At 54.2% G+C, this 55,571-nt stretch carries 61 protein-coding genes, 2 tRNA genes and 1 pseudogene (2 of these 64 cut by a window edge); 33 read left to right on the plus strand and 31 right to left on the minus strand.

The window, feature by feature from the left end:
* Nucleotides 1-243, plus strand: a pseudogene (locus tag IPM58_02280) (RNA-binding transcriptional accessory protein); it begins 2,156 nt to the left of the window's first position.
* Nucleotides 244-756: 513 nt separating this feature from the next.
* Here IPM58_02280 and tenA read toward each other — a convergent pair.
* The 6 genes from tenA to accC form a co-directional block, all read right to left on the minus strand.
* Entirely contained in the window at nt 757-1,425 is a 669-nt protein-coding gene (gene tenA, locus IPM58_02285; protein MBK9305925.1) for a thiaminase II, read from the minus strand.
* 183 nt (nt 1,426-1,608) lie between these two features.
* Nucleotides 1,609-3,012, minus strand: coding sequence for a Si-specific NAD(P)(+) transhydrogenase (gene sthA, locus IPM58_02290; GenBank protein MBK9305926.1), 1,404 nt, complete (start codon nt 3,010-3,012; stop codon nt 1,609-1,611).
* A 134-nt stretch (nt 3,013-3,146) separates the two neighbouring features.
* Nucleotides 3,147-3,809 carry a thiol peroxidase gene (gene tpx / locus IPM58_02295; protein MBK9305927.1) on the minus strand — a complete coding sequence of 221 codons (663 nt, stop codon included), beginning with the start codon at nt 3,807-3,809 and terminating at the stop codon, nt 3,147-3,149.
* A gap of 53 nt (nt 3,810-3,862) precedes the next feature.
* Nucleotides 3,863-4,873, minus strand: a complete 1,011-nt coding sequence (locus IPM58_02300; protein MBK9305928.1) for an alpha/beta fold hydrolase — start codon at nt 4,871-4,873, stop codon at nt 3,863-3,865.
* Nucleotides 4,848-6,803, minus strand: coding sequence for a sodium-extruding oxaloacetate decarboxylase subunit alpha (oadA, locus tag IPM58_02305; protein MBK9305929.1), 1,956 nt, complete (start codon nt 6,801-6,803; stop codon nt 4,848-4,850). Before oadA ends, IPM58_02300 begins: the two co-directional genes overlap by 26 nt.
* A gap of 45 nt (nt 6,804-6,848) precedes the next feature.
* A complete protein-coding gene (gene accC, locus IPM58_02310) occupies nt 6,849-8,267 on the minus strand; it encodes an acetyl-CoA carboxylase biotin carboxylase subunit (GenBank protein MBK9305930.1) in 1,419 nt (472 codons plus the stop codon).
* Nucleotides 8,268-8,517: 250 nt separating this feature from the next.
* Here accC and IPM58_02315 point away from each other — a divergent pair, with 250 nt between their 5' ends.
* Nucleotides 8,518-9,618: a hypothetical protein gene (locus IPM58_02315; protein MBK9305931.1), complete on the plus strand. Its 1,101-nt coding sequence runs from the start codon at nt 8,518-8,520 to the stop codon at nt 9,616-9,618.
* Between the two features lie 295 nt (nt 9,619-9,913).
* A complete protein-coding gene (locus IPM58_02320) occupies nt 9,914-10,189 on the plus strand; it encodes a hypothetical protein (GenBank protein ID MBK9305932.1) in 276 nt (91 codons plus the stop codon).
* Nucleotides 10,190-10,360: 171 nt separating this feature from the next.
* On the opposite strand, the gene IPM58_02325 is transcribed toward IPM58_02320, so the two are convergent.
* Genes IPM58_02325 through IPM58_02335 form a run of 3 tightly spaced genes read right to left on the minus strand, consistent with a single transcriptional unit; the run spans nt 10,361 to nt 12,680 of the window.
* Nucleotides 10,361-11,359 carry a diguanylate cyclase gene (locus IPM58_02325; GenBank protein ID MBK9305933.1) on the minus strand — a complete coding sequence of 333 codons (999 nt, stop codon included), beginning with the start codon at nt 11,357-11,359 and terminating at the stop codon, nt 10,361-10,363.
* A complete protein-coding gene (locus IPM58_02330; protein ID MBK9305934.1) occupies nt 11,356-12,195 on the minus strand; it encodes an HDOD domain-containing protein in 840 nt (279 codons plus the stop codon). Before IPM58_02330 ends, IPM58_02325 begins: the two co-directional genes overlap by 4 nt.
* Nucleotides 12,192-12,680 carry a hypothetical protein gene (locus IPM58_02335; GenBank protein ID MBK9305935.1) on the minus strand — a complete coding sequence of 163 codons (489 nt, stop codon included), beginning with the start codon at nt 12,678-12,680 and terminating at the stop codon, nt 12,192-12,194. The genes IPM58_02330 and IPM58_02335 overlap by 4 nt, the downstream gene beginning before the upstream one ends.
* Nucleotides 12,681-12,814: 134 nt before the next feature.
* On the opposite strand from IPM58_02335, the gene IPM58_02340 reads away from it, so the two are divergent.
* From IPM58_02340 to IPM58_02350, 3 genes are all read left to right on the plus strand, one after another.
* Entirely contained in the window at nt 12,815-13,108 is a 294-nt protein-coding gene (locus IPM58_02340; protein MBK9305936.1) for a hypothetical protein, read from the plus strand.
* A gap of 685 nt (nt 13,109-13,793) precedes the next feature.
* Nucleotides 13,794-14,267 (plus strand): hypothetical protein, encoded by a 474-nt coding sequence (locus tag IPM58_02345; GenBank protein MBK9305937.1) that lies wholly within the window; start codon nt 13,794-13,796, stop codon nt 14,265-14,267.
* A 110-nt stretch (nt 14,268-14,377) separates the two neighbouring features.
* Nucleotides 14,378-15,103 carry a hypothetical protein gene (locus tag IPM58_02350; protein ID MBK9305938.1) on the plus strand — a complete coding sequence of 242 codons (726 nt, stop codon included), beginning with the start codon at nt 14,378-14,380 and terminating at the stop codon, nt 15,101-15,103.
* A 21-nt stretch (nt 15,104-15,124) separates the two neighbouring features.
* Here IPM58_02350 and IPM58_02355 read toward each other — a convergent pair whose 3' ends face one another.
* Nucleotides 15,125-15,499, minus strand: coding sequence for a hypothetical protein (locus IPM58_02355; protein MBK9305939.1), 375 nt, complete (start codon nt 15,497-15,499; stop codon nt 15,125-15,127).
* A 193-nt stretch (nt 15,500-15,692) separates the two neighbouring features.
* On the opposite strand from IPM58_02355, the gene IPM58_02360 reads away from it, so the two are divergent.
* Nucleotides 15,693-16,535 (plus strand): dTDP-glucose pyrophosphorylase, encoded by an 843-nt coding sequence (locus tag IPM58_02360; GenBank protein ID MBK9305940.1) that lies wholly within the window; start codon nt 15,693-15,695, stop codon nt 16,533-16,535.
* A 50-nt stretch (nt 16,536-16,585) separates the two neighbouring features.
* On the opposite strand, the gene IPM58_02365 is transcribed toward IPM58_02360, so the two are convergent.
* Both IPM58_02365 and IPM58_02370 read right to left on the minus strand, forming a co-directional pair.
* Nucleotides 16,586-17,038, minus strand: a complete 453-nt coding sequence (locus IPM58_02365) for an IPT/TIG domain-containing protein (protein MBK9305941.1) — start codon at nt 17,036-17,038, stop codon at nt 16,586-16,588.
* A gap of 264 nt (nt 17,039-17,302) precedes the next feature.
* Nucleotides 17,303-17,623, minus strand: coding sequence for a zinc ribbon domain-containing protein (locus IPM58_02370; protein ID MBK9305942.1), 321 nt, complete (start codon nt 17,621-17,623; stop codon nt 17,303-17,305).
* A gap of 171 nt (nt 17,624-17,794) precedes the next feature.
* On the opposite strand from IPM58_02370, the gene IPM58_02375 reads away from it, so the two are divergent.
* The 4 genes from IPM58_02375 to IPM58_02390 all read left to right on the plus strand — a co-directional run bounded on the left by IPM58_02375 (nt 17,795) and on the right by IPM58_02390 (nt 19,650).
* Nucleotides 17,795-17,971 (plus strand): hypothetical protein, encoded by a 177-nt coding sequence (locus tag IPM58_02375; GenBank protein MBK9305943.1) that lies wholly within the window; start codon nt 17,795-17,797, stop codon nt 17,969-17,971.
* Nucleotides 17,972-18,048: 77 nt separating this feature from the next.
* Complete coding sequence (locus tag IPM58_02380) at nt 18,049-18,252, plus strand: hypothetical protein (GenBank protein MBK9305944.1); 204 nt, start codon at nt 18,049-18,051, stop codon at nt 18,250-18,252.
* A gap of 82 nt (nt 18,253-18,334) precedes the next feature.
* Nucleotides 18,335-19,159 carry a DMT family transporter gene (locus IPM58_02385; GenBank protein ID MBK9305945.1) on the plus strand — a complete coding sequence of 275 codons (825 nt, stop codon included), beginning with the start codon at nt 18,335-18,337 and terminating at the stop codon, nt 19,157-19,159.
* A 20-nt stretch (nt 19,160-19,179) separates the two neighbouring features.
* On the plus strand, nt 19,180-19,650 hold the full coding sequence (locus IPM58_02390; protein MBK9305946.1) for a hypothetical protein: 471 nt from the start codon (nt 19,180-19,182) through the stop codon (nt 19,648-19,650).
* Here the strand turns inward: IPM58_02390 and IPM58_02395 are convergent.
* Nucleotides 19,647-20,702, minus strand: a complete 1,056-nt coding sequence (locus IPM58_02395; GenBank protein MBK9305947.1) for an acyl-CoA desaturase — start codon at nt 20,700-20,702, stop codon at nt 19,647-19,649. The two genes, IPM58_02390 and IPM58_02395, sit on opposite strands and share 4 nt — an antisense overlap.
* A 286-nt stretch (nt 20,703-20,988) precedes the next feature.
* On the opposite strand from IPM58_02395, the gene hemE reads away from it, so the two are divergent.
* The 3 genes from hemE to hemG are packed head-to-tail and all read left to right on the plus strand — an operon-like array spanning nt 20,989 to nt 24,500.
* Complete coding sequence (hemE, locus tag IPM58_02400; GenBank protein ID MBK9305948.1) at nt 20,989-22,014, plus strand: uroporphyrinogen decarboxylase; 1,026 nt, start codon at nt 20,989-20,991, stop codon at nt 22,012-22,014.
* A 57-nt stretch (nt 22,015-22,071) separates the two neighbouring features.
* Nucleotides 22,072-23,022: a ferrochelatase gene (locus IPM58_02405; GenBank protein ID MBK9305949.1), complete on the plus strand. Its 951-nt coding sequence runs from the start codon at nt 22,072-22,074 to the stop codon at nt 23,020-23,022.
* On the plus strand, nt 23,019-24,500 hold the full coding sequence (gene hemG / locus IPM58_02410) for a protoporphyrinogen oxidase (GenBank protein ID MBK9305950.1): 1,482 nt from the start codon (nt 23,019-23,021) through the stop codon (nt 24,498-24,500). Before IPM58_02405 ends, hemG begins: the two co-directional genes overlap by 4 nt.
* 93 nt (nt 24,501-24,593) lie before the next feature.
* On the opposite strand, the gene IPM58_02415 is transcribed toward hemG, so the two are convergent.
* Both IPM58_02415 and IPM58_02420 read right to left on the minus strand, forming a co-directional pair.
* Nucleotides 24,594-25,325 (minus strand): cytochrome-b5 reductase, encoded by a 732-nt coding sequence (locus IPM58_02415; protein MBK9305951.1) that lies wholly within the window; start codon nt 25,323-25,325, stop codon nt 24,594-24,596.
* 23 nt (nt 25,326-25,348) lie between these two features.
* Nucleotides 25,349-26,194: an SEL1-like repeat protein gene (locus tag IPM58_02420; GenBank protein MBK9305952.1), complete on the minus strand. Its 846-nt coding sequence runs from the start codon at nt 26,192-26,194 to the stop codon at nt 25,349-25,351.
* A 244-nt stretch (nt 26,195-26,438) separates the two neighbouring features.
* Between IPM58_02420 and IPM58_02425 the strand changes: the two genes are divergently transcribed.
* Entirely contained in the window at nt 26,439-26,855 is a 417-nt protein-coding gene (locus IPM58_02425) for a hypothetical protein (protein MBK9305953.1), read from the plus strand.
* 36 nt (nt 26,856-26,891) lie between these two features.
* Here the strand turns inward: IPM58_02425 and IPM58_02430 are convergent, their stop codons facing one another.
* Together IPM58_02430 and mazG are read right to left on the minus strand one after the other, a co-directional pair.
* Nucleotides 26,892-27,509, minus strand: a complete 618-nt coding sequence (locus IPM58_02430; GenBank protein MBK9305954.1) for a hypothetical protein — start codon at nt 27,507-27,509, stop codon at nt 26,892-26,894.
* Nucleotides 27,506-28,387 (minus strand): nucleoside triphosphate pyrophosphohydrolase, encoded by an 882-nt coding sequence (mazG, locus tag IPM58_02435; protein MBK9305955.1) that lies wholly within the window; start codon nt 28,385-28,387, stop codon nt 27,506-27,508. The genes IPM58_02430 and mazG overlap by 4 nt, the downstream gene beginning before the upstream one ends.
* Before the next feature lie 160 nt (nt 28,388-28,547).
* Between mazG and IPM58_02440 the strand changes: the two genes are divergently transcribed.
* From IPM58_02440 to IPM58_02450, 3 genes are all read left to right on the plus strand, one after another.
* Entirely contained in the window at nt 28,548-28,943 is a 396-nt protein-coding gene (locus IPM58_02440) for a DUF1844 domain-containing protein (protein ID MBK9305956.1), read from the plus strand.
* Nucleotides 28,944-29,079: 136 nt separating this feature from the next.
* Nucleotides 29,080-31,410, plus strand: coding sequence for a HAMP domain-containing protein (locus IPM58_02445; protein MBK9305957.1), 2,331 nt, complete (start codon nt 29,080-29,082; stop codon nt 31,408-31,410).
* A 60-nt stretch (nt 31,411-31,470) separates the two neighbouring features.
* Nucleotides 31,471-32,862, plus strand: a complete 1,392-nt coding sequence (locus IPM58_02450; GenBank protein MBK9305958.1) for a sigma-54-dependent Fis family transcriptional regulator — start codon at nt 31,471-31,473, stop codon at nt 32,860-32,862.
* Nucleotides 32,863-32,881: 19 nt separating this feature from the next.
* Here the strand turns inward: IPM58_02450 and IPM58_02455 are convergent, their stop codons facing one another.
* The gene (locus IPM58_02455; GenBank protein MBK9305959.1) at nt 32,882-33,496 is read right to left on the minus strand and encodes a response regulator; all 615 of its coding nucleotides are present in this window, start codon (nt 33,494-33,496) and stop codon (nt 32,882-32,884) included.
* A gap of 244 nt (nt 33,497-33,740) precedes the next feature.
* Here IPM58_02455 and IPM58_02460 point away from each other — a divergent pair, with 244 nt between their 5' ends.
* Together IPM58_02460 and IPM58_02465 are read left to right on the plus strand one after the other, a co-directional pair.
* A complete protein-coding gene (locus IPM58_02460; GenBank protein ID MBK9305960.1) occupies nt 33,741-34,778 on the plus strand; it encodes a phosphoribosylformylglycinamidine cyclo-ligase in 1,038 nt (345 codons plus the stop codon).
* Nucleotides 34,768-35,439, plus strand: coding sequence for a phosphoribosylglycinamide formyltransferase (locus tag IPM58_02465; protein MBK9305961.1), 672 nt, complete (start codon nt 34,768-34,770; stop codon nt 35,437-35,439). Before IPM58_02460 ends, IPM58_02465 begins: the two co-directional genes overlap by 11 nt.
* On the opposite strand, the gene IPM58_02470 is transcribed toward IPM58_02465, so the two are convergent.
* Together IPM58_02470 and IPM58_02475 are read right to left on the minus strand one after the other, a co-directional pair.
* A complete protein-coding gene (locus tag IPM58_02470) occupies nt 35,440-36,357 on the minus strand; it encodes a DUF72 domain-containing protein (protein ID MBK9305962.1) in 918 nt (305 codons plus the stop codon).
* 19 nt (nt 36,358-36,376) lie between these two features.
* Nucleotides 36,377-36,452 (minus strand) — tRNA-Ala (locus IPM58_02475).
* An 892-nt stretch (nt 36,453-37,344) separates the two neighbouring features.
* Here IPM58_02475 and IPM58_02480 point away from each other — a divergent pair.
* A complete protein-coding gene (locus tag IPM58_02480) occupies nt 37,345-39,261 on the plus strand; it encodes an acyltransferase (GenBank protein ID MBK9305963.1) in 1,917 nt (638 codons plus the stop codon).
* A gap of 198 nt (nt 39,262-39,459) precedes the next feature.
* Here the strand turns inward: IPM58_02480 and IPM58_02485 are convergent, their stop codons facing one another.
* The 5 genes from IPM58_02485 to IPM58_02505 all read right to left on the minus strand — a co-directional run bounded on the left by IPM58_02485 (nt 39,460) and on the right by IPM58_02505 (nt 44,288).
* Complete coding sequence (locus tag IPM58_02485; GenBank protein MBK9305964.1) at nt 39,460-39,786, minus strand: Hpt domain-containing protein; 327 nt, start codon at nt 39,784-39,786, stop codon at nt 39,460-39,462.
* Nucleotides 39,783-42,023: a response regulator gene (locus IPM58_02490; GenBank protein MBK9305965.1), complete on the minus strand. Its 2,241-nt coding sequence runs from the start codon at nt 42,021-42,023 to the stop codon at nt 39,783-39,785. The genes IPM58_02485 and IPM58_02490 overlap by 4 nt, the downstream gene beginning before the upstream one ends.
* 36 nt (nt 42,024-42,059) lie before the next feature.
* Nucleotides 42,060-43,064, minus strand: a complete 1,005-nt coding sequence (locus IPM58_02495; protein ID MBK9305966.1) for a diguanylate cyclase — start codon at nt 43,062-43,064, stop codon at nt 42,060-42,062.
* 55 nt (nt 43,065-43,119) lie between these two features.
* Nucleotides 43,120-43,758, minus strand: coding sequence for a response regulator (locus tag IPM58_02500; protein ID MBK9305967.1), 639 nt, complete (start codon nt 43,756-43,758; stop codon nt 43,120-43,122).
* 83 nt (nt 43,759-43,841) lie between these two features.
* Nucleotides 43,842-44,288 (minus strand): GatB/YqeY domain-containing protein, encoded by a 447-nt coding sequence (locus tag IPM58_02505; protein MBK9305968.1) that lies wholly within the window; start codon nt 44,286-44,288, stop codon nt 43,842-43,844.
* A 138-nt stretch (nt 44,289-44,426) separates the two neighbouring features.
* Between IPM58_02505 and IPM58_02510 the strand changes: the two genes are divergently transcribed.
* From IPM58_02510 to IPM58_02520, 3 genes are all read left to right on the plus strand, one after another.
* Nucleotides 44,427-44,648: a hypothetical protein gene (locus tag IPM58_02510; protein MBK9305969.1), complete on the plus strand. Its 222-nt coding sequence runs from the start codon at nt 44,427-44,429 to the stop codon at nt 44,646-44,648.
* Nucleotides 44,649-45,034: 386 nt separating this feature from the next.
* On the plus strand, nt 45,035-45,592 hold the full coding sequence (locus IPM58_02515) for a hypothetical protein (GenBank protein MBK9305970.1): 558 nt from the start codon (nt 45,035-45,037) through the stop codon (nt 45,590-45,592).
* Between the two features lie 14 nt (nt 45,593-45,606).
* On the plus strand, nt 45,607-45,894 hold the full coding sequence (locus tag IPM58_02520) for a hypothetical protein (protein MBK9305971.1): 288 nt from the start codon (nt 45,607-45,609) through the stop codon (nt 45,892-45,894).
* Here IPM58_02520 and htpX read toward each other — a convergent pair.
* Nucleotides 45,891-46,778 carry a protease HtpX gene (htpX, locus tag IPM58_02525; GenBank protein ID MBK9305972.1) on the minus strand — a complete coding sequence of 296 codons (888 nt, stop codon included), beginning with the start codon at nt 46,776-46,778 and terminating at the stop codon, nt 45,891-45,893. The genes IPM58_02520 and htpX overlap by 4 nt on opposite strands.
* A 371-nt stretch (nt 46,779-47,149) precedes the next feature.
* On the opposite strand from htpX, the gene IPM58_02530 reads away from it, so the two are divergent.
* Nucleotides 47,150-48,205: a squalene/phytoene synthase family protein gene (locus IPM58_02530; GenBank protein MBK9305973.1), complete on the plus strand. Its 1,056-nt coding sequence runs from the start codon at nt 47,150-47,152 to the stop codon at nt 48,203-48,205.
* Nucleotides 48,206-48,238: 33 nt separating this feature from the next.
* Here the strand turns inward: IPM58_02530 and IPM58_02535 are convergent, their stop codons facing one another.
* From IPM58_02535 to IPM58_02550, 4 genes are all read right to left on the minus strand, one after another.
* Nucleotides 48,239-48,472 carry a hypothetical protein gene (locus tag IPM58_02535; protein MBK9305974.1) on the minus strand — a complete coding sequence of 78 codons (234 nt, stop codon included), beginning with the start codon at nt 48,470-48,472 and terminating at the stop codon, nt 48,239-48,241.
* A gap of 65 nt (nt 48,473-48,537) precedes the next feature.
* A complete protein-coding gene (locus IPM58_02540; GenBank protein MBK9305975.1) occupies nt 48,538-48,921 on the minus strand; it encodes a hypothetical protein in 384 nt (127 codons plus the stop codon).
* Between the two features lie 49 nt (nt 48,922-48,970).
* A complete protein-coding gene (locus IPM58_02545; protein MBK9305976.1) occupies nt 48,971-49,324 on the minus strand; it encodes a (2Fe-2S) ferredoxin domain-containing protein in 354 nt (117 codons plus the stop codon).
* Between the two features lie 12 nt (nt 49,325-49,336).
* Nucleotides 49,337-49,720, minus strand: coding sequence for a hypothetical protein (locus IPM58_02550; protein MBK9305977.1), 384 nt, complete (start codon nt 49,718-49,720; stop codon nt 49,337-49,339).
* A 163-nt stretch (nt 49,721-49,883) separates the two neighbouring features.
* Between IPM58_02550 and ald the strand changes: the two genes are divergently transcribed.
* The 8 genes from ald (at nt 49,884) to IPM58_02590 (ending at nt 55,085) form a co-directional block, all read left to right on the plus strand.
* On the plus strand, nt 49,884-50,987 hold the full coding sequence (gene ald / locus IPM58_02555; protein MBK9305978.1) for an alanine dehydrogenase: 1,104 nt from the start codon (nt 49,884-49,886) through the stop codon (nt 50,985-50,987).
* 35 nt (nt 50,988-51,022) lie between these two features.
* Nucleotides 51,023-51,099, plus strand: a tRNA-Pro gene (locus tag IPM58_02560).
* Nucleotides 51,100-51,438: 339 nt separating this feature from the next.
* Nucleotides 51,439-51,735, plus strand: coding sequence for an acylphosphatase (locus tag IPM58_02565; GenBank protein ID MBK9305979.1), 297 nt, complete (start codon nt 51,439-51,441; stop codon nt 51,733-51,735).
* A gap of 14 nt (nt 51,736-51,749) precedes the next feature.
* The gene (locus IPM58_02570; GenBank protein ID MBK9305980.1) at nt 51,750-52,703 is read left to right on the plus strand and encodes a sigma-70 family RNA polymerase sigma factor; all 954 of its coding nucleotides are present in this window, start codon (nt 51,750-51,752) and stop codon (nt 52,701-52,703) included.
* Nucleotides 52,704-52,708: 5 nt separating this feature from the next.
* A complete protein-coding gene (locus IPM58_02575) occupies nt 52,709-53,233 on the plus strand; it encodes an adenine phosphoribosyltransferase (GenBank protein ID MBK9305981.1) in 525 nt (174 codons plus the stop codon).
* 110 nt (nt 53,234-53,343) lie between these two features.
* Nucleotides 53,344-53,907, plus strand: coding sequence for a TraR/DksA family transcriptional regulator (locus IPM58_02580; GenBank protein ID MBK9305982.1), 564 nt, complete (start codon nt 53,344-53,346; stop codon nt 53,905-53,907).
* Nucleotides 53,908-53,955: 48 nt separating this feature from the next.
* Nucleotides 53,956-54,657 carry a 7-cyano-7-deazaguanine synthase QueC gene (gene queC, locus IPM58_02585; protein MBK9305983.1) on the plus strand — a complete coding sequence of 234 codons (702 nt, stop codon included), beginning with the start codon at nt 53,956-53,958 and terminating at the stop codon, nt 54,655-54,657.
* Between the two features lie 32 nt (nt 54,658-54,689).
* Nucleotides 54,690-55,085, plus strand: a complete 396-nt coding sequence (locus tag IPM58_02590) for a cytochrome c (protein MBK9305984.1) — start codon at nt 54,690-54,692, stop codon at nt 55,083-55,085.
* A 28-nt stretch (nt 55,086-55,113) separates the two neighbouring features.
* On the opposite strand, the gene IPM58_02595 is transcribed toward IPM58_02590, so the two are convergent.
* On the minus strand, nt 55,114-55,571 hold the 3' portion of the coding sequence (locus tag IPM58_02595) for a sel1 repeat family protein (GenBank protein ID MBK9305985.1). It continues 154 nt past the right edge of the window; 458 of the gene's 612 nt are visible here — the last part of the coding sequence; the start codon falls outside the window, past its right edge — the gene reads right to left on this strand; the stop codon is at nt 55,114-55,116.

The following is a 55,571-nucleotide window of genomic DNA, read 5'->3' on the forward strand; positions in this document are numbered from 1 at the left end:
GTCAAGCCTGGTCAAGTGGTGAAGGTGAAGGTGATCGATGTCGATCTGAAGCGCCAGCGGATTGCGTTGACGATGAGGATTGACGATGCGGCGAGCCGCCCTCCTGCATCCCCGAAAGCAGATCATACTGCAATTCGTGATCAACGTGGTAGAGGACCATCACCATCTAGCCAGCCAGCGCGAGGGCCTCAGCCGATTGGCGCGATGGCTTTGGCATTGGCCAAGGCGAGACAGAAATCATAGCTAAGATCATATTTGAAAGGTGTTGCAGAAGGTATCGTTGACGAGACGGTAAACGGGTGAAGCCGTTCAGTACATTGGTAAGTGCTATGATTTTCGTCTGAGTAGGGAAGGTTCTATCCAAACGGTGTGAAGGCCTGCAAGTTTCCCATCCCTGATTCTAAACTCTATTTCTGCCAGACCAATGTGGTTAAAGGAACGCACCTTCTTGTACTTGCCTCTAAGGTGGCGGAACACCGGTTCCGATTCTATTCGTGTCCTACCAGGCATTTGTGAAAGGTTGGGAAGGCCGATAATTCGGACGATATCACCAGGAAAGATACTCTGTCCCCTACAGTCCTTCGGGTTCATCGTGGCAAGTGGCGATCATTGATTCAATTGTTTTCTTCCCGTTTCCTTACATTCCCTCGACGGACGGCATTGAGCAAGTCTCTGCTCGCTCGAAACGGAAGGGCCCCGCTGGTGGGATGGGTGGAGTGAGGACGAGCAGGTTGCTCAATGACAGGATTCATCGAACTACACCGGCCACTGCTCTTCGTTCCATGCCATTTCCCAGAACATCCACTCGTACCGTGAGCTGATGATGAACGACTCCTCCATCCGACGAAGTTCATCCTTGCCGGCGGTCTTGGCCCACAGATCAATTTTCTTCCGCATCCAAATTTGGACCTCTGCAAATTCTGGCGAGGCATAGAGCATGAGCCAATCTCGATACGGATGCGATTTGGCAGGGTGCCCTTTCCGTAACAGGTGTTGTCCTACCACACAGTAGATCCAGGCGCAGGGGAGAGCCACCACTGTGACTTCCACGGCTGTGCCCGAAGCCGCGACGGTCAGCATGTGGCGTGTATAGGCGTAATTCGTCGGAGCCATGGGGACCGACGTCATCTGTTTCGGCGTCAGGTTCCATCGTTGGCCGTAGTTCTCGTGCAGACTGCGCTCGACTGTGATGGTTTCTTCCGCGAGCTTGGCGAAGCGCAGCGCGCTGTCTGAGTCCGGAGCTCTGAGAATCCCAGCGGCGAAGACACGAGAGAGATCGCCCAGAAACCTGGCATCTTGCAGAATATAGTACTTGAACTTCTGGGCGGGCAACGTGCCGTCGCCCAGTGCAACGACGAAGGGATGGCTGAGCTGGGCCTCCCAAATTGAAACCGTCAGCTTTCTCAGATGGTTTGAAAACGACATGGGGTTCCTCCTAAACGGAAAACGGATCTCGTGAAACGTAAAGCGTATTTCGCCACTCAGTTTCGAGTTTCTTGTTTCAAGTTTGGAGAGAATCGTCCCATGTGACGTGAAACTTGAAACCAGCAACCTGAAACCGTTGTGCCAGATGATGAGCTACGCCTCACGAACGACGCACCATGAACCTTAGAGGTACGGGATCCAGGGTCTTGGCAGTCGGTTCATGCCGTCCAACGCCGCCACCTTATAACACTCGGCCAGAGTCGGATAGTTGAAGACGGTGTCGATGAAATAATCGATCTTGCCCCGAAACGCCATGACCGCTTGGCCGATGTGGATCAATTCTGTCGCGCCCTCCCCAATCACATGAACACCCAGAAGATGTCTGGTATGTCGATGAAACAGGATCTTGAGCATGCCGGTTTCGTCGCCAATCAGTTGTCCTCTGGCGATCTCCTTATAGCGCGCGATTCCGACGGCATAGGGAGTTTGGGTGTGCTTCAGCTCCTCTTCGTTCCGTCCCACCATGGAGATTTCTGGAATCGCATAGATGCCGTACGGGAGCAGGAAGGTATCGATACGATCCGAGTGGCCGAATGCATGGCTGGCTGCATGACGTCCTTGCTGCATCGAAGTTGAGGCCAACGCCGGAAATCCGATGATGTCACCGGCCGCATAGATATGCGGAATCGCGGTTTGGAGATGTTCGTTGACGGCCAAGCGTCCACGGGTATCGGGTTGCAGCCCAATGCCTTCCAGATTGAGTGAGCGACTGGCTCCGACCCGACCGACCGCGTACATAAGGGTGGATGCTCGAAGCGGCCGGTTGTTCCGCAATGAAACCTGGATGGATTTGTCCCAGTTGCGTTTGATCGCAAGAACTTCTTCATCGTGATACAGCGTGACGCCGAGCTCCTTCATTTGTTGTTGGAGTGCATCAATGATCTCAGCATCGACAAACTCCAGTAGCCGTGGGCGCTTGTCGATGAGGGTGACGGGAATTCCCAATGCGGCGAGCATGGACGCATACTCGGTTCCGATGACCCCACCTCCGACGATGACGATTGATTTGGGAATTCGTTTCAAGGTCAGCAGTCCATCGGTATCGATGATGGCTTGATCGTCGAAGGGAACGTCGGATGGCCGAGCGGGTTCTGTCCCGACAGCGATCACGATGAAGTCAGCCGTCAGTTCGAGGGCACCACGGACCGTCTGAATGTGGAGTCGATGGGGATCGAGAAAACTGGCTGTTCCAAAAAACATGTCGATCCGGTTACGGGCCATTTGATCCTGGACGATCTGGATTTCATTTTTGATGACGTGGTTGGCTCGAAACGCGAGGTCTTCGATGGTAATGGTCTTTTTCAGTCGGTAGGTGCCGCCATAGATGCTGCGCTGGCGAAATCCTGAGAGGTAGAGCACGGCTTCACGGAGGGATTTGCTGGGAATGGTGCCGGTATTGATGCAGACACCACCAAGGACCATCTTGCGTTCAATGATTCCGACCTTCTTGCCGAGCTTGGCCGCCTGTACGGCCGCCTTCTGACCGGCCGGTCCTGTTCCTATGACGAGTAGATCGTAACGAGCCATGGATTTCAGCAACGGTTGAGGTTGAGAGTGAGGTCAAAGGTACGTTGTTTGAGGTGGGAGGCTAGAGGTCGCTGCTTCACGCCTCAACCCTCCAACCTCCGTCGCCCTCGGCTCAACCTCAACCTGTCTTCATCTCAGCTCTCCGTCACCAAACGTCGGGCGATCTGAAAGGCCTCTTCCATATCCGGCAATTGACTCAGCTCAGGTGTGATTTGAAGATGGCGGATGGTGTTCATCTTATCGATGACCATCACGGCTCTCGTCAAAATGTGTGGACCTTCCAAGAAGAGGCCGTGCGTCTTCCCGAAGTCGCCGCTCCGATAATCCGACAGGAACGTCACGTTGCCGATGTTGGCTTCCTGTGCGAAACGCTTCTGTGCAAAAGGTGTATCGACACTGACCGTGATGAGTTCCACCATTTTATCGAGGCCCTTGTTCTTCTCACTGAGAAGATGGGTCTGCTGTTCACAGACCGGCGTGTCTAGGGAAGGGACGATGTTGATGATGCGGACCTTTCCCGCCCCTTTCGTCTCCGCGATATTGACGAGTGTCAAATCGTTCTGCACCACGTTGACGTCCCGTAGCCTCTCTCCGATCTTGACCCCATTTCCGCTCAGCGGCAGCGGATCGCCCTTGAACAGGACGTTGTTTCCCTCTCCGGCAGTGACGGTTCCGTCGGCCACCGGCATGTTCTTGTACGAGAACGCCTGTCCGGATGATCCTGCCATTGTCTGGCATCCCTCGAGGCCTAGCGACAGGCACAGTGCCGTACCTAAAACCCAATATCTCGTCTGCATCGTCTGCTCCTTTCTGAAGATGATGAGCGGCGAGCCCGCTCGAAAGATCCGTATCAAGGTGATGTGTGAATATACGTGATCAAGGACCGGTTGACCAGCGCCGGCCGTTCCCATTGTGGCATATGGCCGGCATTGGGAATTCTGACGAATGCGGATCCGTGGATGCGGTGGTGTAGTTCTTCACCCACTGCGATAGGAAACACCCGGTCGGATTCACCCCAGATGATCATGGTCGGGTGTGTGATGCTTGCAAGGTGTGGAGCGAAATCCGTCTCCCAGGAGGGCAGCGCGTTTCGAATCGCCATGATGGGTTTGATCACACCTGGACGCCGGCGGTTCAGATTCGACCGATCTATCACGGCCGGCGTGAGCAGCGTGTGATCGTGGACGATTTCTTTCAGGACCGAATCGGTGACCATTCCGCCGAACAGCCAATTACCGAACGAGACTAACCACCAGGGGGCGCGCGTTTCCAACGCTTGCCGGAATGAACGGCTGGTGAGCTTGGCCATGACCTGAGACGGCAGTCCGCCGATGAGCACGAGTCTGTCGACACGAGTTGGATGGGCTAATGCCATTCCAATGGCTAATCCAGCTCCCATTGAATTGCCCACCAGTGTGGCGTGAGGAATCTGTAGCGCATCCATAAATCCAAGGCAGAAATCCAACATCTGATTCGGCAGGTAGTCAATATCAGGCTTGTCGGACAATCCGGAACCGGGTAGGTCCAGCGTTAGGGTTCGGAAGTGTTGGGATAGTGCCTGTTGCTGATGTTCCCACTGCCACATGGACCCACCAAAGCCATGGATTAAGATCACCGGTGGGCCGGTGCCGACATCAAGATAGGCAATCTGCTGATCGTGGACGAGCACTGTCTTTATCGGGATCCGTTCCGTCGGGGAAGGTGCCAACGGTTCAAAATATGGAGGAATTGGTGGAGATGAAGCGCAGGCGGTCATGAGTGATGACAAGAGCCACAAGATGAACAGCACAAGATGCCCGCGTTGGGAGCGAGAGGCGGCAGAGGCGCCGTTAGAATTACTCAAGCTGGATGACCGTTTCATCCGTCTTTACATTGTCTCCTTCGCTTGCAAGGATGGCAGCGACGTTCCCATCGATGGGCGCCGGCACCTGGCTTTCCATCTTCATGGCTTCGATGATCAACAGCGGATCTCCGGTCTTGACCTGATCACCAATCGCAGCGAGAATCTTCACGACTCGACCGGGCATGGGTGGAGCAACGTCACCAGGTTTTGAAGGTCTTGGTCGTTTGGGCGTTGCACCTGTTTCTGTTTGGTGCGCCTCTGGAACTCCGGCTAAGATTTCCCGAATGGGTTCGAGCGAGACCTCTTGAAGCCTGTCATTGACCCTGATGTAGTAGGGTTTGCGCCCATCGGTTTGGCGACCTGATCCCGAGACTTTCACGTGGTAGGTTTCGCCATGGACGGTGATATTAAACTCGACGGGAGCCAGATGAAGTTCGCCCGCGACCGCCGGGCCCTTGGCTAAGGTCGCCTCCAGTGGTTCGGGGACGAGATCGCCTTTCTCTCGCGCCTCGAAAAAATCTCGGGCAATCGCCGGGAACAGGATGAATGATAGTCGATCTTCGATACTGGATGCCGAGGAGGGCAAATCTTTTGCGACCGTATCCAGTTCCGAATCCAATTGGTCCGCCGGTCGAGTTTTGATCGGGTCTTCATCGCCAATGGCGCGTGCCATGATGTCACGGGCGACCGGGCCGGGCGCCCTGCCGTAGAGCCCAAGGAAGTAATTCTTTGTTTCGCTGGTGATGACCTTGTAGCGCTCTCCCGTCAGTACATTGAGCGTCGCTTGGGTGCCGACGATCTGGCTGGTCGGGGTAACCAGAGGCGGGTATCCCATGTCCTCTCTGACGCGGGGGACTTCTTCGAGGACTTCTCTCATCCGATCCAGCGCGTTTTGTTCGGTCAACTGGGCGGCCAAGTTGGAGAGCATCCCACCGGGAATCTGCGAGGTCAGGATTTCCGCATCGACACCGGTGAAGTCGCTCTCAAATTGACGATACTTTCGGCGAACCTCCCGGAAATGTTCCGTGATCGGAAGGAACGAGGCGAGATCCAGCCCCGTGTCGTAGGGCGTGTTCTGCAGTGACGCCACCAGCGTTTCCGTCGCCGGGTGGGAGGTTCCTCCGGCGAGGGGAGAGATGGAGGTATCGAGCATGTCGAGCCCTCCAAGGATGGCCATCAGCGACGACATGGAGGCCATGCCGGAGGTGTAGTGGGAATGCAGATGGATCGGCACGTCCACTGCGGCTTTCAAACGCCTGACGAGCTTGTATGCATCGAGCGGAGCCAGGAGGCCGGCCATATCCTTGATACACAAGGTGTCGGTGCCGAGATCCTCAAGCTTTCTGGCGAGGTCGATGTAGCGATCGATATTGTGAACCGGACTGACGGTGTAACTGATGGCAGCCTCAGCATGTTTGCCGCAAGCTTTGACTTCCCGAATGGCTTGGTCGAGATTGCGGACGTCGTTAAGCGCGTCAAAAACTCTGAAGACGTCGATACCGTTGGCGGCTGAGCGTTCAATGAATCGCTCAAGCACATCGTCGGCGTAGTGCCGATATCCCACCAGGTTTTGCCCTCGCAGGAGCATCTGAAGCTTGGTGTTGGGCATGGCTGCGCGCAGCGCGCGAAGCCGTTCCCAGGGATCTTCTTTCAGGAAGCGAAGGCAGGTATCAAACGTGGCACCACCCCAGACCTCCAGTGACCAATAGCCCACGGCATCCAGCTTTTTCGCGATGGGCAGCATATCTTCCGTCCGCATCCTGGTCGCCAACAGCGACTGATGACCGTCTCGCAGCGCGACGTCGGTAATGCGGATAGGTTTGCCGGCTGCCGGTTCGATGGCCAATTCACTGAAGAGGGGTCTGGGATGCTTAGACGTCTTGATCGCAGGGGCTGGACGCCGGGTTCTTCTCGTCGGTCGTTTTATGGTCGGTCGTCTTTTTGCCATGGCAGCTAGTGCATCCTTGTGAAAGTCGAAATACGGACGGTCTGACTACAGCCCTTCATAGGCGGCGATGGCGGCCGATAGAGCCAGGACCAGGTCCTCCGGTTGATCGACTTCGTCGTAGTTAAAGAGTTCGGGATGTGTCTCGATATAGGAGGTATCGAATCGTCCTGCCATGAAGTCCGGTTCTTGCATGATGGCTTCCATGAAGGGGATGGTGGTCTTTATTCCACGGAGCACATACTCTTCGAGCGAACGTCTCATACGACTGACGGTTTCTTCCCAGGTGCGGCCTCGAACCGTCAATTTAGCCAAGAGGGCATCATAATAGGGGGGTACCGTGTAATCCCTATAGACGGCTCCGTCAATACGCACGCCGATTCCGCCGGGGGAGAGGTAGGCCGTCACCCTTCCGGTACAGGGCAGAAAATTGTTCTTTGGATCCTCCGCATTAATCCGACACTGAATGGCATGGCCTTGCAGAATGACGTCCTTTTGCTGGATGCTCAGCGGCAGGCCCGCTGCACACTTGATTTGATTTCGTACGATATCGATAGCCGTGATCTGTTCTGTCACCGTATGCTCGACCTGGAGGCGTGGGTTCATCTCGATGAAGTAGAACTTGCCGTCTTGATCGAGCAGAAATTCCACGGTGCCGGCGTTATCATAATTCACCGCGCGCGCGATGGCGATCGCAGCATTGCCCATTTCTTCTCGGAGCTCCTGTGTCAACACCAACGAAGGAGCGATCTCGATCAGCTTCTGATGCCGTCGTTGAATAGAACAGTCTCGTTCCCCCAGATGGATGATCGTGCCGTGCCGATCTCCCAGTAGCTGGAACTCAATGTGATGCGGTCGCTCGACATACTTTTCGATGAACACACTACCGTCGCCGAAGGCGGACTCGGCTTCTCGCGCGGCTACCTCCATGTTTTCGTGCAGCTCTTCATCGCTGCGAACCACCCGAAGTCCGCGTCCCCCCCCCCCTGCACTGGCTTTGATGATGGCAGGGTACCCGACCTCATTCGTGAAGGCCAACGCTTGCTTGAACGTGCTCACTCCTCCCTTGGTGCCTGGTACGATAGGCACGCCGATACGTTCAGCCAGTTCCCGCGCTCGCACCTTGCTGCCCATCAGGGTGATCGCATGAGATGAGGGCCCGATAAAGGTGATTCCGGACGATTGGCAAAGTTCAGCGAACTCCGCATTTTCCGAAAGAAATCCGTAGCCGGGATGGATAGCATCGGCTCCGATCTGGAGCGCGAGGTTGACAATCTGTTGCCCGTCGAGGAAGCCTTTGACCGGCCCGGGACCGACGACGTGCGCCTCGTCGGCTTTCTTGACATAGATACCGGTGGAGTCCGCCTCTGAGTGGATCGCAGCCGTGGCGATATTCAATTCCCGACAAGCGCGGATGATCCGCATGGCAATTTCACCGCGATTAGCCACTAAGATCTTCTTGAACATGCTCCGAACCCTTGGGTTCCTGTGTGGATAGAGAGAGCGAATACAGAAAATGACCGGGTAAGCTAGCATAGGATCAAGAGGCCTGTCGAGGAGAAGCGCTTCAGATTCAGGAAAGTGATCGTGAAATCGAAGGTTTACTTGAGGTGAGGTTGTCAAAGAAAATGGGTCGCTACCATGGCCTATGTTCTGTAAAATGCACAAGGTGTTTCGCTATGATAACGTCTTTCTTTGGACAGTGAGGTCTCTTTCGATGGCGAAGATCATTTCGATCACAGTTCCGCACGGTTTCAGAGATATCCAGCATGGGCATACCTGCAAATATGTACCTGTGGTCGGTCGGGTAAGGATGACCAATCTCTGGCTCAGAAAGGGGTTGGCTCCTCTCCTGAGTATGGTTCTGAGTGTCGCGCTCTTCTCCGGTCCGGTCTGGAGCGAATCTCCTGCTCCATCAGTCCATTGGGGCGCCATGGCGTTTCCTGACCAATATTCCACGTTCACAGGGGGATTGACCCTCAATCGGTTCACCCCGACGGACGGCTTGGGGAACAAGTATGATTCCACGGTTGGGAATACGCTCGGCTTCAACTTGATTACGCTGAGCTGGACCCAACATTGGGGTGGAATCCTGCAAGGTTGGAGCACCAATCTCACGGCGGGGATCAGTCCTACCGCCGACGAACCCACGCAGTACTTTCAGAACAAAGTCGTCCATCAACTGCGTCAGCTGCCCACGGTTCCGACCGTGGATCCTCGAAAAGAGACCGATGTGATGATCGACGGGTCTCTGACCAGGTGGTTCCCCTTGTTTCGTCCCAAAGTCATTTTTATGGGTGCCGGATTTTCTGTCGGTACGATCTATCAGCAAGGGTTTCTTCGAGGCGGTATCCGACGGATGCCGATTACCCCAACCCTCTATCATAGTGAAAAATGGGGTGATGTGAGCTTCCGGGCTTCGGCCTTGGGGCGAATCAGTTACCAGAGTAACGGAGCCGTGCTTCATGCCGTGAGAAGCACGGCAGGGCTGGTGCAGCCGGCCATCGCATTCGGTCAGTACCGGACAACCGAGTCGGGTGAAACCATTCCCACGTGGGAAATTGAGCTGGCGCTCATGTGGGACTCCGGTATTTTCGTGAATACCACGGGGCAAAGTCAGAAGCAGTTTGCCTGGGCACTAGCCGCGTCCGCTGGGCCGCTTCGGTTTGAAACGTGGAACGACAGCATGGGCCACCTCTCAGAGCGAGACTATGGTCCAAGTTATGGTGCGAGCCTGACTCTTGATGTCTTACGCATGTGGACCTTCATCCGGGACCTCCGAACAACTCCTGCCACTCAAGCTCCCGCGCCGTCATAGCATTCATCACGAAGACTGGTGTCAACGCCACACACGCACTCAGCACTCTTGCCTGCGTGCCTTGAATCCAATCGGATGCACTGAATCAAAAGAGATACGTATTCTGGTTCTACTATGGAGAGAACCAGCCGGAAGTCGTTCAATAATCGTCGGTCTCTCGAATAATCTTCTCGGCATAGTTCTTGCTGACAAAAGTTCAGTCTTCGAAGTGTCCCGATCTGGTAGGGTTCCTAGTTGTTTGCGGGACACCAATGTGTGACTTTCGTCGAGACCATTCACTCAATAGGGCGTAGGCGTGCTAGATGAAGTGCGCACGAAGGAGGACCTCCTGACCACAAGAAGAAGCCAGCTCGTCCAGCATGCGTTAGCGGCGATCATGCTCGTCCTCGTTCTCGGTGCGCTTTCGATGATCTGGCCGGTCATCATTGCAGTCTTTCTCGGAGTCTTCTTGCTGCTCCAATCTTTCGGGTCCGATCAAGAACTTGCAGTGCAGTCGTGGACCGAGGCAGGTAATGTGTCACTCGTCTTCTCCTCTCTTCGGCGACCCGCCATTCCGACGATTCTCTCGTGAGAAGGTAGAACGATACGTTCGTCTCCTGAGTTTCTCGCTTCATGGTCATCGTGTGGTGTCACCTGATTCCTTATGAACTACTCCCGCTCCATATACGGGCTTCTTCAAACGAGTGGTGGTGCCTCCACTCCAGAATCTACTTGTCAGAGCGAACGCGAAAAGCCTTTTGATTCAGACAGAGGTAGGAAGCTGTGCGTTGGGATCAGTGGTCGCAGAGGGTGCGTCGACGGCCGGGCCTCGCTGGTCTTTGATGTAGACGCTGCCCTTCAAGGCCTTCGCTCGTTTCTTTAGCTCCGATGAGATTTTGCTCACGTCGCCAGGATGAATAATGGGAGACCGCTCATTGGTGACGACAGCAATTGACAGGCTCATAATCGGAAACTGCTCTTTATTTCCCCGACGGTCCACGGAATCGATGCAACCCTTGAGTCGATCTTCACGGTCGTAGAAATCCGAGATCACCAGGTCAAATCGTTTGATGATGGTCTGACAAATCGTATCGATGGTGTCCGGTCGGCTCATGAAGACAAAGTCGTCCCCCCCAACATGGCCGACAAACCCCTCAGGTCCGGCCATTTCGCCAACGACTGTCGTCAGAATGCGGCAAGCCACAACGAGCACTTCATCTCCGCGTCCATAGCCGTAGCGATCGTTGAACGACTTGAAATTGTCGATATCCAGGTACGCGAGTGCAAAGGGCTGTTTGCTGTGAATCCTGGAGGTGGTTTCAGAGAGGATCGTGGTGTTGCCCGGGAGGCGAGTGAGGGGATTTGCGTCGAGCGAGCGGGTCAGACGGCTGAGGCAGAGGCGGATACGATGCACGACGTCTTCTGCCCGGTAGGGGATTGTGATGAAGTCGTCAACCCCCAATGAACCCCAGTCAATATCGTTGAGCCGGCTCTCACGGACGAAGACAATGAGCGGCAGACGCCCCAGGAAGGCATCCAGCTTGAGATTGCGCGTGAGTGTTTCCACCGAATGGCCCCCGGCTCCTTCAGCGGCCAGAATGAGACAGGGTGGATCGTGAACGAGTTCATGCAGGGCCAGATCGGGCAGATGGCCTTCCACCACCTGGAGGCCGGTCTTCTCCAGGGCCGAGGTCATCGTCAGGGCAACAGCCGGCTCATTATGGAAGAACAACACTCTCTGGCCTGTTGGGGATCTGTTCATAGGTAATCATCGATGGTCGCGAACTCACTCGATGCTTTGTCGATGCATTCCGCTAAGCCCTGCTCACCGAGTCCAACCAGATCCCAGGCTGGTTTGGATAGTGGCGGAATCAGGTCATCTCCCGGATTGCCACAGGCTAACCCTTTGACCAGGATATCAGCCACATGGACGATGGCCGTTTGCAGCACGGCTTCTTTGGCGAGGGGCGGGTTGTGGTGGTAGAGGATCGGCTCGCGGAGGGCGATCGGTAAATGCCATGCGTCAGCGAGGGAGCCCCCGATATCTGCATGGGACAGACCAGTCAGTTCCTGCTCCACTTCGAGGAGTGAACGGTCGCTCCCGGTCGTGAATGCGTCTTTGATGCAGTCCCCTACGTCGGACCATTTGACGTAGAAGATGACTTTCCCGATGTCATGAAGTAGGCCTGAGACAAACAGCTCCTCTGGGTTCTTAATCTCGAGCTTGGTGGCTAGGAGATTGGCAGTGATCGCAACACCGAGCGAATGTCGCCATAGCTGATCCATGCCGGCATCTTTCATGATGCTGAGGGCCGAGGCGCAGAGTGTCAGTCCCTTGACGACATTGAACCCCAGCACGATGACGGCGTGGGAGACGGAACCGATTCGAGAGGGGAACCCGTAAAACGGTGAGTTGGCGAGTCTCAGGACTTTGGCTGCGAGCACCTGATCCTTCTCGATGATGGAGCCGATTTCCTCAGTCGAGACGTTGGGACGACCGATCATGGCGGCGATCCGCTGTACGACATGGGGAAGCGTGGGAAGGTCTCCGAGCTTCTCGATTCGATTGCGCAGCTCTGTCGGATCGAACCTGGTCATGTGGTCTCAGCCTCATCGGGCACAGGTGTCACGCCATGGGTGGTCCGTAAGTGTGTGCGAAGAGCCTGAAGGATGAGCTGCTGAACGGAATCGTGTGCGACATGTCGGAACCGGTGATCAAGTTCAGCTTCCAGTTCCGCCAGGGTCTTTCCGCCGGAGTCCCACGCCGCACCTTCCACATACACTGATGGCAAGTCCATTTGTCGGAGCCGTTCGATCATGGTGGCATCCAAGATCGTTCCAGCCGACACAATAGGGAGTCCATTGGCATTCGTGACGGGTTTCGCCAGGACCATGTCCGGTAGAAGCTCTTGGGGTACCACTCGTCTCATCACTTTTAGTTTCCTGACAAGTCTTGCCAGTTCCAACCGGTTGTGGAGAGTCGACACAAAACGATCGGAGTCGCAGAGCCTGCCGGTTCTCATCCTCTTATCGGACTCCGTGCACCATTCCTGAAGGTGTGGGCATCGGCTTGACATCGTCATCTGTGCTTCCTGTGACTCGTTGATGAGGTAGGCGTCCTGCTAATCGAGGAATCAGGCATGGGCGGTATCCCAGGTCTGGTAGAGGGAGCTGTGAGCTTGAGAAAGCCCGACAGGATCGTATAGGTTCTCACGTTATGAATTTGAATCTCTCAAACATGAATGGCTGGAATGCGCTGAGCGGTACAGTAATGGTCGCTCTCGCTCTTCAGGGATGCACCGCACCTCCATCGACCATGGTCGAACGGAAGCCTGTTCCCATTGTTGATCTATCGGACAAAGTGCGGGAGCTCCGAAAACAAATTCGTGAACGTGATCAGCGCATTGAGGAGTTAGAGTCTCAACTGGAGGCGTTGAAGTTGATCGATCAAGATTCCATAAAACAGAAAATCCCGATTCGACCGCCTACGACACTCACACCTCTCGAATGACGAGCTCTATCCTCTAAGGTAATCGAATCGGGCAGCGTCCTGCATTGCAGGACGCTCTTGAATCGCTTTTCCCCAGACGCACAGACGGTACTCCAATACTGCCTAGGATTGCCTCAACGGGGCTATGGCGACGCTCAGGCTGACGAACGAAACGCTTCATGCCTACGGGGTCGTCTATGTGACCTACCTGAGCCGGTATGGACCACCCTTACGACCCGCATCGCGTTCATCCTTGAGCATATAACTGGTATCTCAATCGATACACAGCGTATCTGATCCGATACGAATGGCGGCCGTTCGCGTCGTCTCGAAGGAATACAGTTTGATTGGTACAGCCTGATAACGGGAGTGATTCGTATGCTGTTCCCTCTTGGCACAAGCATTGCCTCTGATTTCAACCTGTCGATCGATTTGCAGCTAAGCATACGATTGTGACGCCGTACACACGTGAGTAGGGGGCTCGGAGCGCCGTAGCGCAGTGCGGGCGGTCCGGCATCTGACGGGCGAGCTTGACTTAAAAGATACAGGTGGGCGGTGCGGTCGGATGCGGATGGACTGCTACGGGGGTGCACATCTCTTTCTCACGACAAAGTAGGGTGAGGAAGTCTGCGCAAAAGGAGACTCGCGGCAAAGCTGGACAGTCGACCTCAATTCCTACGAGAGCAATAAAGTCAACGAAGTGAAGGTGTCCATCGAAAAGAAAACCGCAAGTAAAGATTGGTCTATCCTTGAATCGCAGACTGTCAAGTTTAAACCAGTACATGACAAGGTCAAGATCGCTGAGGACGGGTTCGACTTTGGAGGGGAGACCTTTGTGGCGGGGGTGCCGACCAACTGGGCAGATGTAGCCTGGGCTTGGAATGAGGGGAAGGTAACCCCTCAGGTCACCGGTCGGCTGCACATCAATAACGCCGCGAGTGCTTGCGCGAGACGGCACCTAGAATATTTTACGTCTGAGGGCCTCGTTGCAGACAAATACGGTGAAAAATTCTGCGCCTCGGACAACTCTCACTACTACAACGATGTCGACCTGAGTAAGTATAGCGATGGGAAGTTGACGAGCATCACGATCAATCTCCAAACGCTTCGGGCTGATGGGACCTGGAAAACCATCAGGCTGAGCGGTGGAAGCATCGGTACCCTCTTTGACGCTAAGTGATTCCGCTCCGCTTAATAGATTTTGTAATTCGCAGGTAGTTTAGGACAGACATAAGGTTGGCTTTAGAAGGTGAACTTGGCGATCGATCACGTGAAAAGGAGGAAAGACCAATGAAAAAACATCCTATCTGGAGTGGGTTAGTTATCATGAGTGTTTGGTGCATGGTTTCAATAGGGGCACTGGCCGAACGTTATGAGCAGGAACTCAGCCTGGTCGGAGTTTTAGAACCCACAAAGATCTCGGGGTTTTCCGGAACCAAGTATCGTGTCGGTGTGCCGGATAGCCAGGGGGATGAATACGCGCTGTATGGGATCACATCCGAGGAGCGGCGCGACAATCCCTGCTATGTGACAGTCCGAACCGAGAACATTAATGATTCGGGGAAAGCACTCGATTTGAAGAAAGATCTGTGCGGAGGCAAACAAACGAGCAGCACGATCGCGGCGGAGTATTCGAACTCCAAATATGACAAGCGAGTATTTGTGACGGGTGCCGCAGTCTGTATGAATAATGACAATACCCGAGTGAAGGGTATCAAGATTCGAGGGAAGAAACTTGGTGAGGATGGCGGACTCATCGATTTACAGGAGAGTGTCGTTCCCGAAAACAAATCAGGTATGCCGGCGTACAATACGTCTCCGACGTCCATGCCGACCGACGTGCGCGCGCACTGTAACGATAACTGGAAGAAATGGGCACAATGTCCCGATGCGCACATCGCGACTGCAGCAATCCTCCATTATGAGGCGGGGAAGGAGCCCCGATCGCTGACGGGTCTTGAGCTGGAGTGCCGAAGAGCGGCATTGCCGGGTACAGGAGCAGTGCGGGCGGAGTAGATTTTGTGGATCCCCCTAACGCTATTCATGCTGGTGGGGAGCCGCTGAGGCTGTCGGCATGGAGGCCGAAATGCATCCCTCGATGAACTCGACCTTACATTGCCATGAGGATGCTGCCTCGTTCACCCGGGTGATCACATCTGCCGACTTCACGATGCTAGGGCTAACATCCACAAGTACGTGGCCTGGGACGAGATTGAAATTGACGCCGGTCACGCCAGGAATGGCTTGTAGGACCTTATGCATCTCCGCTTCCTTGCTGCTACAGCCTAATCCGCTCAGCGTTAAGGGAAGCCGCTCCTTGATTGGTGGAGTCGCCGAAACCGGCAAGGAGATGGTGAGGCTTACGAGAACAAGCGCGGTTGAAACGGCTCGATGGCACCGGACGTTGGGCATAACATGAACTCCCCTGTTGGTCGGCTCGACGTTGCACTCACAATGATACACGTGTGTATAGGGTACAGGAGGCACATTCTGTTGTCGAGGTGGTGCCCAGCGGAGTGCAGGTTCCCCTATAACCCAATACTGCTCGCGGAGGATGGTGAAAGGCGATGGACTCGGTCTTGGAATCCAGCGATAATATGGGCCTATGAAGGATAACTCTCATCGAGCCTGGCCGGAAGTCGTCGGCCTCATTCCTGCTGCCGGCCGTGCGAAGCGCCTCCAGCCGTTCCCCTGTAGTAAGGAATTGTTTCCCGTAGGGTTCATGAACGATCCCAAGACCGGGATGCCGCGACCGAAAGTGGCCGCGCACTTTCTGCTGGAAAAATTTAAAGCCGCCGGTATTTCGAAGACGTTCATCGTCATCCGCGAGGGGAAATGGGATATTCCTAACTATTTTCAAGAGGGACAAGGCATAGGACTCTCGCTTGCGTACCTCGTTATTCCGGGGTCCGCCGGTCCCCCAGATACCCTCGATCGTGCATATCCATTCATCACTCAGAACCGGATCGCGTTCGGCTTTCCGGACATCCTCTTCGGTCCATCCGATGCCTATGGACGATTGATCGAACAACAGGAGAGAACCGAGGCAGACGTGGTGCTCGGTCTGCATCGCATTGAGGATACACGCATCTGGGACATGGTGGACAGCGACACGGACGGGTGGGTCCGTGAGATTGTGATGAAGCCAGCTTCGACCACACTGACCTTCGGTTGGTGTCTTGCCGTCTGGACACCGGCCTTCTCCGCGTTCTTGCATCAGTTCCTTCGTGCTGATGGGACACAACGGAATATGTCCGTCCTGGCAAGCACGGCGAACGATCCAGGAGGAGATTTAGCAGTGGGGGTCGTATTCCAGGCGGCGCTCAAAGCCGGTCTGAAGATTCAGTCGGTGGAGTTTCCACAGGATGGGTATCTCGATATCGGCACGCCTGAAAACCTCGCAAAAGCGGTACGACGAGAAGCTATTGGAGGAGAAGCTACTGAATGACGACACAGCGCTCTCGGTGCACATGGATCCGAGAATTCTTCCTCTTCGACTTACTTGCCCTGGATGAGAAAAGCTTTTGAGCGGGCATTGCCGCCGCTGGCAATGACATCGATAAACGACATGCCTGGCCGAACCTCGGGAACCGTTGCCTGAATGGTCGTGTCGTTTATATACGTATAGTCGATTGCGGTCGGGCCTGCCGCACTGAACGCCACACCTCGGAAACAGTCTTTAGTTCCAAACTGCTCTCCTCGAATCGTGATGGTCTGACCTGGTTTGGCTTCGTCCGGTTCCACGGTGATGATTTTTGGCTTCTTGCTGCTGTCGCAGACCGGGTCTTTTTCGACGGTTCGCTCGTCATGTCCTTTGATCGATTGCGTGTCGTGTAACGTATAGCCGGCGCCGTCGACGATCACGCCTTCTTCTGCAAGCGAATGGTGAGGGAATGGGAGCATCGCCAAGAACGACAGTACGGCGAGTGGCAATAGCAATCGGGGAGTCATTCAGACCTCCGTCTCTTCGAAGTTTTGGACTCGATATTGGGATGTAGGGTTCTCCGACGATCGCTTGACCGATTGGGGAGAGAGCGAAGTCGGTAAATGCGTCAACCAAGGCATTCGGATCGTGTTGTGACAGGAGGAGAGGTCGTCGAACACGGTATCGCTCGTCCTGCAGCGTGGGTGTTTCAGGCTCGACATGATCGATCTGTAGGAGACGCACGGTGGCACCATGGGACACAGCTACAAGGGACTATGGGTGTGTGATGGTTATGATCCAGAACTCGATTCTCCTTGCGATGGTGAGTCAGAATCGGATGACATGTTCGGATGGGGCATGTTACGTTTTGCATTCAACGGCGGGAGCTTGGCGAAGCGCTCCATCCGTTCCTGTCCCATCGCTTGGGCTTTGATCTCGGTGAATCCTGGTTTACGGTCACCGCTCACAGAAGATGAAAATGAAGACATGAGGCGTGTTGCCTGTCTGGCATGACAATGGGGGCATTCTGTGTCCTCAACCCTCGCATAGACTGACTGAGCGGCCTCGAATTGCCGATTACACTGCCCGCAACGGTATTCATATAGTGGCACTGCAGTAGATCCTTTCCCTACTTGAATGGAACAACCTGAACGATATCAATTGAGCAGAGTAGTGCAGGCCTTGACAAGCTGGCCTTCTCTGGGCGATCCTGATCGGCCCACACAATCGGTCTATTGTAACAAGTTGTGCTGCTTAACTGCCAGCTTCATAGGAGGGTTTCGATGCCAGTGCTGCTTCGACGGTACAAAGGTAACAACGGGATGATGCAGGAAGAACGAATCGATGATGAGGATCGAATCGCGCGCTACATGAGGCTCTTCGAGAAAGATGATCTCAAAAAGCTACAGACTGGCGTGAAGTGCTTCATCGAGAAAGATGAATGGCAGCTCCTTCCTTGAGCCGGAAAGGGAGGTGAGGAGGCCCGAAGTTAGGCGGATGGTTCCCCTTCTCACCACTGACACCTGACTCGCCGCGTATGATCTACTGGGTGCATATTGCCCGCGCAATCGACCGTGTGACGCTTCACCGAGACCGATGTTCGGAAGTGCCGTCTACGGCAACCTCCAGCGACTTCTGGGAAGGGGGTTGGTTCGACTATCCAGATAAAGAACGAGCGCTGCGTGCCATGGAGCAGGCAGGGGTGACTCGACAGCGGATGTGCACGCTTTGTAAGCCTTAGCCCATGACGTGCTCAAGGCTGCGTTGTGTCGTCCGTCTGTTCATGTAGAACTCAACGCGTCGCACCCAGCACCGTACGTCTAATGCCGCGACTGGCACTCCTTCTCACAACCGTTATCTGGGGCGCGACCTTTCCTGCGACCAAGGCGGCGCTGGGACAAATTCCCCCACTGTCATTCTTACTGCTCCGGTTCTTCGTCGGTACGCTCCTCGTGCTGCTGTGGTTGATGGTCAGCCAGCGCCGACTGCATCGTGATCGTGATGTGTTGAGGGCAAGTGCGCTGACTACCGGGTTCCTATTTCTCGGATATCTTCTGCAAACCGTCGGGCTTCAGCATACGACCGCGTCAAATTCCGCCTTCCTGACGGCGCTGTACGTGATTTTTGTTCCATTGATTTTGTTGCGGATCGACCGGCGGGTGGTCATGGCGACGGTCATCGCAATGATCGGGCTCTGGCTGCTGATCAAGCCCGATGCCGTCATGAATGTGGGAGATCTGATGACCGTGGGCTGCGCCCTCGCCTTTGCGGGGCATATCATTTGCCTTGAACGATACACGAGACGAGTCGATGCACCCTCGTTACTGGTTTGGCAAATGATCGCGATGACCCTGTTGTTCCTTCCGGCGCCGTGGTGGGAGAGCGCTCCAGCCAGCGCGTTCTCACCTACGGCAGTCCTCTTGATCGGTCTCGGGGTCACTGGTGTGCTGGCGACGCTGGCGTTCGCCGTTCAGATGTGGGCCCAGCAACTCGTCCCTGCACAGCAGGTGGCCTTGCTGTTTGCATCAGAGCCTGCCTATGCGGCATGGTTATCGTGGTACGTTCTAGGAGAGACGTTGGATCTGCAGGGATGGATCGGGAGTGCCCTCATTTTATTGGCTGTGGTGATCGGTGCATTCGGCGGCTGAGTGCTTGAAAGGAGGAAGGGATGGCGCAGAAATTCGGCAATGGGCGATGGGTTCACGAAGGGTTCTTAGACAATCGAGTCGAGGGAACCGTCGTCGGACGAGTGGTGTTTGCGGTGATCGGCCCGATCGATTTCTATTTGCAGGGTAACTTTAAACCGGATATCGCCGGTGAGGTGATTGGATTTCGCAATCGCCGGTTCGAGGATGATGATATGGCGGGACAGGTCATCGGCGACATGGCCAATCCACAGATCGGAACCGTCAATTTGATCTCGCTCGATCCACACCCCAATTTGGAGCCGCATCCCTATGTCGAGTGGTTCACACTCAGACAGGACCATTATCGTTTCGAGTTGAACGCCGGTGAGGCATGGGTGCTGTCGGATGAAGAGCAAAAAGCAATGGATGGAGAGAGTCAGCGAATTCGAGCAGCCCTGGCCGATCAACAACTTGATCAGCCAGGGTCTGATGATCGTGTGGAGTGGGTTTAGCGGGCAGTGAGCTCCAGTTCCGGCTGCGGAGTAGACGGTTCTACAGCTGGCGCTGACGCCTCCATCTTGTTTTTGAGTACGCTGCGAGTGGAATCCTGTTTAGTCTTTCCTTCTCGCACATAATCAGGAACACCACGAACGTCCCAGATCAGCCCAAGCCACTCCAGTCCCTTCAGGCAGTAATAGGTCATATCAACCTCCCACCAGTAGAAGCCTTGTCTGGTCGAGGCGGGGTAGTAGTGGTGATTGTTGTGCCAGCCTTCACCCATGGTGATCAGGGCGAGGAAAAAATTGTTTCGGCTGTCGTCGCCGGTTTCATACCGTTGTGACCCGTAGACATGGGACAAGGAGTTGATCGTGCAGGTTCCATGAAACAAGGCCACGGTTGAGATGAAATAGCCCCAGATCAACATCTGGGGGCCGTTGGTGCCGAGTCCCGGTGCCGTGGCTTCCAGTAGCTTGCCGAGTCCAAACATTCCAAATCCAGTGAGAACTGGAACTAGAACGTCAAATCGGTCAAGAAACCGCAGCTCGGGATACTTTGCAAAGTCGGTAATGCCTTTGAGGCGCGGGGCATAAAACTTCTGCGACATGATCCAGCCCATATGGGACCACCAAAACCCTCCTTGGCGCGGGGAGTGCACATCCTCCGGTGTGTCGGAGGCGATGTGATGATGGCGATGATGGCCAGCCCACCACAAGGGCCCGCGCTGTGTGCAGGTGCCACCTAACAGCGCAAATAGGAATTGCACGGTACGCGTGGTCTTAAAGGTGCGATGCGAAAAGTAGCGGTGGTACCACCCGGTAATCGCAAACATCCGGATGTAATAGAAGGCAACCGTGACGGCAACGGCCGTCCAACTCCATCCAACCCAAATGACCCCCAAACACATCAGATGCAACACGATGAAGGGGACACTGCGGACCCAGTCTACCCTGGGAGGGCCTTCTGCTTTGGTGTGCTCAAGGCCGGCCCAGGAATCAAACCAGCGCATCACGGAATAGAAAAAATCCTGGGCTTTGGTCGGTCGAATCGTTTGCACATCGGACATACAATTCTCCTCTTGATCGGGGGATCGGCAACATCACTGCGGTGGGAGACAGGGAGCCGGGGTCCCGATTAGCCTGAATAATCGCCCTGCTATAGGTTGGGAGTTCATTATACACAGAACTTTAGAAAAGTGAAACCAGACTTTTCACGCAGCTTCGGGAATCCTAAGTGTACCGGAATGGTGGCGTTTGTCTACTGATCGTGGGGAGTTTCCGGAATGACATTGACGCGCTACGTATCATCTCTGTTTGACAGTTCTCCCCGGGCCTCTCTAGAATGCCGCTACTATGAATGACCGATTTCTCAAAGCCTGCCGTCTCGAACCAGTCGACTGTACCCCCGTGTGGTTTATGCGCCAAGCCGGGCGCTATATGGCTGAGTATCGGACGTTACGCGCGAAACATTCCATCCTCGAGATGTGCAAGACACCTGAGCTGGCGGCTCAGGTCACCCTTCAGCCCATCGATCGATTCCCGTTGGATGCTGCCATTATCTTTGCGGACATCCTGCTTCCGTTGGAACCGATGGGGCTCAATCTCGAGTTTGCGGCAGGGGAAGGGCCGGTGATCCACAATCCGGTGCGTGACCGGGCGGCGGTGGAACAACTGAAAGTCATCGACGGCAATGAGCTGGATTATGTGGCAGAGGCCATCAGGCAGACGCGGGGTGCGCTTGACGGGCGAGTGCCGTTGATCGGCTTTGCCGGTGCACCGTTCACGCTTGCGAGTTATGCCATTGAGGGCGGCGGGTCCCGCAACTATTTACACACGAAGCAGATGATGTATGGAGATCCCACCGCGTGGCACAAGCTGATGGATAAGTTTGCGCGTGTGATCACCGGATATCTCCGTCGACAAATAAAGGCCGGAGCCCAAGCGATTCAATTATTTGATAGTTGGGTCGGCTGCCTGTCTGCCGGTGACTATGCCGAATATGTGATGCCCCACGTGCAGCTGATTTTTGAGGGGCTCAAGCGGGAAGGGGTACCGATGATTCACTTCGGGACCGGCACGACAGCCATTCTTCGGCAGATGCGCGAGGCAGGTGGTGATGTGATCGGGATCGATTGGCGGGTTCACTTGGACGAGGCCTGGACGACGGTCGGACATGATCGTGCTGTGCAAGGGAATCTGGATCCGCTAGTCTTGTTCGCACCGCTCCACGAAATCGAGCGTCGTGTCGAAGATATCCTGCGTCGAGTCGGGGGTCGCCCCGGCCACATCTTTAATCTCGGTCACGGCATACTCCCCACGACCCCGGTCGATCATGTAGCCGCGACGATCGATATGGTACATAAACTCAGCCAACGGTAGGGGCGTGAAGCGCACCTTGCATTCAAACGCTTCACGCTTCACGAACGACGAGGAACGATGCTAGCGACACCGCGCCATACCGCAGTTCTGCTCATGGCCATGGGTGGGCCCGATTGTCTGGAGAACGTCGAGCCATTTTTGCGTGATGTTCGCGGGGGCCGACCGACACCACCGGAGCTGGTGGAGGAGATTCGTGACCGATATCGAGCCACCGGAGGAAAATCACCGGCTGTCGGGATTACGCAAGAGGTTGCCAAAAAGCTGGAGCAACAGCTGAATGAATCTGGCGACGGCCGATACCGAGTCTACGTCGGGTTGCGGCATTGGCATCCCTTCATCAAGGACACCTATACTGAGTTGCTGACAACATCGCCGGACCAGATCATCGGGGTCTGTATGGCTCCGCAGCAGTCCTCACTGAGCACCGGAGCCTACCGGAAAAAAGTTGAAGACGCTCGTGCGATGCTGGAGGACCAGACACCTGTGACCTATGTCGGGAGTTGGAATCGTCATCCAGGTTTGGTCGCGGCGATCGTTCAGAATATTCGGCACGCGCTCGAAAAGTTTCCGGCCGAGGTACGGGCAACGGTGCCGGTGTTGTTTACCGCCCATAGTTTGCCGGAACGAATCGTCGCCATGAAGGATCCGTATCCGGACGAGGTGCAGGGGACTGTTGAAGCCGTCACACGAAGCTTGGAACACCAACCGACGTACTTTGCGTATCAAAGCCAGGGGCGATCGAGTGAGCCGTGGCTTGGACCGACGGTCGAAGGCCTGTTGGATACCATCCGGCAGGCGGGACATCGGTCTGTCCTAGTGGCCCCCATTGGGTTCATCTGCGACCATGTCGAAACGCTTTTCGATATCGACATTGAATTAAAACAATTGGCAGTGAGTAAAGGCCTGCATCTTGAGCGCATCGCGATGTTGAACGACTCACCCGCCCTCATCGAGACGTTGCACAACGTCTTAGCCGCACACGAATTATCCTGCTCTATTCAGTCGTGACTCGACCACGTACAGTTGTCATCGTGGGCGGTGGCATTTCAGGGCTGGCCACAGCCCATGCGCTACTAGAACGTGCGTCAACGGCCGGTCTGTCCCTTCGCTGTACCATTCTCGACGCCGGATCATCGTGGGGCGGGAAGATCGTCACGCATCGAGTTGGCGAAATAGTCACGGAGGCAGGACCGGACTCATTCCTGTCGCAAAAACAGGCTGGCCTTGGGCTTTGTACGAAGCTGGGTCTTACCGATCAACTGATCAACACCAACGAGACAGGCAAGAAGGCATGTGTCCTCCACAAAGGACGGCTCCATGATTTGCCGGAAGGGCTGTTGTCCTTTGTTCCAAGGCAGCTGAAGCCGTTTCTTTCGAGCGGACTTCTCACGTGGACAGGCCTCATCCGTATGGGATTGGAAATTGCGGTTCCCCCTGGTCCCTCGACCGGCGATGAGTCACTCGCCGGCTTCCTTCGGCGACGGTTCGGCGCACAGGCGTACGAGCGGGTCTTAGAGCCGCTCATGGCTGGAATTTACGCGGGAGATGCCGAGCAGATGAGCCTGCGGGCCACGTTCCCTCGTTTTCTTGACCTGGAACAACAGCATGGCAGCGTAGTACGCGGCATGCTCGAGGCCAAGAAGGCAACTTCAGTGGTATCAGCGGGACAGCCGCGGCGGACGATGTTTGTGAGTTTGAAGAATGGACTCGGTGATCTGGTGACCGCATTGACACACCGGTTGACGGAGCAGGGCGTGGAGCTCCGGCTTGGGACACGAGTCGAAGCGCTCCGCGTGAGATCACACGAATTAGGTCGGTGGATGTACGATCTAATCCTTCATGAGGGATCGGCGCTGTCGGCGGAAAGTGTCGTGCTGGCCACCCCGGCCTATGTGTCTGCCGATCTGTTACGTCCGTTGACACCGATTGCCGGGGGAGTGCTGGATCTGATTCCGTATGCGTCGACCGCGACGATTGCGATGGCATTTCCTCGGGCGATGGTGAGTGGGATCGAAGGCTTTGGATTTATCGTCCCTCGGGCAGAGCAACGTGATCTCATCGCGGCCACCTGGACCTCCCTCAAATGGCCTCATCGTGCTCCAGCGGATCAGCTGCTGGTGCGCGGCTATGTCGGCGGAGTGGGGCGTGAAGAGATCTTACAACTGGACGATGCTGCCTTGACGACAAAAGTCCGAGCCGAACTCGCGGCGTTGTGCGGAATTGGGGCGGAACCAAGTTACACGGAAGTGAATAGATGGTGGAAAGCGATGCCGCAGTACACCCTCGGCCACCTGGACCGATTGGCACAGTTGGATGCGGCCGTGAGCCGCTATCCTGGACTCATTCTCACCGGGGCGGGCTATCGAGGAGTCGGCATTCCTGACTGTATCCGTGATGGGGCAGCAGCAGCTGATCGTGTCATTCAAGATCTTCTTGGGCAAACCAGCCATGGACTGCGCCCCACCGTGAGTGCGGACTCAGTCTAGTCCTTCAACTTGGAGTCAGGCTTCATTCATCGGTACATCCAGATCAGCCGTTCTGACACCTACCCAAAGTCTCGCGTCGATATGTCGATATGGTCACGGGAGAATAATGGCCTGTTCCGGATAGCCGAGTTCTTTGAGCGTGATTTCGAGGGAATCAACCATCGGCGGAGGACCGCAGAGAAAAATACAGGTGTCAGGGGATGGCGCAGGAAGGTGTTGTTGTAACATACCCGATGTCATGCGGCCTGTGCTGCCCGACCATCCGGGAGGGGGCTGTTCCAGGACATGGTGACAGTGAAAGTTCGGAAACTGTCGAACGTCGTGTTCCCATTCTTGTCTGAAAATAATGTCTGACTCGGTCTTATTCGCAAAGATCAAGAAGAGCTCTACGTCGAGCTTCTGGTGCAGAATCCACCGAATAATGGAGATCATTGGGGTGATGCCGGTTCCCCCGGCCACGAATCCCACACGCCTTGCCATGCCATCGACCCAATGCCCGCCTGTGTTTGGCCCACTCATGAGCACTGTATCTCCGATGTGTTGATCGTGCAGGTACTTCGACACAACGCCGGTGTCATACCGTTTCACCGTGAGATCGAAGAAACCCGTGATACCAGGGAGTGAAGAGGGTGTGTACGCTCGCTTGACCTGTTTGCCGTTCAATGTCGCATGGATGTAGAGAAAGTCGCCTGGCAGCATATCCAGTGTGGTATCGGCAGACAGTTCGAACCGAAAAGTCTTTGTGTCGTGGGTGTCGGTCTCGATATGGATCAGGTTGTATGGAGTCGGCGTTTTGGTTTTGACGCGGACAATGGGAGACAGCATGGTTTACCTCAGCGAGTCGAGCGTTATCGTGGAGAGGTAGGGGTTGGCCCTCTCTCTTTAGCTTTATGATCACCCGTCCGTTTTGCTTCTAAACCGGCCAGAACCGGCCGAGCAGCGGTCACATTATGGCGAACGGCTTGGGAGAGCCAGTGGTGCGCTTCTTCCGTATTCCGTGTCACGCCTCGACCATAGGCGTACATGACGCCGAGAACGTACATCGCTTGTCCGTTCCCAGCTTCTGCTAAGCGACGCAATCCGGTCGAGGCTTTCTTGTACCAACTGATAGATTCCGGCGCGTGTGGTCCCTTTTCTTTTGCATAGTATTTACCAAGCCGATACTGTGCGAACGCATCACCGTGCTCCGCCAATTGAGCGTCTGGATTCGGATTCGACGGTGACTTTTTCGCAGGTGCACGCGCAGGCGTCTTCTCATTGTTCGAACCCGGTTCTGTACCATCCGCAGGATGAGGTGCTGTCACAGATGGTTTTGGCGGCTGGTCCTCATGAGTCGTGGGCTCGGGTGAAGGGAGATGGTTTTCAGGAGGAGGGGAGGGTATTAATTGCTGGGATTCGGCCAGATGTTCAGGCTGGGATACAGGGGGCGGACGGAAATCTTCCTCGCGACTCTCGATCGTGGCGGCCTCTGGGTGGGATTGGCCACATTCCTCGGTTGGACTTCCCGGGGTATCCTGGCTGGTTGCGTCTTGGCAGGCTGAATCATCCTGTGAGGCGGGGGGCGATCCTATGACCGTCCAGGCGATCCAGAGGGTTGGGATGAGGAACAAACTCCATCGGAGTAGTCGACGTCGCAAGATGGTCCGATCGCTGGGCGGGACGATGACGAGTCCGGGGTAGTCCTTTTGGGCCATACCTTAGGTGCGGAGAAGTCTTTGATAGAGTCGATCAAGCTGATTGAACGGCAGCTGCACACTATTCAATCGGTACAGTGTGATACTCCGTGACCTACCGCGTTTGCATGGAGCGGTCCACGACAGACTCCGCATACTGTACCATGAGTTGCCGTACAGAGCCTCTTGTCCTGCAGACGCACAAGACCCTATGGTAAGGTGACGCAACTGCTCGACAAGAAAAACCCGGGAATTCAGTTGAATCATGCCGCCAATCGAGAGTGTCCTTACCATACTGGAAGTCAACGGTCCTTTTCGGGAACCGAGAGAACAGGTCTTTTCCTATGACTATGCCATCCAGCGATCAACTTGGGTGACCCCGCATGGGGTCCGCGTGAAGGTTTCTATACCGGATGAGCTTGAGACGTTCAAGAGGCGTCTGCTGGGGGGGGTGGCTGGTTCGCCTGGTCAGCAACTGCTGATGAGTAACATTCTCTCTCGGGCGATTGCCGATTGGAAGATCAGGGTCGCCGATGAAGAAGGCTTCTTGACTGAACGACGTGACGTGATGTTGGGCCCGTTTATTGGCCCGCTGAGCCATCTCTTTGTGAAACTGGAAGCGCTGTTTGAAACGGCTCAGGCGCCTGTCCGTGAAGAGGTTAAGCGAAGGGTTGGGCTATAACCTCTTCTAGCCTACGCAAAGTGTTTCGTGCATGTGCTAAAAGATTCTACGGTGATGCTTGGAGTGTACGCCCGACTCATCGGCAAATCCAAGCGAGCCGGTATCCGGGCTTCCGGTGTCATTGAGATCAATGCGGTAGTAACCACGGACGTGTTCCATCGCCACTTCGAAGGGAATGGCATTCGGATAGAGTGTTCCTGGTACATGCGCCCCTCGTGCCAGCGTGCGGATTGTATCCGGATCGGCGAATTGTTTATCCGAAAAAATAAAAATGTCCGCGATGGCGTGTTCGCCCAGCTTGTGACCTGGTGTGGTGGGGGGAAGTTGCTCAGTCATGGTTCCATCCAATCGTGCATCCCGCAGGCGTTTTAAGAGCGCAACGATTTGACTATCCGTTGCCTGCGAAGGTACGACCAGCCCCAGGACATTCATGTCCGCGATAGTCGTATGGACCTTAAACATGACGGGGATTGCTTCCGGGTCTTCGATGACGGAAACTGTAGGGCCTTCGGTCCCGGTGACTTGTTTGTTCCGTGAGCTGGGGACGATTAAGGCGACGAACAGCCACAGTCCGATGAGTGTGCCGAAGACCACCAACAGCGGGTGAGCTCCGGCACGCTTTCCTTCCTGGTAGGGATCCTCGTTCTTGCTCATATCGTTCGATTGTCCATGGGTGGAGGTGTGTTGGGAGTGGGAGGCTCCAACCGCCGCTTGGCTTCCTCCCAGAACGAATCCATTTCAGCCAGTGTCATATCCATCAACGTCCGACTCTGTTCTGTAGCCTGCGCTTCTACCAGGTGAAACCGATCGGTGAAACGATTGGTCGCACGGCGTAGCGCTTCTTCCGGGTTGACCTTGACGAAACGGGCGAGATTGACGAGGGAAAATAAGATATCTCCCAACTCTGCCTCGATGTCCGCCAGTCCGTCAGGCTGATTGAGGGCCGGGTCGATGCCCGCCTGAGCCAGCGCGTCCTTCAACTCGTCCACTTCCTCCGCGATCTTGCCAAAGATCTGCTTGAGACCCCCGGCGTTGTGTGGCCAATCGAATCCGACCCGTGCGGCCCGGGCTTGTGTTTGATAGGCTCGGAGTAACGCCGGCAAGGTTTTCGGTACGCCGTCCAGCGCAGAGCGTGCACCACCGGCAACCGCTCGTTCCGCGCGTTTGATGTCTTCCCACTGGGCCACGACCTGCTCGCTGCTTGTGACCGGCGTGTCTTGTCCGCTGGATCCGAAGACATGGGGATGTCTCCGGATCAGTTTGTCGGCGAGGGTCTCGAGCACCTCCTCGACGGTAAACGCCTCGGTCTCCGCCGCGATTTGGCTGTGGAACACAACTTGTAACAGCACATCCCCTAATTCCTCCTTAAGCTTCGGCAGGTCACGTTGATCGATTGTTTCGAAGACCTCGTACGCCTCCTCTAGAAGGTAGGGTTTGAGGGACTCATGGGTCTGTTTCCGATCCCACGGACATCCATTTTCCGCACGTAGGGCAGCCATTAACTCGACGACCTTTGTGAATTGATGCGACATCGGAAATCAACCCTTCTTGTGGGTTCCCTGTCAGCACGGCAGTTAGGCCACTCTATAACGACGGCGACGCGCTCTTCAATCTCTCTGACGGCTTGCGGGTAATCAGGCCCTATGGTAGGGTACCGACGTTGCCTAAGGGGTCATGAGAAGAGGGTGGGGAATGGCTGACGAGGAGCAGGGGTTCGTCATTCGTGACAAACGAGGAGGCGCAGGAGGCGAGAGCCCTCCACGTACCACTGCAACCACAAAAGAATCACCAGCCTCTACCGCCACCTCTACTGATGAGCCGAGTCGCGTGGCTCCGGCACCCCCGGTGACGTTCTCTTCTTTTGTGATTTCATTGGGTTCGTCTTCGCTCATGCTGATGGGCGAGCAACTGGATCCCCAACAAGCCCCCATGCCTGTGAACCTTCCACAAGCGAAAGAGATTATCGATCTGTTGTCTGTCCTGGAAGACAAGACGAAGGGTAATCTGACCTCTGACGAGCAGACAGTTCTCCGTGACATGCTGTACGCACTTCGTATGAAGTATGTCACCTTGGCCTCGCCGAAATAAGATCCCGTTGTCCTGCTCGTTGTTCAAATCACCGACATCTTGTGCTCCGCGTGTAGGTTTTGAGACAGTTTCGCAAGTCGGCTATAGTGCTAAGGATTGCTTATTGCTAACAGTGCCGGTGGCTGTAGGCGTGTGAATGTTCGAGCCAAACTATTCCATGCAGGAAAAGGAATCCGCGCCAGGAGAGGAAGGCCTGAAGTCAGGCATGATGGGTGCCCGGTTCAATCGTCGTGCCGGTGATCGAGCCAAGAAGCCTGAGCGCAAGGGACCGCATCTTCGTCCTGTCTGGATTGTCCTGATTCTTCTTGTCCCTTGCGTGGCGCTCACGTTGTACTATTCGCAAATAACGGCGCCCGACGTCCAAGAGACCGGTTCTCTCCTCCCCACGACCAGTTATGCCCTCGTCCTTCTGTTGGTCAATTTGGACCTGATTGGTTTCGTTGTCCTTGTGCTCTTGTTGTCACGCAATCTGATCAAGGCCTATTTTGAACGTCGCCATCGACTGGTCGGGTCGGGATTCCGCACGAAACTCATCGCCGCGTTTATCGGGTTCTCATTGATCCCCACGGTGTTGCTGGCGGTCCTCGCGAGCGGGTTGGTCAATAAGGTCGTTGATGTGTGGTTCAGCGAACATATTGAAAAAGTTATCAACGATTCATACGAAGTCGCGCGCATGCAACATGCGGGACATGTGTCACTTGCGGTGAATAGTGCTCGGGCGATCTCGCAGGAGCTGTTTCGTGAGGAACTGCTCATTCCCGAACAGCGGGATCTCCTCATCGCTGCCATGGCCAGGAAACGTATGGAATATGGGGTAGCTGGAATCGAAGTTTTCTCGAACAAGATGGAGACCCTGACCAAAGCGCTTGATCCTGATATTCCAATTGGTGTGCTGGAATTACCCATCAGTCAATTAGTGCTTCAGGTGATCAATGGCAAGCAGGAGTTTACCTCCGTCCAGGAAGCGCAGACCGGTCGACTGGTACGTGCCGCGATTCCCGTGGCATCAGGAGGCCGACGCGGTGACTTGGAGGGGGTCGTCGTGGTCGAAACCTACGTTCCAGAGTCGCTGTTGACGAAAATGGAGCGGATCGGCCGCCAGTATTCGGAGTATAAGCAGATCAAGGCGATGAAGAATCCCATCAAAGCCGGCGCGTATTTGTTTGTTGCTGTGGTAACCGTGCTGATCCTCTTCAGCGCCACGTGGTTCGGATTTTATGTGGCGCGCGGTATTACGGTTCCCATCCAACGGTTAGCCGAGGCGACGGAAGCGGTTGCCCAGGGAGATCTCTCCGTGCAAATTGATGCGAGGGCGACAGATGAGATTGGTACGTTGGTCGAGTCGTTCAATCGGATGACGCAGGATCTTCAAGGAAGTAAATCTAAACTAGAAGAGGCGAACCTGACGCTCCGCAATACGAACGTCGAGTTGGATCGTCGGCGAGCCTATATCGAAACAGTGGTCGATACGATTGCCGCTGGGCTTTTGTCCATCGACCGACATGGGCTCGTCACCACGTTTAACCCATCGGCTGAGCGCATTCTTGGTCTAGCGGCCGATCGGTTCAGGGGGCGGCCTGCCAATGAGGTCTTCAAGGAGTTCAGCCTGGACTTGTTTCAAACCGCCTATGATCGAATGTTGGCCGATGAACGGGACGATCTCGATCTTGACGGACAGTTGGATATTCAAGGGAAACCGATTACGATCGGGTTAAAGGGCTCTCGAATGAGGGACGAAGCCAACAAGGATTTGGGATTCGTGTTGGTCTTTGAAGACTTGACGGAGTTGATTAAAGCCCAAAAGGTTGCCGCATGGCAGGAGGTCGCAAGACGCGTGGCGCACGAAATCAAGAACCCCCTGACCCCTATTCAGCTCTCCGCACAGCGGCTGCGAAAGAAGTTTTTTGAGAAGTCTCCTGATTTGGAACGAGTCTTCGATGATGCGACGAATGTGATCATCACCGAAGTCGGCAGCCTCAAGGCGATGCTTGATGAGTTTTCAAAGTTTGCTCGATTGCCTGCTCCACAAATGAGCCGACAATCATTGCATGAGGTGATTCGAGAGGTGGCGACCTTATATCGCGAAGCACAGAAGGATCTCGAGCTGATACTCGAACTGGACGACGATCTGCCGTCCCTCAACTTCGATCGGGAACAGCTGCGGCGCGTGTTCGTCAATCTGTTCGATAACGCGGTTCAAGCGATGAATCAAAAAGGGCGACTGTGGGTTGGAACGAAATACGACACGAAGCGACGGCGGGCCGTGGTGACCGTTGCAGACGAAGGGCCTGGTATTGCACCTGAGGATCAGGACCGCCTGTTTGTACCCTATTTCACTCGAAAAAAGACAGGAACCGGACTAGGACTGGCGATCGTCCGTCGCATTATCACGGATCACGAAGGGCAGATCCAAGCCGGGAACAATCAACCGAGAGGAGCTGTGTTTACGTTTGACTTGCCGGTGTAGGAAAAGCGGTTGTCGGTCGGTATATGTGATTGGGAGTGGGTCAGGTGGTAGGGAGGGAAGATGTCGGCATCGATTCTCATAGTGGATGACGAAGACGCGATTCGGACGTCCCTGCGGAGCATCCTTGAAGATGAAGGCTATGACGTAACAGTTGCTGCGACTGGAGCCGAAGCGCTGAAGATTTATGGGACGGACCCGCCGGACCTCATGATTCTTGATATTTGGATGCCCGAAATGGATGGGCTCGAAACTTTGCGGAGGGTGAAAGAATTCGTGCCTCACACGCAGGTCATGATGATCTCGGGACATGGGTCCATTGAAACGGCGGTCAAGGCGATTAAGCTCGGAGCCTATGATTACATTGAAAAGCCGCTGTCGTTGGAAAATGTGACGCTCCGTGTCAAGCATGCCCTGGAGCAATACCGATTGGCGCAGGAGAATCGGTCTCTTCGGACCAAGGTCCAACAGAAATTTGAGTTGGTTGGGCATTCTCCCGCGATGCAACGGTTACGGGAGCTCATCCAGACTGCCGGTCCCACGAATAGTCGGGTGCTGATCGGAGGGGAGAATGGAACAGGGAAAGAGCTGGTCGCTCGGGCGATCCATATGCACAGCTCCCGCTCGGATCATCCCTTCGTCGCCGTTAATTGTGCCGCCATTCCTGAGACCTTGATTGAGAGCGAGCTGTTCGGACATGAGAAAGGCTCATTCACAGGCGCCACGTCGATGAAACGCGGACAGTTTGAACAGGCTGATGGAGGCACGTTGTTTCTCGACGAGATCGGGGACATGAGCCTCAGTACCCAGGCGAAGGTCTTGCGGGCGCTCCAAGAGCAGCAGTTTACGCGAGTCGGTGGAACCAAATTGATGAAGGTTGATGTACGGGTGCTTGCGGCATCCAATAAGGATTTAGAAAAAGAGATCGCCAAAGGCCAATTTCGCGAAGACTTGTTTTACCGCCTGAATGTGGTTCCGATCGTAGTGCCTCCCTTACGGGAGCGGCGGGAAGATATCCCCGCCCTAGTCCAGCATTTCATGAAAGCCCATGCCGAGGAGCAGGGCTTACGGATGAAGGAAGTGTCCCTAGAGGCAATGTCGGTCCTCCAGCAGTATGATTGGCCAGGGAACATTCGGGAGCTAAGGAATCTGATCGAACGACTCATGATCATGGTCCCAGGATATGTAATAGAGGGTTCCCAAGCCGTCATGTCATTGCAGGGGAGAACAACCGGACCGGTCTCCGTCGCTGCTCCTGCCACGAGTGTCCTTCTGGCAAAATCGTACGACTCATTGCGGGATGCTCGGAATGCATTCGAAAAGGACTATATCAGTCGTAAACTTCGGGAGCACCATTGGAATATTTCCCGAACCGCCGAAGACCTCAAGATTGAACGGAGCCATCTCCACAGAAAAATTAAGTTGCTCGACGTGGAGATGCGGCCTGAAGCGTAGCACCTCTAGGGAAGGACGATTACGTCGAGCATCCAGAACACGTGACGCTCTGAAATTGTGCTTCAGGATGGTTCTGCACGTACTCGGTGAGTGCGGTCTCGGAAATGTGTGCAGGGTGAGACTTTTTACAAGTCGGACAGACCGGGATCAATCGTTGTAAAGCCTGCATCTCCCTCAATGCTTGGTCGAGGTTGCTGATGGTTTTGGTGACTTCCTCTTCCCAGCTTCTCCGGGCGTCGACGTCTTGTTTGAGTTTAAAGGCCGATTTCACTCTGGCCAGGAGCTCGACCGATTCGACCGGCTTTCGAATGTAATCTCCCGCTCCGGCATCGAAGGCGGCCTGGAGAAAGTCTTTTGGGTCGCGTGCTGTTACCATGATGAGGGGAGTGTGCGCATAGGCCGGGACTACTTTGATGCGTCGGCAGGCCTCGACCCCATCCATGTCCGGCATCTTAATATCCATCAAGATCAGGTCCACGCTCAGGCCACTGGCACCGGCATGATCCAGGTCGAGCTGGGTGAAGGCATCCCTGGCGGACGCGACGGTGACGAGATGACGATAGCCCGCAGTCTTAAGGATGTGATGAAGGAGGAGGCGCTCATCCGGTGAGTCATCAACGATTAGAATACCCATTGACCTAGCCAATCGCAGAGGGTCTTGATGTCGACGTCGCAGAGCGGTCTGCTCTCAGTCAGTATAGGCAATATTTCTAGGGCATCAAGGAAAATGCAGAACGCCCGGAGCGAACCTGTCTATAGATGCCCGCCCCAGCGGACGCGTTGACCTCTGGTGTACCCTTCGTTAAGATGCGCCTCCGAAGTTAGCGGATGGTCGATCCAATGGACTTTTGAGCCGCTTTGTTCCAGGACATTCGAAGATGACGACCTATAGGGATGCCGGTGTGGATATCGATGCAGGCGACGAATTCGTCAATCGTATCAAGCCGCTGGTGCGATCCACGTTTCGCCCTGAGGTGCTGACGGACTTAGGCGGATTCGGTGGACTGTTTGGTTTTCAAGCCGGCAAATACAAGGATCCCGTGCTTGTCTCGGGTACCGATGGTGTTGGGACTAAGCTCAAGATTGCCTTCATGATGGATAGACACGAGACTGTGGGGATCGATCTTGTGGCGATGTGTGTCAACGACATTGTGGTGAGTGGGGCGGAGCCGCTGTTTTTTTTGGATTATTTCGCAACCGGAAAATTGTCCGTCGCAAAAGCCCAAGAAGTGGTAGCGGGCATTGCTGAGGGCTGCCGCCAAGCCGGCTGTGCACTCGTCGGCGGGGAAACAGCCGAAATGCCTTCCTTTTACCCGGATGGGGAATATGACCTTGCCGGATTTGCCGTCGGCGCCGTGGATCGTTCGAAGATAATCGATGGACGACACATCGTGCCCGGCGATGCGATCGTGGGAGTCGCTTCTTCGGGACTTCATAGCAATGGATATTCCTTAGCGCGGCGAGTCTTGTTCGAGGAAGCCAAGCTGACGGTGACCAGTCGTCTTTCTGAGCTTGATGAGTCGGTCGGCGAGGTTCTTCTCACCCCCACGAGAATTTATGCGAAGCAGATTTTGACGCTGGTTGAGCAATTTCCGATCAGAGGCATTGCGCACATTACCGGCGGAGGGATCACTGAAAATTTGCCGCGCGTCTTTCCCAGCGGTGTGCGGGCGAGGATCATGCGCACGGCCTGGTCGGTTCCCCCGATCTTTCACGTCATGAGTAGCTTGGGGCAGGTCGATCGCGACGAGATGTACCGAGTATTCAATATGGGAATCGGGCTGGTCTTGGTGGTCCCGTCGGATTCGGTGAACAGTGTGCTGGCCCATGTGCAAGCTTTGGGTGAGCGAGCTTGGCGCATCGGAGAGATCGTCTCGTCAGATGGCAACGAACCCGGAGTGGAGTATGTCGATTAGTCGTCCGGTCCGCCTGCGGGTAGCGGTACTGGCCTCCGGTCGTGGCTCGAATTTGCAGGCCATGATCGATGCGATCGAGTCGGGTCAGTTGCCGGCCGAAATTGTGTGTGTCATCAGTAATAAGAAGGATGCCGCTGCACTTGAGCGGGCTCGAAAGCACGGACTCAAGGACCTATTTGTTGATCCGAAACCATTTTCCGGACGGCCCGATAGTCGTGAAGCCTATGACCTCGCGCTGTTGGAGATCTTGCAACAGCATGAGGTCGAACTCGTGCTTCTCGCGGGTTATATGAAAATCGTCACCCGGGTGTTGGTCAACGCCTACGCTAATCGGATGATGAATATACACCCCTCGCTGCTCCCGTCATTTCCTGGGTTGGATGTGCAGAAGAAGGCTCTTGAATGGGGTTGTAAGTTGGCTGGCTGTACGGTGCATTTCGTCACGGAAGGGGTCGATGAAGGGCCGATCATCATTCAAGCAGCCGTACCGATTCTCGATCATGACACTCCGGATACACTTGCGGCGAGAATTCTCGTTCAGGAGCATAAAATCTATCCCCGTGCTGTACAACTTTTCGCCGAAGGCCGCCTGCGGGTCGAAGGCCGCCGGGTACTTATTGATGCTGCCAAACCGGAGGGTGAGGCCATTGCCAATGCATGATCAGGGGTGTTCACGAGCTAACGAGGAGGTACGGAGACTGCTTATCAAGGCTTGTATGGTGATCGGTGCATTCCCCTCCGATCGATTGTTTACCAACACATAGGCCCGGCGGTTTTCGCTCGCGCTCTGCTTCATAAGTGCCACTGTTTCTTTCCGCATCTGGGGCAACTCTTCTACTATCTTGTCATAGGGTGCCGCCCGTTTCTTCGCTGTTTCATAACTCATGTTGAGTGGCGTGAGTAGACGGACCACGGTGAATGGCGCCGTGAAACGTTTCTCCATTTGTTCGTGTTGTGGCAGCAACGGTGGCATGTAGGACCAGTGGTTGTAGACGTGCGCCACTCCATGGCTCTCCAAAACCTTCCGATAGTCCGGCCCGAGTAAGCCCGGATTGCGGATCTCGACCGCGTATCGGAAATCATGCGACAGTTGGCCGAAGAACCGGTCCAGTCGAGAGCAGAACTCGTCGGCGGTCAAGCCGTGCCTCTGAAACTCAAAAATGAATGGACCGAGGTGTGGTTCAAAACTCGCTTCTCGATAGGGTGTCAACACGAGATCAGTGAACAAGGTCGCATCGAGAAAACGTGGATTCGGCATCCCAGCCTTAAGGCCATAACGAGCGTGCTTGGCATAGCGGGGGATGGTGATGTCTTCCCACACCTTGAAGCACATCTCGAAATCTTCGGGAAGGTGTTTCAGGTAATGCCGAAGTTGATTGGTCGTAGGAGGGCGATAGAAGGTCGAGTCATTGCCGACGGTACGAAAAATGGGCTCACCGTTGTGGAGGTATTGACAATATTCTCCGAGACATTCCCTCGCAAACGTCGTCTTAGCATACTGCCGTTGATAGACCTGTCCTCTCCAGCCTTCGTAGGTCCAGGTGGAAGTGCCGAAACGAATCAAAGGGGAGAGGGGCATGAGAGAACATTCTAAAATTTGGTGGAGGGCACGGGAGTTGAACCCGCGACCCCTACGTTGCGAACGTAGTGCTCTCCCAACTGAGCTAGCCCCCCACCTCAGGAAGCTGGACGATGCAGACCATGAACCTCGCAGCGTTGGCTGTACATCAGCGTACAGTTGGGTAGCTGCGATAGAAGAACGGGGAGGAGTATCGGTCCGCTCCGTCTGTAGATCCTGCATTATACACAACCTGTCAAGAAGACTCTACCCATAGATGTCTCATGCAAGTAACATTTGGTTTTACGAAAATTGCATGACTGGATCACAGGCACACAACAATTATGAAGGTTAGGATAAAGATGTTTATTGTCTAGATTGGTAGGTCTTCAAAGTGCTATTTATTAGACGACTGTAGGTTAGAGGATTGCAGGGAATAGCATACCTTTCTTAAGGCCTAGCCTTTTCATGAAAGGTGCTCTGTCGACGTAGGTAATCTCCTGAGGTGGATGGGGCTCAATAGATTTATGTGTTTATGCTAGGTACAGAAATGCTGGTTCTCGCAGAACTGGCAAATGGCATCGGTCATGCCTGGGCTATCATACCTTCTAGGTATGTGTGAGTTTAGAACCTACGTGTGAAATCAGAGGTCTAAGCCATTGAGATCATATACTCTATGTCCCCCCGCCACCCACGCACCACTGTCCGAGCAGATCTAAGCCTAGGGCTCTCATCCTCCAGGGTGAGCTCATTGCGAGCATAGAAGACTACTGCAAAATTGCCTGAGAGGCTTCATGATGGTTGATTGTAGAGGTACTGACCGAGGGAAGTAATCAATGCCGATCCACGATCGTGAAAATCCTCGTACCTTTGTTGCCCTTGGTGAGGCCCGCAGCGTGGCCTCCTCAGCTCGCTGTCGGACGTGTAGCATCAACGAAACTTTGAAAAGTTTTCGCTCATCGTTTGCCCCTTCGTCGTGTAGTGTGTTGGGTTACTGAGTAAGAGCCCATGAAATATCGCCCAGAAATAGATGGCTTGCGAGCCATCGCCGTCATTCCAGTTATTTTGTTTCACGCTGGCATGCCACTGTTTACCGGCGGCTTTATCGGCGTAGATATCTTCTTTGTCATCAGCGGCTACTTGATTACGACGATCATTCTTACAGAGCTTGAAGCTGGCAAATTTTCGATCCTCCATTTCTATGAGCGACGTGCACGCCGGATTCTGCCGGCGTTGTTCCTTGTCTTGGGGTTGTGCCTGCCGTTTGCTTGGTTGTGGCTCATGCCGGCCGATTTGAGCGAATTTACCGGAAGCGTGCTCGCGGTGTTATGTTTTTCGGCCAACATATATTTTTGGAGACAGAGTGACTACTTCGATTCCGCGACAGAGCTGAAGCCGCTGCTTCATACATGGAGTTTGGGGGTAGAGGAGCAGTTTTACGTGTTCTTCCCCATTTTCCTGCTGCTGGCTTGGCGAATGAGGCGATCGGGGATTGTGGGATTGTTGGTGATCGGCTCGTTGCTCAGCCTTGCGTTAGCCCAGTATGGTACCGGGCTGAAACCGGTCGCAACATTTTTCTTGCTGCCGACTCGCGGATGGGAGTTGGCGATCGGTTCATTGATCGCATTCCATCTAACCGATACCGTACGGCACAAAGAAAAGGAGCATTTCCCATCTGCGCTCTCTCAAATACTAAGCTTGGCAGGGTTAGGGTTGATCATCTATAGCATCCTGGTATTTCATAAAGAGACACCATTCCCGAGCCTGTACACATTGGTGCCGACTGCAGGAGCCGCCTTGCTCATTCTGTTCGCTCGGCCCAATACGGTGGTTGGCCGGGTGTTGGCTGGAAGATTTCTAGTTGCGGTTGGTCTTGTGAGCTATAGTGCCTACTTGTGGCATCAGCCCCTCTTCTCGTTTGCCCGTCATAGAAGTTTGACCGATCTCAATCCTGTTGTAATTGCGAGTCTTGTTGCGCTGACGTTTGGTCTTGCGTATCTCACATGGCGCTTTGTTGAACGGCCATTTCGCCAGAAGGCTGTGGTATCGAAACGAGTGCTGTGGGGATCTGCGGCGGGATGCGCCCTAATCATTGCTTCTTTTGCTGTTGGGCTGCAAGTGACCGTGGGAGAATTTCAGAGCAACATACACCGTGAGTCGCAAGCGCAGTTTCGCGCCTACACCTGTATGTTTGAGCCGGATCAGACACACCAAACATTATTAGAGAATCGCTGTCACCAGCCTCCTGGTCCAGCGTCGCAAAAGGCTGTCGAATCTTTGTCAACTTCGAAGAGATATGTATTGTATGGAGACAGCCTTGCTGCCCACCTGTATCCAGGTCTTGTCAGTAAGATCAGAGAATCTCAAATCGTACAGCTCACCGGAGGTGCATGTCGGGCAATACGCAGTGTCGATACTCCGCGGTGTCTGGACTTTTATGACTGGTTTGTTGATGAATATATTCCAAACAATGCAGCGGATAGAATTCTGGTTTCAAGTAGTTGGTTGAGTGACTATGAACGTCTTGGCGACAAAACCTTTCGCGAGAAGCTCCGCGATTTATTTGAGCGACTACAGGGAAATCGAGTCCTTGTCTATTCGATGGCAGCGTCACTCAAAGTGGATGTTCATCGGTATTATCACAAGCTTGAGACCTTTGGGCATGCGGTGCCTTCCAACTTGATAATGGAAGGGGACGATCTTACCGTTGTTAATTCCGTTCTTCGTGAAGAGGCGGCGAGGTTTGGGTTTGAGTTTGTGGATATCGAAGAGCAGTTCTGCTCCAAAAGCCAATGTCTGGTGGCAAAAGATGGAGTGTTGCAGTTTTCAGACGCTCGTCACCTTACTGTGGCGGGCTCTGTCCTTGTGGCAGAATCCACTTATCGCTTCATAGTCGGAGGATCTTCGGGTGAGCCAACCTCCTAGAACCTGCGCGCTTACAATTTCTTGAGTAACATTGGAATTTCATGCGAGTTGCACAAGTAGACGGCATTTGGCAGTGTTGTACTCCCGTCCAATCAGAAGGCGGTGCTTCCACTGTAGTCAAGTAAAGAACTTGTGAATGAGGAAGTGGGGTTGGTATCGACGTTATGAGCAGGGACGCTTCTGTATATCCATTGGTCCTCATCGATAGACGACGGACACGCGTCTGAGAAACTCTTCGAGCTGCAGAATTTGTTGCTCAATCAGCGGAGAGTCTTTGTGTTGCGCCGCTTGCTCCATGGTGGTTCCAATCTCGGTGATCCTATCGAATCCGTATCCGCCGCCATCACCTTTCAATCGATGGCCAAGGTTCTGAATGGTTCCAAAGTCTTGCTGAGTGAGCGCATCCCGAAGGGTTTGCAGATCGTGGGCTCGATTCTCTAAGAAGGTCGGCACAATCGCTTCCAGGTCACGGGAAATCTCCACGATTACGCGGTCGTTCGAGGTGGGATGTGATGGGGGCATCACGGGATGAGATGCTCCTTGTGTGCCTGAAGAATCTCCAATAGGCTAGATTTCTTCACGGGTTTAGTCAGATGAGTGTTGCAACCAGCCTCGAAGATGCGGGTGCTTTCTTCTTTGAGTGCCAAAGCGGTGAGGGCGATGATCGGCGTGGCCGGGAGATCATGCTCGCGCTCCCACGAGCGGATCGCTTTGGTTGCAGCATAGCCGTCCATGACCGGCATGTGTATGTCCATGAGGATAACGTCGTAGTGAGTGGCTTTGACCTTCTCTACTGCAATGGCTCCATGTTCTGCGATCTCAAGGCAATGGTCCGTCTGCTTCAGGTATGCGCGAACCAAGAGTTGGTTATCGAGAGAGTCCTCAACCAATAGAACTCGTAAAGCCCGTCCTGGAGCCGTAGGGGATGGTTGGACGGATTGTTCAGGAATTGATTGAACGCCCTTTGTCCGATCTAGTGCAATGGCGATTGATTGGAGGAGATCTCCACGTCGAATGGGTTTGATTAAGTAGCCACCCAGTCCGAGATCGTATGTGCGTGCGATATCGTCGGCCCAATGATCGGACGTCAGCATGATGATCGTCGGGCGATTCCCATTGGATGCTGTGTTGACCTGTTCCGCCACCTCAAAGCCGCTCATGGTGGGCATCCGACAGTCGAGGAGGAGTAGCTCATATTGGTGACCCTGTTCGGCGGCACGTCGAATTTCGTCCAATGCGGCCCTTCCGTCACTGGCTTCCGTGACCTGAGCTCCCCATGCGTGGAGTGTTTCACGAAGGATAAGGCGGTTGGTAGGGTGGTCGTCCACGGCGAGGACCCGAACGCCTGTAAGATCAACCGAGGTTGTGGCTTTGTGTTGAATGGGTATTGTTTGAGTCTGAAAGAGGAGGGAACAATGAAATGTACTACCGGTTCCCACTGTGCTCTCCACCCTGATCTGGCCCTGCATGCGTTCGACCAGCCGTTTGGTGATGGCGAGGCCGAGCCCCGTTCCCCCATATTGTCTCGTCGTTGATATATGGGCCTGCGTAAAACTATCAAAAATCGAATCCAGTTTATCTGGAGGAATTCCAATGCCTGTATCGCTCACCGAAACCAGAATGGCTCCAACGGTTGGCCGATCAGGGTCAGGAGTGACACGAACCTCCACGGTGCCGTTTTCGGTAAATTTGAGTGCATTGCTGATCAAATTAATCAAGATTTGCGTTAAGCGCGTTGGATCGCCGATCAAATGACACGGTACGTCTGGACTGAGGTGGGAGGTGAGTTCAAGGCTCTTCTCATGGGCTCTCATCGCCAACATATCGATGGCTTTATCCAGGACTTCACTCAGGTCAAAGTTGATGGTTTCCAACTCCAGATGGCCAGTCTCGACCTTGGAAAGATCGAGGATATCGTTGATAATATTGAGGAGGGTTCCGCCAGCTCGTCGAAAAATCCGCAGATATTTGCGCTGATCAGGCGTCAGGGCAGTTTCCCAGAGAAGATCCGCCATCCCGATAATGGCATTCATCGGGGTGCGAATCTCATGGCTCATGCCGGCAAGGAACTCACTCTTCGCACGACTGGCGACTTCGGCAGCTTCTTTGGCCACGCGGAGAGCCTGTTCGATCTGGCGTCGATCGGATGCTTCCAACGCGAGGGTTGCCAGGGTTGCCAAGAGCTCGACCAAATGCTCTTCTTGCCTAGTCCACTGCCGTGGTGTCTTGATGGATTCGGCGCAGAGCACACCCACGAGCCGTCCCTTCTGTCTAATGGGGGCGCTGAGGAGAGACTGGATATCAAACAGCGAAAGGTATGTGCGTGCAAGATCTCTTGTCCGCGGATCATGAAGCGGACGAGCAGCTGCTACGGCACGAGGTTCTCGAGCGAGCGCCCGAAGATAGTGACGACAGTGTGTGGATGGGATCGCTAGATCAGGCCTAGAGCGTCTTCGGCTAGGTTCATAGAGATCAACCAGTGTGATCGCATCACGTTCCTTGGATAGGAGCCAAGCACTCGAGCGTTCAACCTGAAGTAAGGCGCAGGTGGCTTTTGAGATGGCTCGGAATGCATGGGACAGATCGCCACTATTGAGGGCTTTGCTTTGTGCCAGTTTTCGAAGCGTGTCCTGGTACTGATCGAGAAATGTGGTTATGCTCGAATCGAATGAGGAAGGACCAGGCCGTGTGGGTTGACATGTGTAAAAGGTGGTCTTTGCTGCAACTCGTCCTTGAGATTCTCCCCGAGGGTGACGTGTCATGGGCGTGTAAGCAGCCGGTGAATGGTATGGTCGCGTCTAGTCGGTGTGTGCGTCCTGGACCAGCGAGAGAATACTCGCCGATTTGGTTCGATTTCGCCCCTCTTGTTTGGCTTGATACAGCGCCTGATCAGCTGCTTTAATGAGATCAGTGGGAGAAGAATGCCGGTTTGGAATCACACAGGCATACCCAACGCTGATTGTGACGAGTTCCCCGTCGGCGTTCTTCATACCCAGGGACTCGACTCGCCGGCGCAGGCTCTCTGCCACCTGTGCGGCGCCATCAATTCCGGTGCCAGGCAGAACCGTGACAAACTCGTCTCCACCGTAACGGGCGACCAAATCACCAGGGCGATTCACGGAACTGGAAATAGCGGCGGACACCTGTTTTAGGCATTCATCGCCGGCCGTATGACCTTTCGTGTCGTTATAGGTTTTGAATCGGTCAATATCGAATATGATCAGTGACAGGGGAGTCGACTCCCGAACGGCTCGCCGCCATTCTTGATCTAGAAAATCGTCGAATTGACGTCTGTTGGTGATGCCCGTCAGTCCATCTAAACAGGAGAGACGGAGCAGCATCTGATTGGCTTCTTGGAGTTGCCGCATGACCTCCAGGAGCTCTTGCTCACGTGCGCGTCGACGATCGACCTCATGAACAAGTCGGAGCACCGAACGCACCCGAGTGAGCAACTCGATTTTGTTGACCGGTTTGGCCACGTAGTCCATCGCACCTGCGGCAAATGCCAGCTGAAGATCGACCGGGTCCGTCTTGACGGTCACCATGATGATCGGAGTGTCCCTGAAGCGATCGACGGCCTTGATTTGGCGACAGGCTTCAATCCCGCTCATCTGAGGCATCAGAATATCCATGAGAATGAGATCGACTCGCGCCACGCCATGCTTGCCCCCATCAAGTCCCAAATACTTGAATGCGGCGGCAGCTGAATCCGCTGAATGAATATTTTCGTAGCCGGCGGCGGATAGAATGGCCTGCAATAGGAGTCGATCATCGACAGAATCATCAACAATCAGAATGCTCATATGTCCACGCGGGTTGAACGGATCACAGAGGATAATACTGGCAGAATCGTAACAGCTAGTCCTGATAAACGCCAGGATAAAGCTTTTTGAGGCAGGGCTGGCAAAGCCCATGGCTGAACTCTGCTTCTGAATGTTCACCGATGTATTCTTCGATTTGTTGCCAAAACCCACCGTCGTTGCGGATTTTCTTGCAGGATGCACAGATCGGAATGAGGCCACGCAACACTTTGACTTCCTTGAGCGCTTGCTGCAGATCTTCGTTGATGCGACGAAGTTCGGCCTCTCGCTGTTTTCTTCGGTCCATCTCGGTTTTCAGCGTCAAGGCAGAGGTGACGCGCGCGAGCAGTTCCACACTCTTTACCGGTTTATTGATATAGTCCATCGCGCCGGCTGAAAAGGCTTCCTTCAAATTATCGAGATCGTTCTTGGCGGTCACCATGATGAGTGGGATGTCTCGAAGGTGCACCTGCTGTTTGATTTTCCTACAGGCCGTCACACCATCAAGATCGGGCATTAGAACATCCATCAAGATCAGGTCAACATCGACGGAAGGTGGTCCTCCATCAAGGTTCAATAACCCAAACGCAGTCTTCGCAGAGTCCGCCGCCACAATCTGGTCATGACCGGCCTTGGTCAGGATCGACCGAAGGAGGAGATGTTGGTCAGGGGAATCGTCGACAATCAGGATTGCCATCGGTATTCTTAACGGTTGAATACGCAGAAAACTAAAGGATCAATCCAGTGGAATCCAGTACGGCAAACAGGTATGAGGGTGAATTAGGAGAGCTTGCTTTTGACCAGGTCACTGACGTGCTTGCCGTCGAGAGGCTGTCCAGCCACGCGCGCCATCACGGCTTTCATGATCTGTCCCATATCCTTCATGGAGGATGCCCCGGTTTCGCTGATGACGGATACGACGAGGGCTTCAAGCTCTTGATGGGTCAGCGGCTTTGGGAGGTAAGCCTCAATGATTTCGATTTCTCGGCGTTCTTTTTCTGCGAGTTCCGCCCGTTGGGCCTTCTCAAACTGTTCGACGGACTCCCGACGCTGTTTCACAAGCGTCGTCATGACTCGACTCATTTCAGCATCGTCGAGGTCTCGTTTCAGTTCTACTTCTTTATTCAAGACCGCCGCTTTGACCATGCGGATCACGTCCATGCGAAGTTGATCCCGTGATTTCATGGCGCGTTTTAGATCTTCCGTCAGACGATCGTGCAATGACATAGGAGGTCCCACACATCACAATTTCTCTCAAAGAGGGAGCATACCGTCCCGGTTTCTGAGAGTCAATGACTGGAATTTGGAGATGGTATTTTGGTGCACGGGTGGTATTATTTGACCAATGTGAGCCCGGAGGATCAGATGCGACAACAAGGGACGAAGATGATCGGTATTTATGATCGAGCTGTTATGGCTGGCATGGCAATGATGCTGTTCGGTCTTGTTGGGTGCGCTACAGAAACACCGAAGGCAGCGCCATCGATGACTCAGGATCACGTTCGAGAACATTCCGAGCAGGCATTCGACAAACTCAAACAAGAAGAAAAGAATCGCGCTGCGGGCTCGGCACTGGATCCTCAGTAGTTGGGACAATTCAGTAGAAGAGAGAGTGTGGTACGATTCCGAACTGAATGATAGAGTGACATCCGCGTGGCTCTGCGGACGATGCTTGATGATATTTAACCCGTCCATATCCCTTACTGAGTAGGTTGGTTGTACGTGGCCAAGTCTATGCTCGTTGAGTTCAAGCCCAAGAACCTCCTCTACCACCCCGTTCCCATCATCGTGCCGATACGAAATGGCCATAGTGTGCCGAAATGTCTCATCATGTCCGCCGGTAGTCATTGACCCCTTTGACGCACCTCAGTACGATCAATTCTATGGTGGAGGCAATTCAGAGGCGGACATACTCAAGTGTCTGGCGTGCTGCTTTTGTGGGGAGCCTCCTTCTCATCCAGGAAGAGAGCGGGATGGCCAAGGACCTCCTCGCTCCTAAGGAGCAAGAAATTACAGAGATCGGATCGACTGCAAGCCCGTCCTTTGATGACCAGGAAAAGGGCGCTCCACAATCGCTCTTTACCTGGATTAAGATGGCGAAGGGATTTGATGTGGAATGGGATACCTTTGGGAGAGATGGGTGGTATACCCAGGACCCACGGCTAAAACCGATCGATCCGGGTTCGGTATTCACACCGGAGACTTCGGCGATCTACATCGTCTTTGAAGTGGCTCCGTTGGAGGATCCGGCTCAATTTGCCGTGCAATGGTTCCTGGAACAGTCTCGAGGCCAGGCGAGTGAGAATCCATTGGGTAAGGATGTGCTAGAAGTCCCTGGGCACGAGCGGTATGGTTACCTTGAGTTGAAACGGTCCGGTGCGAGGTGGAAAGTCGGGAACTACGTGGCAAGGATTTATATCACGCCGTTAGGGCAACAGCCATTTCATGCAGCGAACCAAGTTGGTACCATGCGGTTTGCAGTTGGGGAGCGGCTACCTACCTTGCCACCTGGCCAGAGCTCAGTGAAGTAAAGTGTGGGGTGTCTATGGAGCAGGGGATCAAGGTTACGGATCCTGAAAAACTGATGTTGCTCTATGAGCGATTTCGGGATGTGTGTTGGGTCGAAAAAGAGATCTGGAAAGAAATTTTTATGCCGAGGGAAGTGATCGCTGGTCCCGTAAGAACCAACGTCCAAGATCGGTATGAAGTTACGATCAACGATCCCACGATCGAACAGGCGATTGAGACCACTATCTCCTTCGGACTGGCAGCGTTGGGCGCGGTGATTCAAGAGCACCGCGCCCATATTTCCTTTATCAAGAAACCGTCTTAAAGCTGTTCCAGCGCCGCGATTCGCATCTCAATAGGCGGGTGTGTCGAAAATAAGCTCATGAATCCACCGGTTTTCCCGGAGATCTTCATGGTGGCTAAGGCGTCCTGGTTTGAGTAATCGAATTGAGCTCGATTGACCCATCGATCAATCGCTCTGAGTGCACCGATCATAGAGTCTTTCCCATACACCTTGGCGGCAAACGCATCGGCGCCGAATTCACGACGGCGTGAAAACCAACTGATGACGATGGAGGCCAGGATGCTGATGACAATTTGCAGCACGAGTGACAGACCGAAGCCTAATGCAGCCTGATCCCGTTCCGCGAAGAATCGACGTACCCACATCGCGATGTAAAAGACAAACGTGTTCATCAGGCCAGCCAGGACGGTGGTGGCGAACATATCCCCGTTGTACACGTGGCCCATTTCATGGGCCAGGACGGCTTTGACCTCGTCTTCTTTTAGGTTCTCCAGTAAGCCCGTTGAGACGGCCACCATCGAATTGTTCTTGCTGGGTCCCGTCGCAAAAGCATTCGGGTCCGGGGAATCATAAACCCACACCTCAGGCATTGTAATATGGAGACGTTGAGCGATCTCCTGTACGGAACCATAGATGATCTGCTCAGCGCGGGAACGAGGTTGAGTAATCTGCTGGCAATTGAGCATGGCTCTCGCCATTTGTTTAGAGAATGCCAAGCTGATAAAGGCACCCCCAAACCCAAACATGGCTGCCCACACCAACGTTGAAAGATCGACCGACCCTCGAACATCGATCCCGAACATGGGCAGAATCACGTTGATCACGATCGGTGCGGTGATCGAAATCGTCACCATAATGAGAATATTTGCGATCAGCAGTAGGCCGATGCCTTTGAACCACTTCATCGTGAGCCTCCTTCGGAAAGAAACGTTCGCCGCATTCGTAATGCTGAGGCGAGTTGCTGAACTACCACAATTATACACAAATTCGCCGCCTGATATACACTGGAACGACAGGGCACATTACCTCATGCAATAAGACCTCATGGGGCAAAGTCAAGATGCTTCAATTCGTGGAGACAGGTAGTTGGTCTTGACCGCTTCCTGACGTTCCTGTTAGAAACCAACTACTTAGATGAGTAAGTGTAAGATCTCCGGGCCACATCAGGGGTGGCTCGAATTGAATCACGTCGTAGCATCGTTCTTTAGGATCGAGACTCTCTGTGAAGTCGCGAGATCAAAGAGGTTCAGAGGTTCAAAGGGGCTTGGGAAGTGATATGAGGGAGCCGGTTCCGACGACTACTACTTCTAAACACGACTTGTTGCAGGCCTTGCTGAAGAAGGTCTCGCGTCTGTTTTATACGACCTTAGCGGTGGTCCCAGCCGATGTGCGTGATCAGGTAGGACTTGCCTATCTGTTCGCTCGAGCTGCTGACACGATTGCCGACACAGAACTGATCGATCGGTCACGGCGCTTAGGCTTTCTCAATCGGTTTAGAGAACAGGTGCTCTGTGAGCAAGTCGAATGGTCAGAAGTCCGTGCGATTCAGCAGGCAGTGGGGCCTATCCAACAAGTTTCAGCTGAACGGATCCTGCTTGAGCGGTTGGATGAATGCTTCCGACTTCTCCTGGCCTGTTCGCCGGAGGATAGGCACCGGATTCAGAGGGTGATGACGACACTGACCCAGGGAATGGAAATGGATTTGAACCTGTTCCCTGGAAATTCTGTGGAGGATCTTGCCGCGCTCAAGACTCCGGATGACCTCGATCTCTATACGTACCAGGTGGCGGGGTGTGTCGGAGAATTTTGGACCGATCTCATGTGTGCGCATCGTAAGGCGTTGGCGGGTTGGGATGTTCAGCGGATGTCGGAGCTGGGAATCCGATTCGGGAAGGGGCTCCAGCTGACGAATATTGTTAAGGACATCGCTCATGACCTGCAAAGAGGGCGTTGTTACATTCCAGAAATGATGCTGTCGGAAGCCGGGTTGACAGCTCATGATTTACTGGATCAAGGCAATCGACCTCGATTGAGACCTGTGCTGAGGGAAATGGTTCGTCTTGCTGTGGAACACCTTGATCAGGGGTGGCTGTACACGATGTCGATTCCGCGCCATGAAACCCGGTTACGGTTGGCTTGCATGTGGCCGATCCTCTCGGCCGGGGAATCACTCAAGCTCGCTATGAACTCTCCTGACCTGCTGAACCCAGCTGTGAAAGTAAAAATTACTCGCGGTAAAGTCTACCACATTATGGGGGTGACGATCGGCACAGTTGCGTGCGGGTACGCTGGAACTGCCTACTGGGGACATGTGCGGAAGCAACTCGTGTGAATATCTGATGCGTGAACGCTCGAACTCGCCGGTCTACCCGGTCTTCTTCTGCGGCTCCAATAGTTTCTCTCCCTTCTTAAAGACTGCGTAGATGGCTTGTGATGGACAAGCGTCCAGACAGAGCCGACAACTTTCCAAACAGCGCGAGGGATCGAACTTGTAGGGAGGTGTCGACAACCATGCGCTGGTCGGGCAAATCGGTACACACACAGCTTGGTGAGTGCAACGGTCGGGATGGCGGACAAGATGATCACGAATGATCAGCATAGGCTTCACTCCTTCAAAGAGACCTTGAGAAAAGATCTCAAACATATTTTTCTGAGGGAGGCTACTCACTGCCACTCCTTCACAAGCGCTTTGAGTCGGTCTTTGAGCTCAGGAATCTGTTCCAGGTTATTGTGAATGGCACCCACAATCTTTTCTAGTCGAGCGGTTTTCAGCGCATCTTTGTCTTTCTTCACTAATCGGTCATACTCCGCGTAGGCTGCGGGATGTTCAGGTTCCAGCTGTGCCCGAGCGTCCACAAGAGCCTGGCCGATGGCCCAAGGTTCCGGAGCGAGCGGAGGAACAATCGTGAAGGCTGCGTCGGTAAACACAATCACCATCGCACCTGGCTTCCCCGTCAGTGGAAGGACTGTGCGGATTGTCTTCCCCTCACACGCGTGCCAGCTGAGCACCAATCCGGGAAACTGTTGCGCGAAGGCCACTTTTTCCATGTTGGCCTTCCATTTGTCTTCAGTCGGCATGGAGATAGTGTGGTGCGCCTTATGGCCTTTTGAGCGGCGCTAATTGTTCCGGCGCCGGATGTTGCGGCATGAGCAACCGAGTCACGATTTCACCCTTTACGACATGCCGTTCCATGATCTCGGTGACATCGGCTTCTGTGCCGACCCAATACCATACTCCTTCAGGGTAGACCACTACGCTGGGACCGAGGTCACAATGGTCAAGGCAACCAGCCTTATTGGCGCGGACAATGCCTTTAAGATTAAGTCGCTTGGTTTCGCTTTTGAAATGAGCATGAAGTTGTTCCGCACCTAAGTTCGCACAACAACCCCGTGGATCATCCTTGGGCCGCTGGTTGGTGCAGATAAAAATATGTCGTTGAAAGGCCGGCATCGGGTGATTGTGTTAGACGGGCATGGTGAGTGTATCGAGTCGTTCCATGAGGAGTCGGACTTCCGAGCCCGTGAGGAATGGGGATTGCTGATTCGGCGCACTCAGGATGAGTTGGATTTCTTGCAGCCGTAACGTTGCGCGTTGGAACTCATCCCCCTTCGAAAGTTCGGAACTCTGGTCTGCGAGAAGTGCATTCAGCTCCGCATGGATGTCGCGAAAATCTCTGTGCAAGTTTTTCTGCATGGAGCAGGACGTGCAATACCATTGAGGATTCTGACTGGACTGTGGTGACAGGCGATCGTACGGGCGGCCGAAGAAATCTTTCCCCAAGGACAGCCTGAGGAGTGGGGTACTCGATGCTCCGCATGCCGGACACATTTCATTCCACGAGTCCATCCCTACCTCTTTCCAAACGAGTGAGCGCGTATCTTACAACAGGAATTTCCTGACTGTCCATGGGCGGACGGATGTCGCAAGGTCTATCGCTTGGTTCTGAGGTGTCGGTATAATTGTCTTGTGAGGTGGCGAGATCAAGTAAACAGGAGGGAGGCGTGTCTTCATGATCATCGGAATACCAAAAGAAATGAAGGATCACGAATATCGCGTTGCTCTGACGCCTGAGGCTACGGCGGTATTGTGTCAGAGTGGACATGAGGTCTTCGTCGAATCCTCCGCGGGTGTCGGCAGTGGCTGCAGCGATGACGAATATCGGGCGGCAGGTGCACGTGTCACTCCTTCGAAACACGAGATTTTTGAAAAAGCAGACCTGATCGTGAAGGTCAAGGAGCCATTGGTCTCCGAATGTTCACTCTTTCGTCGCGAACAAACCTTGTTTACCTATCTCCATCTTGCAGCGCTACCCGATGTGACAAACGCACTTCTGAGCACGGGGTGTACGGCGATTGCGTACGAGACGACGGAAGCGAAGGACGGAAGCCTTCCGATGCTCAAGCCGATGAGCGAGATTGCGGGACGGATGTCCGTTCAGATCGGTGCGCAGTATCTAGAAAAAATGTATGGCGGACGCGGTGTGTTGCTCGGAGGGGTTCCCGGGGTCGAGCCGGCCCATGTTGTAGTTCTTGGTGCCGGAGTGGTTGGCTCATCTGCCATTCGGATGGCGGTAGGTTTGGGGGCGAGGGTGACCGTCGTCAATCTTGATCTTGAGCGGCTGCGTGTTCTCGATGATCGATATCAGGGCCGGATCGTTACGCGTGCCGCAAGTTCCGTGAACATCGAAGAGACTGTATTAACCGCCGATTTGACCATTGGTGCGGTGCTTGTGCCGGGAATGAAGGCGCCCAAGCTTGTCTCGCGGTCGCTGGTATCACGAATGAAGCCTGGTTCGGTCATCGTGGATGTTTCCGTGGACCAGGGTGGCTGTAGTGAGACGACCCGCCCAACAACCCACTCCGATCCCGTGTATGTCGTGGATGGGGTGATTCACTATTGTGTAGCGAACATGCCCGGAATCGTTCCTCGCACTTCGACCTACGCACTGACCAATGCCACGTTGCCGTATCTGTTGCGACTTGCTTCGGATGGTGTCGATCGAGCAGTTCACTCAGACCCTGGGCTCGCAAAAGGGGTCAACCTGAAAGAGGGAAAAGTGACGTATCGCGGAGTGGCGGACGCTCATGGGTTGCCTTTTACCCCTCTGGTGTAAGACAATACCAACTTCAATTACTGTCTTGGTCTTGTCGGGGCGTAGCGCAGCCCGGTAGCGCACTGCGTTCGGGACGCAGGGGTCGGAGGTTCAAATCCTCTCGCCCCGACCATACCAAGGGTGTTGGTCCCGCCGGATAAAAGCTGCTAGTGGTGTTGATCCTTCGTCCAGGCCTCCTTGGGTTGTTTTATTGGCCGATTGTGTCGTCGGTGTACCCGTTATCACCAGGTCCGTTTCGACTCCAAATGTTGTCCCGTCCTACTTCTTACGAGGAGTACGGCGTCAGCATCCTGTTTTGCTCAGGTGGATGCAGGGGCAATGCTTAATGTGATGAAGGGAATGCCATCGTGCAGAAAATGCAAAACGCGTGACGCATGCGGAGAGGTATGAGAATATCCGCTGACCAGAATGGTAGGTGGCGGTCGAGGTTTCATGAGCTTGGTAGGGCGAGATGAGCAGATCGGCCGAGGAGCAGCCGGTTCGGGCCCATGTCGTCGTGTCGGGTCATGTGCAGGGCGTAGGTTTTCGTGTGTTTTCGGCACGGATGGCATCTGACCTCGATCTTGTAGGAGGCGTTCGCAATCTCAATGATGGTCGAGTTGAATTGGAAGTTGAAGGCATGAAAACGGTCATTGAAACCTTCCTGCAGAAACTGAAAATTGGTCCTCCCGCCGGGGAAGTCACGGAGATTGATGTAGCGTGGAGTTCGGCGGGCGGGCGCTATTCAACCTTCAGCATTTGGTATTAGGAAAGTAGGACACCATGAGTCGGCAGCATGACGAAGAGTCCGATATGAGTGAGGCTCGGAGGCAGACTATCGACGACATGGGAGGTTCAGAGTCTACGTATGCATCGGACCACGGAGAACGAGAAACACACCGATCAGAAGGCCTTGATACACTTAAAAGCTATCTTCGAGAGGTCCGTCGATCGACTCTCTTGACGTTCAAGCAAGAGCAGCAGCTTGGGAAGCGGGTGATGGCGGGAGATGAGCAAGCCCGTCAGCAGATGATCGAATCCAACCTACGGCTGGTCATCAGCATCGGGAAACGGTACATGCATCGGGGGTTTCCATTTTCCGATATCGTAGAAGAAGGTAACCTGGGCTTGATCAGGGCGGTCGAGAAGTTCAATTACAAACGGGGGTTCCGTTTCAGTACGTATGCGTCCTGGTGGATTCGACAGTATATCGAACGGGCCATTATCAATCAGGGGAAGCTCGTGCGTCTGCCGGTACATGTGGTGGAACGTCTCAATCGGTACCTCAATCGCGTTGAACAATTAGTGCAGGAGCTCGGACGGGAACCAAGAGCTGCGGAAGTGGCTGCCAAGATGAAGACCTCTGAGGAGGAGGTGGTGGATCTGAAGCAGTTAGTTCGTACCACCTGTTCGCTTGATAGTCCGCTGAGCGATCATACTGATACTTTCTTGCGCGATGTGATCGAAGATCCATCTGGGCTCTCGCCCGACGAGACCGCTGATGGCGTGAGAAGGAGAGCGGAACTCATGAAGTGGGTGCGGGAGTTGCCTGAGAAAGAGCAAACTGTTATTGTATCTCGGTTCGGACTCGATGGAGATGAAGCCAAGACGCTGGAAGAGATCGGTCGTACGATGGGATTAACGCGTGAGCGCGTCCGGCAGATCGAGATGGCAGCACTGGTTCGGCTTCGGAACACCATCGAGCGAAAAACAATGACACAGGCTGATCTGCTCTAATTCGCGTGACCACCGTTAACTACCAAGCGCTTATTCGCGAAGTGCCGGACTTCCCCAAGCCCGGCATTCTGTTTTACGACATCACCACACTGTTAAAAAACCCGACAGCTGTTCAAAGCCTTGCCGACGAACTGACGACTCGCTATCTTGATCGGGGAGTCACTAAGGTCGTAGGGATTGAGTCCAGAGGATTTATTTTCGGGGGCATTCTTGCCGCGAGGCTTGGTGCTGGGTTCGTGCCGGTTCGTAAGCCTGGTAAACTGCCCGCGGATTGTTACGAAGTGAAATATAGCCTTGAATACGGTCACAACAGCCTCGCGGTGCATCGTGACGCGATCGAAATTGGAGAACATGTTTTGATCGTCGACGATCTACTCGCTACCGGAGGAACAGCGGAAGCGACCGTCAATCTCGTTCGTCAATTGGGCGGCACGATCGTTGGGCTTGACTTTTTAGTCGAACTGAAAAGTTTAAATGGACGTGAGAAGCTTGTCGGCTATGACGTTCATTCGACGATCACGTATCCTTAAGTGCTTGGGCTGGTTTCCCGTTTGGCCCTTGTTCTCGGTAGAGTACCCGTGATATAGAAGCCGATCTTTTTGGCCCTCCCCAACTATTTACCGTCGGAGTGCAGAGTACTATGCCAACGAAAACGCAGGGTAAGAAAAAGGCTGAGGCAAAATCGAAGTCGGCGGCACCCGTCGTTAAGAAGACGGAGCCGATGACGGCAGGCCCAACAACAACTGTGAAGGCTGCCCCGGCGATCGAAGTGGACCCACCTATGCGGCCGAAGGAAACTTCAAAAGAGCGAGAAGCACGGGAGCGAAGGCAGGAAGTGCTCCAGAAAATGCTGGTGGAAAAACGCCAAGAAATCATCAAGGAGATAGAAGAAAGCCTCGGACAGTCTCTTACGGAAGATCAACAGCGCCGTCTTGAATCGGCGCGCGACGTTGGGGATCAGGCCCTGATGGATCTGGAGCGGGAGCTCGGCATTTCTTTGATGGAAATGCGCAACCGTCGGAGGCAGTCGATCGATGAAGCCATCATCAGGCTGCACGAAGGCACGTATGGCATTTGTGCGGAATGTGGAATCGAAATCAGCGAACGGCGACTCCAAGCGGTTCCCTTTGCCAAGCTTTGTGTGGAATGTCAATCTCGTGCCGAGTTATTGGAGAAAATTGAGCGGGAAGAAGATCGCGACTAGGATCAAACATTTTTACCGCCTAAGATTCCCCAGCATTTCCTCTCTTCCATGGACGGGCAAACCCCTGAACGCGCGGTCGTGCTTGCGAGCGGCGGATTGGATTCAACTGTTGCGGCTGCCGCTGCACGACGAGATGGTTATATCCTCGCCCTTCTGACGATCGATTACCAACAGCGACATGCGGTAGAAGTGCTTTGTGCCAAACGAGTGGCGGAAGCGTTGGGTGCTGAGCAGCATATTGTCGTGAAGGTCGATCTGCGGGCCATCGGGGGGTCGGCCCTCACCGACACCATGGTGGTGCCGAAAGATCGGAGTGAATCGGAACGAAGCCAGGATGTTCCGAATACCTACGTGCCTGGTCGAAACCTGATGTTCTTGTCGTTGGCAGCGGCTCAAGCCGAAGCAGTGGGTGCCTCGGTTATTTATTTCGGGGCGAACGTGATCGACTATTCTGGATACCCTGACTGTCGACCGGAGTTCATCAAGGCCGTGGAGGCTGTGCTTCGGATCGGAACCAAAGCAGGGCTGGCAGGCCGACAGATTGAGATACGCGCACCGCTGCTTCAGTTGTCCAAGGTCGATATCATTCGCTTGGGTCTAGCCTTGCATGCTCCATTGCATCTGACACATAGCTGTTACGATCCGGCCGGGCTGCTTGCTTGCGGCCATTGTGACAGCTGTCTGATTCGAAGACGAGGATTTGCAGAGGCAGGAGTTGTAGATCCCATCCCGTATGCGGTATCTTCATAAAACTTCCGAATAGAAAATGGTGGTTGCGCGCTATGAAGTCATCTCAAATATTGTTGGTTGGTTCACTTCTCGTTGTGCTTGGCACGATACAGGCCTGTAGCCAGAACGGTGTTGAACCGGCGGCGACCGGAACGGCGGCCTTGGCTCCGGCCGAGTTGCGTGATGGCGAACAGAAATACAATGCCAATTGCTCTCGATGCCATGGCATGGGTGGAGTGGGGACTCCGCAAGGCCCACCGTTTCTTCACAAAGTCTATGAACCGAACCATCATGGAGATGCGGCGTTTCACCAAGCCGCCACTAAGGGAGTGAAAGCCCATCATTGGCAGTTCGGCGATATGCCGAAGATTGATGCCGTGAGTTCGGACGATGTGGATCAGATCGTGACGTACGTGCGCTGGCTACAAAAACAAGCGGGTATCTTCTGATTCTGGGAGGGAAGGCTCCGGCCACCGTTTACGGGGTCTGAGGAGCTGGCCGCTGCTTGGGGTTCCATTTCTTCGCTTGCTCCTCCGCTTCGATGATCTGCGCGCTCGTCATACGCGTTGCCACTGCGTGACGAGATTCAACGGCTCGTCTCTCTCCATACGCCGCCGATAGGTTGTACCACATGTGCGCCTCAATCAAGCTCTGCGACACACCACGACCACGTTCGTACATCATGCCGAGTTTGGCAAACGCCAATGCATTTCGCTGCTCGGCGGCCTTCTGAAACCAAAACAAGGCCATCTGGTCGCTGAAGGTCGCTCCCTGACCAAGTGAATAGAGTGTTCCCAGGTTGACCTGTGCATCTGAGTGTCCCTGGTCAGCGGCTTTCTTAAACCAATCCTTTGCCTCAAGGTAGTTTTGGGGGACACCCCGCCCTTCGCTATAGAACACCCCTATCTGATTTTGGGCATCGGGGTTACCGGCTT

The sequence above is a fragment of the Nitrospira sp. genome, assembly GCA_016715825.1.
Classification (GTDB): Bacteria; Nitrospirota; Nitrospiria; order Nitrospirales; family Nitrospiraceae; genus Nitrospira_D.

Bases quoted from the DNA above. Each gene is read 5' to 3' on its own strand.
- tenA (MBK9305925.1), bottom strand. From the start codon at position 1,425: ATGTCGTTTTCAAACCATCTGAGAAAGCTGACGGTTTCAATTTGGGAG.
- sthA (MBK9305926.1), bottom strand. From the start codon at position 3,012: ATGGCTCGTTACGATCTACTCGTCATAGGAACAGGACCGGCCGGTCAG.
- tpx (MBK9305927.1), bottom strand. From the start codon at position 3,809: ATGCAGACGAGATATTGGGTTTTAGGTACGGCACTGTGCCTGTCGCTA.
- IPM58_02300 (MBK9305928.1), bottom strand. From the start codon at position 4,873: ATGAAACGGTCATCCAGCTTGAGTAATTCTAACGGCGCCTCTGCCGCC.
- oadA (MBK9305929.1), bottom strand. From the start codon at position 6,803: ATGGCAAAAAGACGACCGACCATAAAACGACCGACGAGAAGAACCCGG.
- accC (MBK9305930.1), bottom strand. From the start codon at position 8,267: ATGTTCAAGAAGATCTTAGTGGCTAATCGCGGTGAAATTGCCATGCGG.
- IPM58_02315 (MBK9305931.1), top strand. From the start codon at position 8,518: ATGGCGAAGATCATTTCGATCACAGTTCCGCACGGTTTCAGAGATATC.
- IPM58_02325 (MBK9305933.1), bottom strand. From the start codon at position 11,359: ATGAACAGATCCCCAACAGGCCAGAGAGTGTTGTTCTTCCATAATGAG.
- IPM58_02330 (MBK9305934.1), bottom strand. From the start codon at position 12,195: ATGACCAGGTTCGATCCGACAGAGCTGCGCAATCGAATCGAGAAGCTC.
- IPM58_02335 (MBK9305935.1), bottom strand. From the start codon at position 12,680: ATGACGATGTCAAGCCGATGCCCACACCTTCAGGAATGGTGCACGGAG.
- IPM58_02340 (MBK9305936.1), top strand. From the start codon at position 12,815: ATGAATTTGAATCTCTCAAACATGAATGGCTGGAATGCGCTGAGCGGT.
- IPM58_02350 (MBK9305938.1), top strand. From the start codon at position 14,378: ATGAAAAAACATCCTATCTGGAGTGGGTTAGTTATCATGAGTGTTTGG.
- IPM58_02355 (MBK9305939.1), bottom strand. From the start codon at position 15,499: ATGCCCAACGTCCGGTGCCATCGAGCCGTTTCAACCGCGCTTGTTCTC.
- IPM58_02360 (MBK9305940.1), top strand. From the start codon at position 15,693: ATGAAGGATAACTCTCATCGAGCCTGGCCGGAAGTCGTCGGCCTCATT.
- IPM58_02365 (MBK9305941.1), bottom strand. From the start codon at position 17,038: ATGACTCCCCGATTGCTATTGCCACTCGCCGTACTGTCGTTCTTGGCG.
- IPM58_02375 (MBK9305943.1), top strand. From the start codon at position 17,795: ATGCCAGTGCTGCTTCGACGGTACAAAGGTAACAACGGGATGATGCAG.
- IPM58_02380 (MBK9305944.1), top strand. From the start codon at position 18,049: ATGATCTACTGGGTGCATATTGCCCGCGCAATCGACCGTGTGACGCTT.
- IPM58_02385 (MBK9305945.1), top strand. From the start codon at position 18,335: ATGCCGCGACTGGCACTCCTTCTCACAACCGTTATCTGGGGCGCGACC.
- IPM58_02390 (MBK9305946.1), top strand. From the start codon at position 19,180: ATGGCGCAGAAATTCGGCAATGGGCGATGGGTTCACGAAGGGTTCTTA.
- IPM58_02395 (MBK9305947.1), bottom strand. From the start codon at position 20,702: ATGTCCGATGTGCAAACGATTCGACCGACCAAAGCCCAGGATTTTTTC.
- hemE (MBK9305948.1), top strand. From the start codon at position 20,989: ATGAATGACCGATTTCTCAAAGCCTGCCGTCTCGAACCAGTCGACTGT.
- IPM58_02405 (MBK9305949.1), top strand. From the start codon at position 22,072: ATGCTAGCGACACCGCGCCATACCGCAGTTCTGCTCATGGCCATGGGT.
- IPM58_02415 (MBK9305951.1), bottom strand. From the start codon at position 25,325: ATGCTGTCTCCCATTGTCCGCGTCAAAACCAAAACGCCGACTCCATAC.
- IPM58_02420 (MBK9305952.1), bottom strand. From the start codon at position 26,194: ATGGCCCAAAAGGACTACCCCGGACTCGTCATCGTCCCGCCCAGCGAT.
- IPM58_02425 (MBK9305953.1), top strand. From the start codon at position 26,439: ATGCCGCCAATCGAGAGTGTCCTTACCATACTGGAAGTCAACGGTCCT.
- IPM58_02430 (MBK9305954.1), bottom strand. From the start codon at position 27,509: ATGAGCAAGAACGAGGATCCCTACCAGGAAGGAAAGCGTGCCGGAGCT.
- mazG (MBK9305955.1), bottom strand. From the start codon at position 28,387: ATGTCGCATCAATTCACAAAGGTCGTCGAGTTAATGGCTGCCCTACGT.
- IPM58_02440 (MBK9305956.1), top strand. From the start codon at position 28,548: ATGGCTGACGAGGAGCAGGGGTTCGTCATTCGTGACAAACGAGGAGGC.
- IPM58_02445 (MBK9305957.1), top strand. From the start codon at position 29,080: ATGTTCGAGCCAAACTATTCCATGCAGGAAAAGGAATCCGCGCCAGGA.
- IPM58_02450 (MBK9305958.1), top strand. From the start codon at position 31,471: ATGTCGGCATCGATTCTCATAGTGGATGACGAAGACGCGATTCGGACG.
- IPM58_02455 (MBK9305959.1), bottom strand. From the start codon at position 33,496: ATGGGTATTCTAATCGTTGATGACTCACCGGATGAGCGCCTCCTCCTT.
- IPM58_02460 (MBK9305960.1), top strand. From the start codon at position 33,741: ATGACGACCTATAGGGATGCCGGTGTGGATATCGATGCAGGCGACGAA.
- IPM58_02465 (MBK9305961.1), top strand. From the start codon at position 34,768: ATGTCGATTAGTCGTCCGGTCCGCCTGCGGGTAGCGGTACTGGCCTCC.
- IPM58_02470 (MBK9305962.1), bottom strand. From the start codon at position 36,357: ATGCCCCTCTCCCCTTTGATTCGTTTCGGCACTTCCACCTGGACCTAC.
- IPM58_02480 (MBK9305963.1), top strand. From the start codon at position 37,345: ATGAAATATCGCCCAGAAATAGATGGCTTGCGAGCCATCGCCGTCATT.
- IPM58_02490 (MBK9305965.1), bottom strand. From the start codon at position 42,023: ATGACACGTCACCCTCGGGGAGAATCTCAAGGACGAGTTGCAGCAAAG.
- IPM58_02495 (MBK9305966.1), bottom strand. From the start codon at position 43,064: ATGAGCATTCTGATTGTTGATGATTCTGTCGATGATCGACTCCTATTG.
- IPM58_02500 (MBK9305967.1), bottom strand. From the start codon at position 43,758: ATGGCAATCCTGATTGTCGACGATTCCCCTGACCAACATCTCCTCCTT.
- IPM58_02505 (MBK9305968.1), bottom strand. From the start codon at position 44,288: ATGTCATTGCACGATCGTCTGACGGAAGATCTAAAACGCGCCATGAAA.
- IPM58_02510 (MBK9305969.1), top strand. From the start codon at position 44,427: ATGCGACAACAAGGGACGAAGATGATCGGTATTTATGATCGAGCTGTT.
- IPM58_02515 (MBK9305970.1), top strand. From the start codon at position 45,035: ATGGCCAAGGACCTCCTCGCTCCTAAGGAGCAAGAAATTACAGAGATC.
- IPM58_02520 (MBK9305971.1), top strand. From the start codon at position 45,607: ATGGAGCAGGGGATCAAGGTTACGGATCCTGAAAAACTGATGTTGCTC.
- htpX (MBK9305972.1), bottom strand. From the start codon at position 46,778: ATGAAGTGGTTCAAAGGCATCGGCCTACTGCTGATCGCAAATATTCTC.
- IPM58_02530 (MBK9305973.1), top strand. From the start codon at position 47,150: ATGAGGGAGCCGGTTCCGACGACTACTACTTCTAAACACGACTTGTTG.
- IPM58_02535 (MBK9305974.1), bottom strand. From the start codon at position 48,472: ATGCTGATCATTCGTGATCATCTTGTCCGCCATCCCGACCGTTGCACT.
- IPM58_02540 (MBK9305975.1), bottom strand. From the start codon at position 48,921: ATGGAAAAAGTGGCCTTCGCGCAACAGTTTCCCGGATTGGTGCTCAGC.
- IPM58_02545 (MBK9305976.1), bottom strand. From the start codon at position 49,324: ATGCCGGCCTTTCAACGACATATTTTTATCTGCACCAACCAGCGGCCC.
- IPM58_02550 (MBK9305977.1), bottom strand. From the start codon at position 49,720: ATGGACTCGTGGAATGAAATGTGTCCGGCATGCGGAGCATCGAGTACC.
- ald (MBK9305978.1), top strand. From the start codon at position 49,884: ATGATCATCGGAATACCAAAAGAAATGAAGGATCACGAATATCGCGTT.
- IPM58_02565 (MBK9305979.1), top strand. From the start codon at position 51,439: ATGAGCAGATCGGCCGAGGAGCAGCCGGTTCGGGCCCATGTCGTCGTG.
- IPM58_02570 (MBK9305980.1), top strand. From the start codon at position 51,750: ATGAGTCGGCAGCATGACGAAGAGTCCGATATGAGTGAGGCTCGGAGG.
- IPM58_02580 (MBK9305982.1), top strand. From the start codon at position 53,344: ATGCCAACGAAAACGCAGGGTAAGAAAAAGGCTGAGGCAAAATCGAAG.
- queC (MBK9305983.1), top strand. From the start codon at position 53,956: ATGGACGGGCAAACCCCTGAACGCGCGGTCGTGCTTGCGAGCGGCGGA.
- IPM58_02590 (MBK9305984.1), top strand. From the start codon at position 54,690: ATGAAGTCATCTCAAATATTGTTGGTTGGTTCACTTCTCGTTGTGCTT.